Annotated in this window: 54 protein-coding genes (1 of these 54 cut by a window edge); 25 read left to right on the forward strand and 29 right to left on the reverse strand. The window is 64.7% G+C overall.

Annotated elements, in window-relative coordinates; all coding sequences use genetic code 11:
• Positions 1-1,967: DUF5801 repeats-in-toxin domain-containing protein (locus NZK81_RS08640; RefSeq protein WP_260045724.1), on the reverse strand; the 1,967-nt coding region annotated here is incomplete at its 3' end.
• Between the two features lie 750 nt (positions 1,968-2,717).
• Between NZK81_RS08640 and NZK81_RS08645 the strand changes: the two genes are divergently transcribed.
• Positions 2,718-3,635, forward strand: coding sequence for an MBL fold metallo-hydrolase (locus NZK81_RS08645; RefSeq protein WP_260045725.1), 918 nt, complete (start codon positions 2,718-2,720; stop codon positions 3,633-3,635).
• Positions 3,636-3,697: 62 nt separating this feature from the next.
• On the opposite strand, the gene NZK81_RS08650 is transcribed toward NZK81_RS08645, so the two are convergent.
• The 6 genes from NZK81_RS08650 to NZK81_RS08675 all read right to left on the reverse strand — a co-directional run bounded on the left by NZK81_RS08650 (position 3,698) and on the right by NZK81_RS08675 (position 10,792).
• Positions 3,698-5,467, reverse strand: a complete 1,770-nt coding sequence (locus tag NZK81_RS08650; protein ID WP_260045726.1) for a methyl-accepting chemotaxis protein — start codon at positions 5,465-5,467, stop codon at positions 3,698-3,700.
• A gap of 164 nt (positions 5,468-5,631) precedes the next feature.
• The gene (locus NZK81_RS08655; RefSeq protein ID WP_260045727.1) at positions 5,632-6,486 is read right to left on the reverse strand and encodes a CheR family methyltransferase; all 855 of its coding nucleotides are present in this window, start codon (positions 6,484-6,486) and stop codon (positions 5,632-5,634) included.
• Complete coding sequence (gene cheB, locus NZK81_RS08660) at positions 6,477-7,532, reverse strand: chemotaxis-specific protein-glutamate methyltransferase CheB (RefSeq protein ID WP_260045728.1); 1,056 nt, start codon at positions 7,530-7,532, stop codon at positions 6,477-6,479. The genes NZK81_RS08655 and cheB overlap by 10 nt, the downstream gene beginning before the upstream one ends.
• Before the next feature lie 53 nt (positions 7,533-7,585).
• Positions 7,586-7,951, reverse strand: a complete 366-nt coding sequence (locus NZK81_RS08665; RefSeq protein WP_260045729.1) for a response regulator — start codon at positions 7,949-7,951, stop codon at positions 7,586-7,588.
• Between the two features lie 55 nt (positions 7,952-8,006).
• Positions 8,007-8,447, reverse strand: coding sequence for a chemotaxis protein CheW (locus tag NZK81_RS08670; protein ID WP_260045730.1), 441 nt, complete (start codon positions 8,445-8,447; stop codon positions 8,007-8,009).
• Positions 8,444-10,792, reverse strand: coding sequence for a chemotaxis protein CheA (locus tag NZK81_RS08675; RefSeq protein WP_260045731.1), 2,349 nt, complete (start codon positions 10,790-10,792; stop codon positions 8,444-8,446). Before NZK81_RS08675 ends, NZK81_RS08670 begins: the two co-directional genes overlap by 4 nt.
• Positions 10,793-10,973: 181 nt before the next feature.
• On the opposite strand from NZK81_RS08675, the gene NZK81_RS08680 reads away from it, so the two are divergent.
• Together NZK81_RS08680 and NZK81_RS08685 are read left to right on the forward strand one after the other, a co-directional pair.
• Positions 10,974-11,324: a hypothetical protein gene (locus NZK81_RS08680; protein ID WP_260045732.1), complete on the forward strand. Its 351-nt coding sequence runs from the start codon at positions 10,974-10,976 to the stop codon at positions 11,322-11,324.
• 50 nt (positions 11,325-11,374) lie between these two features.
• Positions 11,375-11,773, forward strand: a complete 399-nt coding sequence (locus tag NZK81_RS08685) for a response regulator (protein ID WP_260045733.1) — start codon at positions 11,375-11,377, stop codon at positions 11,771-11,773.
• Between the two features lie 36 nt (positions 11,774-11,809).
• On the opposite strand, the gene NZK81_RS08690 is transcribed toward NZK81_RS08685, so the two are convergent.
• The 3 genes from NZK81_RS08690 to NZK81_RS08700 all read right to left on the reverse strand — a co-directional run bounded on the left by NZK81_RS08690 (position 11,810) and on the right by NZK81_RS08700 (position 15,520).
• Complete coding sequence (locus NZK81_RS08690) at positions 11,810-12,919, reverse strand: glycosyltransferase family 4 protein (protein ID WP_260045734.1); 1,110 nt, start codon at positions 12,917-12,919, stop codon at positions 11,810-11,812.
• Positions 12,916-14,232: a lipopolysaccharide biosynthesis protein gene (locus NZK81_RS08695; protein WP_260045735.1), complete on the reverse strand. Its 1,317-nt coding sequence runs from the start codon at positions 14,230-14,232 to the stop codon at positions 12,916-12,918. The genes NZK81_RS08690 and NZK81_RS08695 overlap by 4 nt, the downstream gene beginning before the upstream one ends.
• A gap of 94 nt (positions 14,233-14,326) precedes the next feature.
• The gene (locus tag NZK81_RS08700; protein WP_260045736.1) at positions 14,327-15,520 is read right to left on the reverse strand and encodes a hypothetical protein; all 1,194 of its coding nucleotides are present in this window, start codon (positions 15,518-15,520) and stop codon (positions 14,327-14,329) included.
• 162 nt (positions 15,521-15,682) lie between these two features.
• On the opposite strand from NZK81_RS08700, the gene NZK81_RS08705 reads away from it, so the two are divergent.
• Complete coding sequence (locus tag NZK81_RS08705; protein WP_260045737.1) at positions 15,683-16,723, forward strand: endonuclease/exonuclease/phosphatase family protein; 1,041 nt, start codon at positions 15,683-15,685, stop codon at positions 16,721-16,723.
• A gap of 194 nt (positions 16,724-16,917) precedes the next feature.
• On the forward strand, positions 16,918-17,454 hold the full coding sequence (locus NZK81_RS08710; protein ID WP_260045738.1) for a cytochrome P450: 537 nt from the start codon (positions 16,918-16,920) through the stop codon (positions 17,452-17,454).
• A gap of 57 nt (positions 17,455-17,511) precedes the next feature.
• Here the strand turns inward: NZK81_RS08710 and NZK81_RS08715 are convergent, their stop codons facing one another.
• Both NZK81_RS08715 and NZK81_RS08720 read right to left on the reverse strand, forming a co-directional pair.
• The gene (locus NZK81_RS08715) at positions 17,512-18,531 is read right to left on the reverse strand and encodes an NAD-dependent epimerase/dehydratase family protein (protein ID WP_260045739.1); all 1,020 of its coding nucleotides are present in this window, start codon (positions 18,529-18,531) and stop codon (positions 17,512-17,514) included.
• Positions 18,532-18,695: 164 nt separating this feature from the next.
• Positions 18,696-19,469, reverse strand: a complete 774-nt coding sequence (locus NZK81_RS08720) for an enoyl-CoA hydratase/isomerase family protein (protein WP_260045740.1) — start codon at positions 19,467-19,469, stop codon at positions 18,696-18,698.
• 433 nt (positions 19,470-19,902) lie between these two features.
• On the opposite strand from NZK81_RS08720, the gene NZK81_RS08725 reads away from it, so the two are divergent.
• Positions 19,903-21,636, forward strand: a complete 1,734-nt coding sequence (locus tag NZK81_RS08725) for a DEAD/DEAH box helicase (RefSeq protein WP_260045741.1) — start codon at positions 19,903-19,905, stop codon at positions 21,634-21,636.
• 13 nt (positions 21,637-21,649) lie between these two features.
• Here the strand turns inward: NZK81_RS08725 and NZK81_RS08730 are convergent, their stop codons facing one another.
• The 7 genes from NZK81_RS08730 to NZK81_RS08760 all read right to left on the reverse strand — a co-directional run bounded on the left by NZK81_RS08730 (position 21,650) and on the right by NZK81_RS08760 (position 33,654).
• Positions 21,650-23,914, reverse strand: coding sequence for an NADP-dependent malic enzyme (locus tag NZK81_RS08730; RefSeq protein WP_260045742.1), 2,265 nt, complete (start codon positions 23,912-23,914; stop codon positions 21,650-21,652).
• A 124-nt stretch (positions 23,915-24,038) separates the two neighbouring features.
• Positions 24,039-24,788 (reverse strand): SDR family NAD(P)-dependent oxidoreductase, encoded by a 750-nt coding sequence (locus tag NZK81_RS08735; RefSeq protein WP_260045743.1) that lies wholly within the window; start codon positions 24,786-24,788, stop codon positions 24,039-24,041.
• The gene (locus NZK81_RS08740; RefSeq protein ID WP_260045744.1) at positions 24,785-25,570 is read right to left on the reverse strand and encodes an SDR family NAD(P)-dependent oxidoreductase; all 786 of its coding nucleotides are present in this window, start codon (positions 25,568-25,570) and stop codon (positions 24,785-24,787) included. Before NZK81_RS08740 ends, NZK81_RS08735 begins: the two co-directional genes overlap by 4 nt.
• Positions 25,571-25,611: 41 nt before the next feature.
• Positions 25,612-27,498 (reverse strand): CocE/NonD family hydrolase, encoded by a 1,887-nt coding sequence (locus NZK81_RS08745; RefSeq protein WP_260045745.1) that lies wholly within the window; start codon positions 27,496-27,498, stop codon positions 25,612-25,614.
• Between the two features lie 532 nt (positions 27,499-28,030).
• On the reverse strand, positions 28,031-28,417 hold the full coding sequence (locus NZK81_RS08750; protein ID WP_260045746.1) for a DUF3775 domain-containing protein: 387 nt from the start codon (positions 28,415-28,417) through the stop codon (positions 28,031-28,033).
• Positions 28,418-29,198: 781 nt separating this feature from the next.
• Positions 29,199-30,572 (reverse strand): class II 3-deoxy-7-phosphoheptulonate synthase, encoded by a 1,374-nt coding sequence (locus tag NZK81_RS08755; RefSeq protein ID WP_260045747.1) that lies wholly within the window; start codon positions 30,570-30,572, stop codon positions 29,199-29,201.
• A 163-nt stretch (positions 30,573-30,735) separates the two neighbouring features.
• On the reverse strand, positions 30,736-33,654 hold the full coding sequence (locus tag NZK81_RS08760) for a M16 family metallopeptidase (RefSeq protein WP_260045748.1): 2,919 nt from the start codon (positions 33,652-33,654) through the stop codon (positions 30,736-30,738).
• Between the two features lie 106 nt (positions 33,655-33,760).
• On the opposite strand from NZK81_RS08760, the gene NZK81_RS08765 reads away from it, so the two are divergent.
• From NZK81_RS08765 to NZK81_RS08790, 6 genes are all read left to right on the forward strand, one after another.
• Positions 33,761-34,339 (forward strand): NifU family protein, encoded by a 579-nt coding sequence (locus NZK81_RS08765; RefSeq protein WP_260045749.1) that lies wholly within the window; start codon positions 33,761-33,763, stop codon positions 34,337-34,339.
• A gap of 18 nt (positions 34,340-34,357) precedes the next feature.
• Positions 34,358-35,005, forward strand: a complete 648-nt coding sequence (gene tsaB, locus NZK81_RS08770; protein ID WP_260045750.1) for a tRNA (adenosine(37)-N6)-threonylcarbamoyltransferase complex dimerization subunit type 1 TsaB — start codon at positions 34,358-34,360, stop codon at positions 35,003-35,005.
• Entirely contained in the window at positions 35,002-35,460 is a 459-nt protein-coding gene (locus NZK81_RS08775; protein WP_260045751.1) for a GNAT family N-acetyltransferase, read from the forward strand. Before tsaB ends, NZK81_RS08775 begins: the two co-directional genes overlap by 4 nt.
• A gap of 163 nt (positions 35,461-35,623) precedes the next feature.
• The gene (locus NZK81_RS08780; protein WP_311202080.1) at positions 35,624-36,070 is read left to right on the forward strand and encodes a Ros/MucR family transcriptional regulator; all 447 of its coding nucleotides are present in this window, start codon (positions 35,624-35,626) and stop codon (positions 36,068-36,070) included.
• A 161-nt stretch (positions 36,071-36,231) separates the two neighbouring features.
• Entirely contained in the window at positions 36,232-36,666 is a 435-nt protein-coding gene (locus NZK81_RS08785; protein ID WP_260045753.1) for a Fur family transcriptional regulator, read from the forward strand.
• Positions 36,663-37,454, forward strand: a complete 792-nt coding sequence (locus NZK81_RS08790) for a lysophospholipid acyltransferase family protein (RefSeq protein WP_260045754.1) — start codon at positions 36,663-36,665, stop codon at positions 37,452-37,454. The genes NZK81_RS08785 and NZK81_RS08790 overlap by 4 nt, the downstream gene beginning before the upstream one ends.
• Positions 37,455-37,548: 94 nt before the next feature.
• Here the strand turns inward: NZK81_RS08790 and map are convergent, their stop codons facing one another.
• The 3 genes from map to NZK81_RS08805 all read right to left on the reverse strand — a co-directional run bounded on the left by map (position 37,549) and on the right by NZK81_RS08805 (position 39,462).
• A complete protein-coding gene (map, locus tag NZK81_RS08795; RefSeq protein WP_260045755.1) occupies positions 37,549-38,322 on the reverse strand; it encodes a type I methionyl aminopeptidase in 774 nt (257 codons plus the stop codon).
• 1 nt (position 38,323) lies between these two features.
• Complete coding sequence (locus NZK81_RS08800) at positions 38,324-38,530, reverse strand: ParD-like family protein (protein ID WP_260045756.1); 207 nt, start codon at positions 38,528-38,530, stop codon at positions 38,324-38,326.
• Positions 38,531-38,799: 269 nt separating this feature from the next.
• Positions 38,800-39,462, reverse strand: a complete 663-nt coding sequence (locus NZK81_RS08805; RefSeq protein WP_260045757.1) for a hypothetical protein — start codon at positions 39,460-39,462, stop codon at positions 38,800-38,802.
• A 67-nt stretch (positions 39,463-39,529) separates the two neighbouring features.
• Between NZK81_RS08805 and ispH the strand changes: the two genes are divergently transcribed.
• The 4 genes from ispH (at position 39,530) to NZK81_RS08825 (ending at position 43,160) form a co-directional block, all read left to right on the forward strand.
• A complete protein-coding gene (ispH, locus tag NZK81_RS08810) occupies positions 39,530-40,492 on the forward strand; it encodes a 4-hydroxy-3-methylbut-2-enyl diphosphate reductase (protein WP_260045758.1) in 963 nt (320 codons plus the stop codon).
• 13 nt (positions 40,493-40,505) lie between these two features.
• Positions 40,506-41,486: a homoserine kinase gene (gene thrB / locus NZK81_RS08815; protein WP_260045759.1), complete on the forward strand. Its 981-nt coding sequence runs from the start codon at positions 40,506-40,508 to the stop codon at positions 41,484-41,486.
• Positions 41,483-41,917 (forward strand): ribonuclease HI, encoded by a 435-nt coding sequence (rnhA, locus tag NZK81_RS08820; protein WP_260045760.1) that lies wholly within the window; start codon positions 41,483-41,485, stop codon positions 41,915-41,917. The genes thrB and rnhA overlap by 4 nt, the downstream gene beginning before the upstream one ends.
• 151 nt (positions 41,918-42,068) lie before the next feature.
• Positions 42,069-43,160, forward strand: coding sequence for an aluminum activated malate transporter family protein (locus NZK81_RS08825; RefSeq protein ID WP_260045761.1), 1,092 nt, complete (start codon positions 42,069-42,071; stop codon positions 43,158-43,160).
• Between the two features lie 9 nt (positions 43,161-43,169).
• On the opposite strand, the gene NZK81_RS08830 is transcribed toward NZK81_RS08825, so the two are convergent.
• The 3 genes from NZK81_RS08830 to NZK81_RS08840 form a co-directional block, all read right to left on the reverse strand.
• Entirely contained in the window at positions 43,170-43,352 is a 183-nt protein-coding gene (locus NZK81_RS08830) for a YegP family protein (protein WP_260045762.1), read from the reverse strand.
• An 87-nt stretch (positions 43,353-43,439) separates the two neighbouring features.
• On the reverse strand, positions 43,440-44,525 hold the full coding sequence (locus NZK81_RS08835; protein ID WP_260045763.1) for an NAD(P)/FAD-dependent oxidoreductase: 1,086 nt from the start codon (positions 44,523-44,525) through the stop codon (positions 43,440-43,442).
• A gap of 5 nt (positions 44,526-44,530) precedes the next feature.
• Entirely contained in the window at positions 44,531-45,469 is a 939-nt protein-coding gene (locus NZK81_RS08840) for an alpha/beta hydrolase (protein ID WP_260045985.1), read from the reverse strand.
• A gap of 121 nt (positions 45,470-45,590) precedes the next feature.
• On the opposite strand from NZK81_RS08840, the gene NZK81_RS08845 reads away from it, so the two are divergent.
• The 9 genes from NZK81_RS08845 to NZK81_RS08885 all read left to right on the forward strand — a co-directional run bounded on the left by NZK81_RS08845 (position 45,591) and on the right by NZK81_RS08885 (position 54,279).
• Positions 45,591-46,301 (forward strand): A24 family peptidase, encoded by a 711-nt coding sequence (locus tag NZK81_RS08845; protein WP_260045764.1) that lies wholly within the window; start codon positions 45,591-45,593, stop codon positions 46,299-46,301.
• A 69-nt stretch (positions 46,302-46,370) separates the two neighbouring features.
• Complete coding sequence (cpaB, locus tag NZK81_RS08850) at positions 46,371-47,372, forward strand: Flp pilus assembly protein CpaB (protein WP_260045765.1); 1,002 nt, start codon at positions 46,371-46,373, stop codon at positions 47,370-47,372.
• 62 nt (positions 47,373-47,434) lie between these two features.
• Positions 47,435-49,009, forward strand: a complete 1,575-nt coding sequence (locus NZK81_RS08855; protein ID WP_260045766.1) for a type II and III secretion system protein family protein — start codon at positions 47,435-47,437, stop codon at positions 49,007-49,009.
• Positions 49,010-49,023: 14 nt separating this feature from the next.
• Positions 49,024-49,683, forward strand: a complete 660-nt coding sequence (locus tag NZK81_RS08860; protein WP_260045767.1) for a CpaD family pilus assembly protein — start codon at positions 49,024-49,026, stop codon at positions 49,681-49,683.
• A gap of 3 nt (positions 49,684-49,686) precedes the next feature.
• Positions 49,687-50,958, forward strand: coding sequence for a pilus assembly protein CpaE (locus NZK81_RS08865; RefSeq protein ID WP_260045768.1), 1,272 nt, complete (start codon positions 49,687-49,689; stop codon positions 50,956-50,958).
• 68 nt (positions 50,959-51,026) lie between these two features.
• Positions 51,027-51,998 (forward strand): type II secretion system F family protein, encoded by a 972-nt coding sequence (locus NZK81_RS08870; RefSeq protein WP_260045769.1) that lies wholly within the window; start codon positions 51,027-51,029, stop codon positions 51,996-51,998.
• Positions 51,999-52,018: 20 nt separating this feature from the next.
• The gene (locus tag NZK81_RS08875) at positions 52,019-53,038 is read left to right on the forward strand and encodes a type II secretion system F family protein (protein WP_260045770.1); all 1,020 of its coding nucleotides are present in this window, start codon (positions 52,019-52,021) and stop codon (positions 53,036-53,038) included.
• A 190-nt stretch (positions 53,039-53,228) separates the two neighbouring features.
• Positions 53,229-53,588, forward strand: a complete 360-nt coding sequence (locus tag NZK81_RS08880; RefSeq protein ID WP_260045771.1) for a hypothetical protein — start codon at positions 53,229-53,231, stop codon at positions 53,586-53,588.
• A gap of 187 nt (positions 53,589-53,775) precedes the next feature.
• Positions 53,776-54,279 (forward strand): flavin reductase family protein, encoded by a 504-nt coding sequence (locus tag NZK81_RS08885; protein ID WP_260045772.1) that lies wholly within the window; start codon positions 53,776-53,778, stop codon positions 54,277-54,279.
• 7 nt (positions 54,280-54,286) lie between these two features.
• On the opposite strand, the gene NZK81_RS08890 is transcribed toward NZK81_RS08885, so the two are convergent.
• The 4 genes in view from NZK81_RS08890 to NZK81_RS08905 are tightly spaced (at most 24 nt apart) and all read right to left on the reverse strand, a layout consistent with a single transcriptional unit that may run on beyond the window.
• Positions 54,287-54,556 carry a hypothetical protein gene (locus NZK81_RS08890; protein WP_260045773.1) on the reverse strand — a complete coding sequence of 90 codons (270 nt, stop codon included), beginning with the start codon at positions 54,554-54,556 and terminating at the stop codon, positions 54,287-54,289.
• A gap of 8 nt (positions 54,557-54,564) precedes the next feature.
• Positions 54,565-55,455, reverse strand: coding sequence for an S-methyl-5'-thioadenosine phosphorylase (gene mtnP / locus NZK81_RS08895; protein WP_260045774.1), 891 nt, complete (start codon positions 55,453-55,455; stop codon positions 54,565-54,567).
• Complete coding sequence (locus NZK81_RS08900; RefSeq protein ID WP_260045775.1) at positions 55,445-56,083, reverse strand: TetR family transcriptional regulator; 639 nt, start codon at positions 56,081-56,083, stop codon at positions 55,445-55,447. Before NZK81_RS08900 ends, mtnP begins: the two co-directional genes overlap by 11 nt.
• Before the next feature lie 24 nt (positions 56,084-56,107).
• Positions 56,108-56,515: the 3' portion of an SDR family oxidoreductase gene (locus tag NZK81_RS08905; protein WP_260045776.1), read on the reverse strand. 378 nt of this gene lie beyond the right edge of the window; only the last 408 of its 786 coding nucleotides appear in the window; its start codon lies beyond the right edge, outside the window — the gene reads right to left on this strand; the stop codon is at positions 56,108-56,110.

Consider the following 56,515-nt stretch of genomic DNA (forward strand, 5'->3'; position numbering starts at 1 on the left):
TCCTGATCGCCATCGGCATCGGTAACCGTCTGGACGACCTTGAGGTCCGCCGCATTGGCCAGCGTCAGGCCCTCGCTGTCATCGTCGCTCGCCGTGCTGCCGTGCCAGATGTTGTTGCTCTGGGCGAAGGTGACCACGCCTGTCGTCTGGTTGATGCTGATCGTGAAATAGGTCGTGCCGCCGTAGGAGCCGGTGACGGTATTGCCTGACTGGTTGAGCACGATCTCGTTGCCCATCGCCCCGCCGACACCCAGCGTGTAGAGCCCGGACCCGACATTGGAGCCGGTCAGGACAAGGCTGTAGCCCACCGAACCGGCGCCATCGGTGCCGTAGTCCACCGGGTTCCCGCCGTCGGTGAAGTTGTCGGCGAAGTTCGCGGTGGTCGAGGCCAGGCCCGCCGGCGAGCTATTGCCATCGGTCTCGCTTCCTTCCGGACGCGTCTCGTCGAGCGTCAGCGTGTCGGGCGTCCCGTTGATCACCTTCGCATCCGGCCCGTCGTCGTCGACGAGCAGGTAGTCTCCGACTGGCTCGGGTACGATGATGCCCTCGTCGATGTCGACCCTGCCGATGTCGAACGAGCTTGTGTTGGCCAGGCCCTGCACCGTGAAACGATTGAAGGTCGAACCATCCTCTGCGGCAAATTCGATCGTATCGCCGGTCGTGGCGCCGGCAACGACAAAGGCATTCGTATCGAAGGTGACTGTAATGCCACCTTGTGTCGAACCGCTGCTGCCCGTGCCGGATACGATGTCGTTGTCCCACACATAGGTCGTCGACCCGCGCGTGATTTCGACATGGTCGACGGCGACCGCGCCATCGTCATGCAACGCGCTGTCGGTGTCCGTATTGCCTATGTAGTCGAAACTTTCTTCCGGTGTCGTGCCGCCGCCGGCTTCCCAGAGGGCGACCTCGAACATCGCCGTGCCGCCGCCATCGGTCTGGGAAATGAAGATCGAAGCGCTGGGGGCATTGATGTAGCTGTCGTAGTCGATGTCCTGAATATTGATCCCCGTGGCCTGCCCATCAGTTGACGCTGCCAGCGGATCGAGACCTCGTACGAGCGTGAAGACGCCGACCGGGCCGTCCACCGCCGTGCCCTTCTCCTTGGCATCCGTGAAGTGCTGAGAAAGGATGCCAATGGTGGCGTTAATCCCGCCCTGGCTGGTGTTCACCGTATCGGACGGGTCCGACCCACCGGTAATGATCTTGCCGTACTTCGACGACGTATCGTCCTGATTGACGTTCAGGTCCTGCCCGGTGATCAGAAGGCCCGCACTATCGCTGCCGACCGCCGCCCAGAGGAAATTCCCGGAATCGAGATTGTCGAAATCGAAGCTCAGATTGGCCGCGACACTCACGTTCAGGATGTCACTAAAGTCGATCGAATCGTCGGGGTTAGTGGCAAGCGGGTGATCGAACGGCATGAAGGTGACCATCTCCATCTTCGCCGTGATGCTGTACGGATCGCCCCCGGAAAAATCGGGCTCGATAAAGAAGGCGGCAACCAGCTGGCCGCTGATTGCGCTGGCCGCACTCGTCGTGGCCAGAACGACCTTTCCGCCCATCGCCGACCAGAGGAAAATGTTGTCTCCACCCACGGTCTGGAGCGGCACTCCCGCGGAAATGAAGACCTGGTCGCCATCGAAGGCATTGCCGCTCGCGTCCGAGAGGAAGACGTCGGTGATCGTTTCCTCGGAAGTCGCCTCGATCGTCACGAAATCGCTGTCGCTCGCGCCGTCCACCAGCGCGGCGAAGGCCAGGAGATCGTCGCTCAGGAATGTGCCATCGTTGAGGCCGTTCAGGAAATCGAGGAAGTCCTGATCCAGACCGCCGACGAGTATGTCGTCGTCGTTATCGTCGGTGCCACCGTCTGCGTTTGTCGTGATGCCAAGCGCAACGTCGTCGTCCTGGAGGCCCTCTGTCTGGTCCAGCCGGAGGGTTCCATCGAATGTAATGTTGATAGCCACGACACATACCCCTTTCATGCAAAGTCCAGGGGACGGCCATCGTCATTGGGCATGGCAAGCGCTTTGACGGTGGCTCCGTCCTCGCGACCTGAAAATGAGAATATCTTATATTTCCAAAATGATATGGAGCACTCGAAGAACCCCTCCGAGCGCCATAACGACAAACTCCCGATGGCCTTTGCAGCTTGCATCGAGAACATCCATTTGACCTGCGAAATACGCGATATTTCAATTAAATAGAGCTGAAAATCGATACCGCGGAAGCACCAAGCATCGATTGATCCCGGAATACATATCGACGGAACCGAATCGAGTGGTTGACTACGTATTAAACGATATGATTACGTAAAAATCAACCAGGAGCCCCCGCTGGCACGAATGACTACTGCATCATCTGCCCTAGACGACTGTGAAACTTGCCAATTCCTCCCCCTTTCCAGGAGCGGGAACAGCAAGCATCCCGTCATTCGGCCGACCATTGAGCGGTCCGGCACCCAGAATCGCCCGATCACCTGCCGCAACGATGTTCCTGGGCATGCTGCTCGGCTATCCCATGGCGATGGACGAGACTGCCTCCAGAGCCGAGGACGAAGCGCGCTATGTCGAACAAATCGTCGGCGTCTTCATGCATGCCGCGCGGCCTGGTAATCGGCCGTCAAAGCACCTGCCGTTTCCGCGCCCCGTCCGCAAAGATGCGAATGGCCCTGACAGAGGGCTTGCTCGACAGGCGATAACGCATAGGCTGCACCGATGCAGCCAGCCATTCATGCGATCGTCCGCCGTTTGCTCTTGCCGACAGGCGCCGCACTTCTGCTCGGAGCCACTGCTCCGCTGGCCGAACCGCCCCGTTTCGAGCACTGGATCAACGGTACGACCGCGAGCGAGCCGGAGACGCAGGTCCAGACGATTGATGCGGACACCTTCGTCATCCGCCAATCGGTCAGGACCAACTTCGAAGCGCCCTTCCTTTACCTGCTGTTCGGGACGGACCGCGCGCTTCTGCTGGACAGCGGCGCCGGCGGGCTGGAGATTCGGCCGACCATCGACCGGTTGGTGGAGGAATGGCGGGCCAGTCACGGTGATCGACCGATCCGGCTCGTCGTCGCCCACTCGCACGGCCATGGCGATCATCATGCCGGCGACGACGAGTTTCGCGACCGGCCCGATACCGAAGTCGTGGGCCTCGCCCCCGAACAGGTCGCGGCATTCTTCCAGATCGGGGATTGGCCGGACGGCATCGCCCGCTTCGATCTTGGCGGGCGCGTTCTCGACATCATCCCAACGCCCGGCCACGAGCCGGGCCACATCATGGTCTACGATGGCAGAACCCGGTTACTGTTCTCCGGCGACATGCTCTATCCCGGAAGGCTCTACGTGCCGGTCGATCAATTCGACGCGTTTCACGCCAGCGCCGACAGGCTTGCAGCCTTCGCGAAGACCCATCCGATCCGCGCGCTGCTGGGAGCGCATATCGAGATGACGACCGTTCCCGGGCAGGATTACGCGATGCGCGCGCCAAGTCACCCGTCGGAGCATCCGCTGCCGCTGTCGCCCGAAGTGATCGACGAGCTTCAGCAGGCAGTAGCACAGGCAGGTCCCGAACCGGTGATAGACCGCCATCCCGACTTTATCGTCTATCCGCTCGCACCCAGGCCTGCGGCGGAATGACGTATCCATGTCCCCTGCCGATTTCGTGACTGGCAGGGGCAACTCGACACCCTGAGCCCCCGTCACGCGGCTTCGAGGCTGGCCATCCTGTCGTAGGAAGGTGCGTTTTCAGTCGCGTGGCTGTTCGCCTGTTCTGATGCCCTGATATGTTTCAGGAACTGCTCGACCTGCGTTTTCAGGACGACGGCCTGCTTCTCGAGTTCGGTCGAGGACGTCAGCACCTGCGAGGCGGCCGCGCCCGTCGCCAGGGACGTCTCGCGGACCTGCTCGACATTGGAAGTCACGTCGTCGGTGCTGCGGGCGGCGAGGTCGATGCTTCGCGCCAGATCCTGGCCGGCAACCGACTGCTGATCGACGGCCGCGGCAATCGATACCGACGTGGCTTCCAGTTCCTCGATGTCCTTTTCGATCGCGCGAAGGGCCGCCACGCTGCAGTCCGCCGATTCCTGGATGTCGCGGATCTGCTGGGCGACTTCCTCTGTCGCCTTGCTGGTCTGATCGGCGAGTTCCTTCACCTCGGATGCGACAACGGCGAAGCCCCTGCCCGCTTCCCCGCCGCGCGCGGCCTCGATCGAGGCATTGAGCGCGAGCAGGTTGGTGCGATGGGCAATCGTCGAGATGAGCTTGACGATCTGACCCGCCTGTTCGGTCGAGTTCGCGAGGGCGGAAATAATGCTGTCCGTGTCCGCCGTCGTGACGGTGGCCTTGCGGGCGAGTTCCGCCGAAGTCGCGGCCTGCCGGCTGATTTCGTTGATCGACATGGCGAATTCGTCGCTCGCGGCGGCGGCGGCGGTGACGCCTGCCGAGGCCTCGCTCATCGCCGAGGACACCTCGCTGGTCTGGTTTGCCGATTGTTCGGCGGCGGCAGCCATGGAACTGGCGGTGAGTTGCAACTGGCTGGAGGCCGCTGCAACCCCGCTGACGACACCACCGACCGTCTGCTCGAACTTTTCGGCCAGTTCGAGCAGCACGGCTGTCTGCTCCGCCCGCAATGCCTCGCGCTCGCGCTGGATTTCCTTCTGCCGTTCGATTTCAGCCTTGGCCGCTTCGGCCGCTTCAGCGCGCATGCGGTCCAGCTTGAGATAGCCGCGCCGGAAGACCTCGAGCGAGCGGGCCATGTCGCCAATCTCGTTGATCTGATCGGTACCCGGAACCGTGATGTTGTTGTCGCCGTCGGCCAGCTTGAGCATGGCCTGCGCCATGTCCGTGAGCGGGCCGGTGATGTCGCGACGGGTCAGGCTGAGTGCGAAAACCCCGTTCAGCGCCGCGAAGAGCGCAAACGCGAACATCGCGATCTCGCTCCAGGCGACGAAGCTCTCCCTGTCGCGCTGAACAGCCGCGGCACGGCCAGTCAGCGCCTTCTGCAGCGCCATCGCCTTGCCGGGGAGTTCAGTCACTTCGCCGGCAAGGCGCGCCGGCTGCCCATCCGCTGAAACCTTTGCGCCGTAATCGGCCAGAGCCCTGTCGAGCTGATCGAATGCCAGTGCAATTTCAGGCGTGACATTCCCGGCGCCAAGGCGGGCCTTCGCCAGCTTGTCGTCCGCTTCCCCCAGCAGCGCACGGGACCTGCCAAGTTGCGACGCATCGCCATTCCTGGCGGCAAGCTCGGCCTGCAGCAGGGCTTCGCTGATGTTGCTACCCGCACCCGAGACGAGTTGGGCGGAATTGCTCAGCCGGGCGAATTCCTCCGCACTGCGCTGGATCGTGGACAGAACCAGCCAGCCCGACGTCGCAATGATGACTGAAAGACCAAGGAAAACGCAGATGACGACGCGCATCTTCGTCACAATCGACTGGCGACCGAACCAGTTGCGCTTCGGCCCAGAGGTCATTTCCGGCATTGCAGAATCCCCATCAGCAATCTGTTCCCCTCGTCCCCCTCGGGGGCCCCTTGCTCTCGTGAACCGCAAACATTCGGGGCAATCCGACATTAGGGCAGCGCACTTAAGCAAGACTTAACTCTGGGCGCCCGCCTTCCGGGCGATTGCGGAGCGCGTCAGCCGGCAGCCCTGCGCGGAGCCTCGTCCTGTCGTTGCGCGGCAGCGAAAGAGGAAAGCCGGTGAAGCCCGCGCAATGTCCGATCCGGCACGATGCGACCGGTCTGGCCGATCGACGTCTCGCCCGCGCCGAGCATCAGCCAGCCGTCCGGAGCGATCGCCGCCGACAGCCGTTCGAACGCGCATTTGCGCGTGGCATCGTCGAAATAGAGAAGCACATTGCGGCAAAGCACGATGTCGAAGCCGCCCTGGCATGGCAATGGATCGAGAAGGTTGTGTCGCTCGAACCGCACCATGCGGCGCAGCTTGTCCTGCGCGCGCCAGCCTTGCGGGGTTTCCTCGAACCACTTGACCATCTGCCCCACGGCCAGACCGCGCTGGATCTGGAAGGGCGTGTAGCAGGCGGCACGCGCGGCCTCTATCGCCGCGCTGGACACATCGGTGCCGAGAATATCGACCTTCCAGCCTGCCCATCGGCTTTCCTGCTCCGCGAACAGCATCGCGAGCGACAGGACTTCCTGCCCCGTCGAGCAGCCGACCGACCAGATCCTGAGGCTTCTGGCCGATGCCCGCTCCCGCGCGAGTTCGGGAAGGACCCGCTCGTCGAGCAGTTCGAACATCGCGCGGTCGCGGAAGAAATAGGTTTCGTTGTTGAGCAGGGCTTCCGCCAGCGCCGAACGGTGAGACAGTGCCAGCTTCGCGATCAGGCGATCCAGGTTCGCAATGCCATGTTCGCGGGACAGGCCGGACAAGGCAGTTCCGACCCGCCAGATGCGGTTGGTCGGAAAATCCTGCCCGGTCTGCGACTTGAGCAGTTCGGCGAGGATCTGCTTCGACGTTTCGCTTATCTGCACGCGACCGCTCCGACACTTGCGACGATGCGGGACGCGATTTCCGCCGGCGGAAGGATGGCGGACGCCAGACCGGCTTCGGCCACGGCACGCGGCATGCCCCATACCGCGCAACTGGCCTCGTCCTGCGCGAGGACCGTCCCCCCGGTCGCGACGATACGCGCGGCACCCTGGGCACCATCGCGCCCCATGCCCGACAAGACCACCCCGAAGGCCCGGTCACCGATCTCGTCGGCCAGCGACCGGAACATCGGATCGACCGAGGGCATGCAGCCGGTTGCCGACGGCTTGCGATCCAGGCGTACCGTCAGACGTCCCGAGCGGGTTTCAAACATCAGGTGCGCATCCCCCGGCGCGATCAGGATCCGGTCGCGTTCGACGATCAACCCCTCTTCGGCGACCAGCGTCTCGTATCCCGACGCGATTTTCAGCTGTCGCGCGAAGGCGGGCATGAACGCGCAAGGCAGGTGCTGCGTCACGAAGATCGGAACACCCAGCCGTGGCGGCAGCCCCGCGAAGAGGCTCGCCAAGGCGTGGATGCCGCCTGTCGACGCCCCGATCGCGAGTGCGCCAACGGTGGCCCTGGAAGACAGGCGGGCAGGACGAACGGGCAGGACCGTCGCGGGGGCCGGTTCCTCGGCGGCGGCAGCGGCACGCCCGAGTTCGCGGATCTTGCCGATCAGGATTTCGCGATAGCCGTCACGAAGGCTGCCGGACTCCGGCTTGGGAAGCGTATCCGCCGCCCCCAGCGAAAGCGCGGCGAGCGTATGTTCCGCGCCGTCGACCGTGAGAGCGGAGACCACCAGTATACGGGCCCCGCGTGCCCTCTCGATGATTTTCGGCAGCGCTTCCAAGCCGCCCATTCCAGGCATGTCGAGATCGAGCAGGATGACGTCGACACGCGTCCTGCGCAGCGTTTCCAGGGCATTCTCGGCCGTGCTGGCCAGCGCCGTCACTTCAAGCGCGTCGTCCCCGTCGATCATGCGCCGCAGCGCGGTGCGGGCGACGAGCGAATCGTCGATGATCATCAACCTTACAGGCTGACGCACCTCGGCGTGCTCCTGACTTTTCGTGACGGAAGACGACGCCATGGCCGAAGGGCTCAGGCAACACCGACAAGCTGGAGCTTCATGTGCAGCGTCTCATGATCGAAGGGCTTCATCACGTATTCGTCGGCACCGGCTTCGATGGCGGTGCGAATATGCTCGAGGTCGTTCTCGGTAGAGCAGAACACGACCTTGGGCTGGTCGGCATGGCCGCCCTGGCGCAACAGCTTGACGAATTCGATCCCGGTCATCACCGGCATGTGCCAGTCGAGCACGATCACGTCGGGCATACTCTCCTCGCACCGGGCAATGGCTTCCTGGCCGTTGCTCGCTTCCCTGACGGCAAAGTCCAGCGTTTCGAGCGAAGTGCGCAGGAACTTGCGGATCATGCTCGAATCATCGACGATCAGACAGTTCTTCATTTGGACGGTTCCCTTCATGAACTGCCGACACTAGGCCGTGATCGTGACCAAGGACTTAAGCGGCCCGCACTTCCTGCGGCCCGGCGATCAGAGCGGCGACATCGACCAGCAGCAGCGGCCCTTCGTCGGTCTCGACCATGCCGTGCGACATGGCGGCCCAGTTGCCCCCCATGCGGGTGCGTACCGGCCCGGGATCGGACCGCGCCTTGGTAACGCTCTCGATGCCGTCCAGCAGCAGCGCATAGGCATGCCCCTCGTGATCGACGACCACGGCCGGGGCGCCGGCCTCCCGGTTGATGGCCTGCCCGAGCGCAAGAGCGCTCTGGCAATCGATCACGGTCAGCACCCGGCTGCGCAGGGCCGAAAGTCCTGCGACATGCGAAGGCGCGCAAGGGACCGGCGCGAGCATCTCAAGCTCGATCACCGACTGCACGTCGCAGGAACGCAAGGCGACTTTCTCGCCGGCCGCCACGACAATCAGGAGCAGGTCGTTCACAGGCTTTGCCTCCCACGGGAAAGATTCAGCGCGGACAGCAGCCCTGCGTGATCGTAACGATAGATGCTGTCGGGCTCGTCCTGCAGGTCCGCCGGCTCCGACCGCAATCGGATGACCTTCCGGGCACTGATGGCAACGCCATCTTCGGGCTGCGTCATGATCGCCAGATCCGCTTCGCCGTCACCATCATTGATGATGCGATAGCCGGCGGCTTCCACCATCGGCCGCACGAAATTCTGGATCCACGGATCGTCGGCGGGAAGATGACAGACCGGGGATGCCTCGCCCGAGGTCCTGGCGGCGTGGCGGGCAAAGAGCTTGTAGGGGGCAATCACCGACGTCGGCTCGCCGTCGATCAGGACGACGCCCGCGATGTCTCCCGAATGATCGGCAGCCACGAATTCCGCCTTTATCTGCCGGATACCCAGGGCCTCGTGAATGGCATATCCGATCTCGGTCCGGCCGTCGTGGAGCCGGAACAGCCGCAGCTCCTCATCCGGCAGGGGCACCTCGTCGGTTCCGGCAAGCGGAAGAATGCGGTCACCGATGACCACGCGCATGCGATCGCCGTCGGTTTCCACCGCGCCTGGACCGACTTCCTCGATCCGGGCGACAACGGCCATGGGCATGGCCTTGCGCCTGCCATCCCGGCCGATGAACAGCAGCACGGGCGTGGTGCGCGCGGCCTTCGCGGCTTCCGGCGTACCGGCCTGCCGCATGCTGCGTTCGAGCGCGTCGAACTGGAGCCCGCCTGCCCTCGCCAGCCCCGTCGCTTCGAGCAGCAGGATCGGGTTGCCGTCATCGGTAAGGGTCGTACCCGCATAGATGCCCGCAGCGATGATGGCCGGCGCGACGGGCTTCACCACCAGTTCCTCATGATCGTGCACCCGGTCGACCGCCAGCGCGAAGAGTTCGCCGCCGGTGAGCCGCAGCACGATCAGCGTGCGTTCCTCGTCCGCGACACCGCTGTCCATCCGCAGCAGATCGGCCAGGGCCAGGCACGGCAGGCGCCGCTCGCGGATCTTCGCCAGCATGGCGCCCCCGACGCGGGACATCTCCAGCGTACCCGCGTCGACCCGGGCGATCTCCTCTATCGACGATCGCGGGATGGCAAAGCGCTGGCCGGCGATACTCACGGTCAGGGCGGGAATGATCGTCAGGGTCAACGGCACGCGCAGGCTGAACCGGGTGCCCGTGCCGGGAATGCTTTCCACCTCGATCGTGCCGCCGATCCGCTCGATATTGGCACGCACCACGTCCATGCCGACGCCCCGCCCTGAAATGGCGGTAACGGTTTCCGCGGTCGAGATGCCCGGTTCGAAGATCAGCGCGGTGCGTTCGCGCGGCGACAGGCGCGTGGCGTGCGCGGCGCCGATGATCCCGGCGGCGACGGCCTTTTCCACCAGCCGCGTGTCATCGATACCCCGTCCATCATCGACGATGTCGATCAGGATCTGATTTCCCGACTGGCGCGCGGTTATGGACAGCAGCCCCATGTCGCGCTTGCCCGCCGCAAGGCGCGCGGCAGGCGTTTCGATGCCGTGATCGATGGCATTGCGGATAATGTGCGTCAGCGGATTGCGGATGATCTCGATCATCTCGCGGTCGAGTTCGACCTCGCCGCCGTCCACGTCGATCATGGTCTGCTTGCCCAGTTCGGCGGACAAGTCGCGGACAAGCCGGGGCATCCCGCCGAACAGGCTTTCGATGCGCTGCATGCGCGTGCGCGTCATGGCATCGCGGACATCGGCAATGATCGCGGAAAGACGCTCGAACGGTTCGCCGACACTGGCTTCGACCGAGCTTTCACGCAGCCGGCGGGCCAGTTCGTTGCGCGCCAGGACCATGTCCGAAACGCCGCTCATCACCCGGTCGAGCAGTTCGACGGGAAGCCGGATCGAACGCTGGCTCGACGGCAGTTTGTGCTGCCCGTCGTCGCCGCTGACCAACGACGACTGGAGCAAGGCCGAGACATCCGCCTCCGGCTCGAGCGCGGCGATCAGACCTTCGTCGCCACCTGCGGGGAACTCCGTCCCTTCCTCGATCGCATCCGCCATGTCGCCGATGCGGTCCAGAATTGCGAGGACCGCGCTGACCAGGGTGGAATCGGCCTGGCGCCGGTTGGCGCGCACGTCTGCCAGTGCATCCTCGGCGGCATGGCTAAGAGCTTCCAGACGGGGAAACTCGAAAAAGCCGCAATTGCCCTTCACCGTGTGGAAGAAGCGAAAGATTGCGTCCAGCCGGGCACGGTCGCCGGGATCATCCTCCCACGCGACAAGCTCCCCGCCCAATGCCTCGAGCATTTCGCGCGTTTCCGCCAGGAAATCGGCAAGCAGATCGTCCATCTATTCCCCCCGCATGACCGGCTTATGCGGCAGAATGTTTTAACCAAGGGTTAGGCTTGCCCGCCGAACGACCGGCACGGCGGCCGCATGGACGGCGACGAGGAAAGGTGCCTTTCGCGTTTTCTTTTCAGCAAGGATTTCCCCCTAGCATGATCCGAAGCGGCAGGGGGGACGTTTCAAATTGATCGAAATCGAAGTCCAGAACGAGACGCACCAGACGCAGGAACGCCTGAGGTTCGCAGCCTTGCCCCGCATCGGCGAAGGGATCAGGCTGCTTGAGCCCAACGGGTTCTGGTCATCATACGACATCATCGACCTGTGGTACCAGAAGGCCGAATATGGCGACGTCTGGGTGCCCTACATCCATGTGCGCATCACGCCTTCCGACGAGGTTTCCGAGCCGGTGACGATGTCCAAGGTGCAGCCGGACGAGCAACAGGAAATCGTCGATCAGGCCAAGACCATCGCCCACATCCTGAATGGTCATGAGGACGCCCAGGAAAGAGGAGCCGTGCCATTCTCGAAGGTCTGATCAAACGCTCCCCGCCCCGCGCGCGACGTGAGAGCGAACCACCCGCAGTCGTGGAACCGGTCGCGGTAGCCGAGGCACCGCGTACCCGGCGGTGCCTGCTCGTCGACGATTCCCGCGTCATTCGAAAAGTGGCGCGCCGCATTCTGGAAACGCTGGGTTACGAGATCGCGGAAGCCGAAAACGGCGAGGAAGCGCTTGCTAAGTGCAAGACCGCTATGCCCGACCTGATCCTGCTGGACTGGAACATGCCGGTGATGAGCGGCATGGAGTTCGTCACCGCCCTGCGCAGCATGCAGAGCGAGATGCGCCCCAAGGTGGTCTTCTGCACGACCAACTCGGACACGGCCGCGATTCGTCAGGGCATCGAGGCCGGGGCAGACGAATACGTGATCAAGCCTTTCGATCACCAGACCTTGCAGGCGAAATTGCAGCGCATCGGCGCCGCATAGACCCGCAACCGCAGGCTTTCCGAAGCGCCGCTGCCGTCAGCGAACAGCGGCGTTGTCCTGCAGCAGGACGCGATGCAGGATTTCGGCGCCCGTTGCCGCAAACTGCGCTTTCGAGAAGCGGGTGAACATGTCCGCCCGCGCGGCTTGCCCCATTTCCGCAAGAGCCTCCGGCCTGGAGAGAGCCTCGCGCAAGGCGTGAACGAGCGAATCCACCTCGCCCGGCTCGACCAGCCATCCGGTTTTGCCCACCGTGATGGAATGGGGCATTTCGCCCACCCGCGAACCGATAACCGGAAGGCCCGCGGTAAGCGCCTCGTGCGCCGCGATGCAAAAGCCCTCGGCTCGTGACGGCTGCAGGTAGAGATGCAGGCCGGCAAGAAAGGTCCGGGGGCTGTCGGTATAGCCAGCCAGCCTGAATTGCGTGACACCGGCCTCGGCCGCAAGGGCCTTCAGGCGATCGCCCTGGGTCCCATCCCCGGCCACGGCAATCTCGAAAGGCACCGGTGGCTCGAAACCAGAGGCGCGCAGGCGGGCCAGCGCGGCGATGAGAACGTCATAGCCCTTGGCCGGATGAAGGCGGCCGAGGCTACCCAGCCGCAAGTGTTCTCCGGGCGACCAGGGCCTCGCTTCGGGCATGGCCGGATCGGCAAAATAGATCGGCCAGGTGACCAGCCGGTCGGGCGCCACCCCCAAACGCTCGACAGTCAGGTCGGCGACCGATCGGGAGTCGGCCACCCACAGCGCCGCGCGCGATTGCAGCAGACGCATGAGCCTCCGGTTCCAGGGCTTGAGGAAGGCATTGTGCTGCCATGCGATGACCGGCAGGCCCAGCGCCGGGCCAACCAGCAGGCCGAGGATCGTCGCCCGGCTGAGCGAGGTCCAGACATGGGTCGCGCCCCAGGCACGCACCTCGCGCTTCAGCCATCGCGCCGCGGCCAGATGATCCTTGTCGCTTCCCTCGCGGATCACGGGATCGAGGCCCGCATCGACCATCGGCGGCAGGGCACGACCGTCGCGCCGCAGTAGCGCGAAAACGCGCACGTCCGCGCCGGCATCGCGCAGGACCTGTCCTATCGCCGGAACCGGAAGCGCGGCTCCGCCTCCCTCCAGCGAGTTGATGACATAGGCGATGCGAGGACGGGTCATCCTGTCCGCCCGCTGCTGCGCCAGGTCAGGAAGACGAGCAAGGCACTTGCCAGGATCGCCTGGCCGAGCGCCTGTATCCCCGCGCCCATGAGGTCGAAGCGGTGCAGCAGCCACGGCAGCACGGGCAGGAAGACAAGGCTGGCAAAAAGGTTGGCCCCCATCGACCGTTCGGGGTGGCCCAGCGCGGAAATGGCCGAGCTGCACGGCGGTCCGACAAGGGCAATCGCGCGCGCCGCGACGAGCACGATCATGACCGAGGCCGCCGCCGCGAAGGCCGGCCCGGCCAGCAGGCCGACAATCACCTTGGGAAAGAACGCCACGATCAGGACGATGGGCGCGGCGGCCAGCAGGCTGATGCCCGCGACCTTGGCAACAGTCTGGCGCAGCGCGCTTCCGCCGCCGCCTTCCGCGACGATATGGGATAGCTCGGCATAAGAGGTGTTGCCCAGGATCTGCGCCGGCTGCGCGATGATGACCGTTGCACGCTGGGCCACCGCGAAGAGCCCCGCCGAAGCCGGCCCCAGCACCCAGCCCACGATCAGCGGCGCAATCCGCCCGGTCAGGTCCCTGAGCGTCACATCGGCATTGCTGGCGATCAGGAACCGCCAGATGCCCGGATTTTCCAGCCGCACCGCGCCCGGCTCCGGTTTCCAGAGCCCCGAACCCAGACGACGCGCCGCGAACCACAAGCCCATTCCCCAGAGGACGGCGAACTCCGCCAGCGCGGCAAGCAGCCAGGCGGCCAGGAACGACTTGAGCCCCCAGCCGAACGCTATCACGACGATCGTGCCACCAACGCGGACGATCGGCTGGACGAGATTGTGCAGCCCGATCAGGTCGAACCGGCCAATCAGCTGGAGGTATCCCGCAGGCGTCGAGCGGATCGAGCCCAGAACGGCGAAGGCATAGACGGGCGCGAAGGCCATGGCCTTGGCCGACCAGCCGAGATGAGGCCCCACGAACGGCGCGAGCACCATGGCCGACACGATCGCAAGCGCCCCGCCGGTCAGTTCGACGGTGGCCCCGAAGCGCAGCAGGCGCCCCAGCCGGTGCGTGCTGCCGTCACGATCCGCTTCCGCGCCGTAGCGCAGGATGGCTTGCCACGAGGGAAACTCGATGATGCCGCACACCGTCGTCACGTAGGCGTGGACCAGTACCAGCACGCCGTAGTCGGTCGGGCCAAGGTAACGTGTCGCGAGCAGAAGGTAGAGCAGGCTGAGGATGCCGGCGCCGGCCTTGCCGCCCAGCACGAGGCCCAGTCCCCTGAATATCCGGCGAATACGACTGTCCGCCGGTGCTGCTGTCGCCGACACCCTGTGCTCCCGATCCGTGCGCACCCGCCCCGTCGGGCGGCCCCGGTTAGCAGCAAATGTCATATGATGGTAGCGGGCCCGCTTCGGTCCGAACTCACGCCGTGACAAGGCGCAGGTGGGTTCGCGTCGGCGTCCGGCCGTGCGCGAAGTCGACAATCGCCGATGCCGCGCGGACCGACGAGGGCGTGGCGGTAATGTCGAAACTGGCGGCGAACATCTCTTCCTGAACCGCGCGGTAGCGCGTTTCGTGCAGTTCCTCCGCACGGGCCAGCGCGGCGGGAAGCTGTTCGGGGCTGACGATGACTTCCCCGGCTTCCCAGTGCAGGAAATTGGGGTCACCCACCCAGTCGAGCCGGGGCGAGTTGAGGAAGATGCAGGGGCGCGGGTGAAGCAGGAACTCGTAGACCTGGCTGCTGGCATCGCCCAGATAGATGTCGGCGGCCAGAGTATAGGTCATGTCGGTCGAGGCGCGGCTGCCGAGATCGAACTTCATGTTGTCGCCCCGCAGCAGACGCTGTGGAATGGCGCCGGCGCTGTTGATCGACAGCTTGTCGATGGTGAGCACGAAGCTGCGCTGGAACAGCATGACGTGCGGTGCGAAGATGAGACCGTACCGGGGATCGTCCTGGAACCGGTCCAGCACCTGGACACCGTGGCGATACCACGAGGAAAGATGCGGTGACGGGTGCGGGTTGTAGAGGACGACCTTTTCCGCGGTGGGCAGGAAGCGGTGAATCGGCTTGTCGCGGACGAGGTCGAATTTCGGATACCCGACAACGGTTATCGCCTGCGGCGAGACACCCGCTTCGCGGATCAGCCGGTCCCGGATTTTCGGGCCCGAACACAGGACGTGATCGAAACCGGCGCTGGCCTTGTCGAAACCGATCGCGCGATCGCCCGCCCCGTGGCGGGTGTGGATGATGGCCAGGTTCTTGAGGCCGTAGCGCGACTTGAGAATCAGCGAGGTTTTTTCCGCGACGACGAGAATGTCGAGCCCGCGAAAGAAGTCCAGGTTATCCCTGTAGATGAGCAGCTTGTGCGCCGGTATGACCTTGCCGAACATGGCATCGAGGCTGCGCGAGAAGCCGGACGGTGCCAGTTCGACGTGCTCGATGCGCGTGCCGATCAGGTTCCCGCCGATGCGCCGCACTTCGTTGACCAGTGCCGGGGTGGTCGTGGCGACGACGATCTCGCCGGAAAATCCGCCATTCGCCAGAGCCATCGCGATTGGCAGGCTGTGTGCGACCTGATGAATCTGGTCGTGATTGAACAGGAAGCCGATGCGCATGAGCCTGTGACGCCACGCGCGCGCGATCCCCTCAGTCGGCTGGAAAAAATCTTTCACTTCATTCCATTTGCGCTGCGGACACGCCTTCTGGCCTTGCCGGAACTGCGGAAAACGGGGCCCGGCGACGTCGGACAGGACAGAGCATTACGGAAAGCCCCCTTAATGAAGTTGCTTCGTTCGGCCGCCCTTGCCGCCGCATTCATCACTATCGCGGCCTACATTCCACACGGCACGCCGGCGGCCGTCGTGTCCCGCCCGTCAGCCCGGATCGTCCACGCTTCCGACGACACGGCCGGGACGCTTTCGGTGATGACCTGGAACGTGAAAGGGCTTCCGATGCCAGTGGCATTCGGACGCCCCTCCGCCCTGTCGGAGATCGGCCGCCGTCTGGCCTCGCTGCGACATGAGGGCAGGCAGCCACACATCGTGCTGTTGCAGGAAGCCTTCATCTCCGAAGCCAAGTCGATCGGCGCCGAGGGTGGCTACCCCTACATGGCCATCGGCCCGCAACCGGACGATGCGGCCCCGTCCCCATCGCTGGACGCGGGCTTTCGGGAAAACGCCCGGTGGCGCAAGGGTGAGGACGACGGCAAGTGGGTGGGCAGTGGCCTGGTGATCCTGTCCGACTACCCGATCGTCGAGACCGCCCGCATGGCCTTCCCGCAGGACCAGTGCGCCGGCTACGATTGTCTCGCCGCCAAGGGCGTGCTGCTGGCGCGGGTTGCCGTACCGGGCACATCGCGACCGGTCACCGTGATCGACACCCACCTCAATTCGCGCAAGGCCTCGGGCGTTTCGGTCGCGCGCGCCAATACCGCCTATGCCTGGCAGGCCGGCACCGTCCGACGTTTCGTCGCGAAGAATGTGGGGCCGGAAGATGACGTGATCTTCGGTGGCGACTTCAACATCGGGCACGACCCGCATCGCCTTGCAGCAGCCGGCCGGGGCGGTGGCTTCCTCACGGGCAGCAAGGAGGCGATCGCCACAGCGGCAGGCGCAAAGCTGAGCGCCCCCGGAGACGAGGCCGACTTCCTCGCGGTGCAGGATCGGGCCAAGGACAAGGAGTACTACCGTCCCGGAAACGGATCGCGACTGGCCTTGCGCGGCGTCGAGATCCCCTTCGGGATCGCCGAGGGCGGCTTTGATCTTTCCGACCATCTTGGCTTTGTCGCAACCTATCAGTTGGCGGCACGGCAATTGTGAAACCTGCGATGCACCGTTCCCGATCACCGGGACCGGCGCCTGTCTCACATGGCATTCATTCAATGCCGGAACGAAACGCAATCAGACAATTATCCCGCCTTTCCGCCAGTCATACTTGACCCTGACGGACCATCGGAACGCATCCGGAGTTCCAGCAGTTCCTGCGCGACAATCCGGACAAGAGGGACAAGGCCGTGCGCGAACTGCTGCGCATGTTCAGCGTCGTCTCCAGCCAGCGCCGAGTAACGCGGGATTTCGTCTGGTACGGGGTGCAGATGAAGGAAAAGGACCTCGTCGTGATGTCGATCTTCATTGCCTGCCGCGATCCCGAAGCCTATCCGAACCCGAACCAGATCGACCTCGAGCGGGCGGAACAGACGCTCTCCTTCGCCAGCGGCCCGCACCTGTGTCTTGGCATGCACCTCGCCCGGCGCGAACTGAAGATCGCGATCCAGAGCTTCCTCGACCGCTTCGATGACATCCACATCCCCGGGGTCCTGCACTACCTATTCAGCAAGCCGCTGGTCTGGAACAGCCAGCTCATCGACATCTTCGCTACCTGCACCGACGTCAAGAACGCCGTGTGCGCCAGCCCGCTCGGCATCGGCCAGATCTCGGATGACAGCACCAAGGACTACTTCAACAACAAGGGCCTCTACGCCCGGGCGACATACAGGATTTCGGACCAGCTGAGCATGACCGGCGGCATCCGCTACACGATGGACAGGTAACGGGATCTGGCACAGCGCCTCAGCGTCGTCGAACCGACCCGCGGGCTCCTTTTCGCATCAGAACGCTTCGGCCTTCTCGCCCTCTTCGCGGCTGGAAAACCACGCGATGGCATCGCGCACCGTTTCCTCCAGCGGACGCGGGGTCCAGCCGAGTTCGCGACGGGCCTTGCCATTGTCCAGCTCGCGAAACACGTCGGAGAGGAACATGGCATCCGTGCTGACAAGATAATCCTTGCGCCGCAGCAACTTCAAGACGCGCTCGATCGTCCAGGCCAGCGTATAGCCCGCCTTGTACGAGATGAACCGGGGCGGCCTGGTGCCGCAAATCTTCGTCGCCATCGCGTAGAAATCGCGATTGCGGACATATTCGTTGGCAATGATGTAGCGTTCACCGATCCGGCCGTGTTTTTCCGCTAGCAATGCCGCCTGCGCCGCATCGCGGATGTCCACCGTGGGCTGGCCGACATCCATGCCGATCGGCATCTTGCCACGCGCCACGTCCCACAGCGCATGGTTGTGCGGCGTCGGCTGGTAGTCGTCGGGTCCGTAGGTATTGGCAATGCACAGCGCCACGCCGGGCAGACCCTTTTCGCGGCAATAGGTCAGCAGGCGGTTTTCCGCCTCAAGCCGCGCACGGATGTAGGGCGGAGCGCGATCGAGCCAGTTGAACGGAATATCCTCCGTGACCGGACCGTCCGGATTGATGCCCAGCGTCCCCATGGTACTGGTGAAGACAAAGCGCTGAATGCCGCATTCGAGCGCCGCATCCATCGCGTTTACCAGCCCGTCGACATTGTTGCGGAAGATGATCGTCTGGTCGGTCAGCCAGAAGCGCGGATCGACCACGCTGTAGAACACCGTACCGCATCCCTGCATCGCAGCGCGCAGCGATTCCGGATCGAGCACGTCGCCATAGACGATCTCGACCGACGGGCCTTCTAGCGCTTCCTGGCTGCTACTCTTGCGCAGCAGCACCCGCACCTTCCGGCCCTGCGCCACCAGCTGGCGCACGATATGGCTGCCGACGAAGCCGCTGCCGCCGGTAACCAGCGTTACCCTGGAGTCCGTGTCCGTCATGCTGTCCCCGTCGATAAGCGCAAAGGTGCCGGCCAGAGCGCCGGGCGAGCCCGATGGCCTCAGCGGTAATGGGCGCGGTCCGGTTCGCCAAGGCCCGGCGAGACAGAAGCGCCACGCCGATTTCTGCCAGTGTCCGCCAAGGGGGGACGCTCCCGGCCGGGCGGCTAGCGCCCGGTAAACACGGCAGGACGGCGCGCAAAGACGGCGGCCACGCCTTCCTCGTAATCGGCGGTACCCTTGAGAGCGGTCTGCTGCTCGTGCTCGTGCGTCATGGCGGCCACGGCCCGGTCACCCACCTCGGCGGTCAGGGTCGCGCGGATGGATACCAGCGCAAGCGGCGCGTTGCAGGCGATGTCGCCCGCCATCGCCAGGGCCGCGGCCTCGAAGTCCTCTTCGTCCGCAATGCGGTCGACGAGTCCCCAGCCCAGCGCCTCCTCGGCTTTGACGCGATCGCCCGACAGCATCATCCAGCCTGCCCGCTGCACGCCGATCATGCGCGGCAACGTGTAGGTCAGCGCGAAACCGGGATGAAACCCCAGCTTGACGAAGTTGGCCGAAAAGCGGGCCCGGTGCGTGGCAATGCGAAAGTCTGCCGTAAGCGCAAGGCCAAGTCCCGCGCCGATCGCGGCCCCCTGCACGGCAGCCACCATCGGCTTCTTGCGCCGGAAGATGCGTGTGGCGTTTTCATAGAGCCTGCCGATCTCGTCCATGCCGCTCGAACCCTGCACGGATTCGTCGCCTGCCAGATTGGCGCCGCCGCAAAAGCTCCTGCCCTCGGCCGTGAGCAGGATGCAGCGGATGTCGCTGTCTGCATCCATGGCGTCGATCGAATCGGCGATCGCCCCCAGCAGCGGCGGCGAGGCGAAATTGTGCGGCGGGGCCGAGAAGTGAATTTCGCCGATGTTACCGTGGCGTTTCGTCGAGACTTCGAATGCCATTTCGCCTCCCTTTGCGCAGTCATCCCGCGCTGAGCACGGGAACCCGGCTTGTCAACCGGCATCACGGGGTTTGGTCAGGAAGCAGGAGTTCGACAGTCCCTCAAAAGTACGCACCAAGGCTCTGGTATCCGGTAGAAATGCGCGTGCCTTGCGCGCCGATCCGTGCTGCACCACCCATGTTTGCGGCGAAAATCTTTGATGCCCTTCATATAATTTCGTAAAATCAGATATTTAGATGATAATTGAAGGCCATCGAAAAAGAGTTGAAGCCAAACGCCCGCGCCGTCTGTATGGGGGCACGCACGAACCTTGATGCGATGGACGGCTTCGCGCCGCGACGATCGCATCGAGCCAAGGCGTTATCCGGCAGTACGCGTCCGGCAATGTCCGCGTCCGCCGCCGCCCATGGCCCCATTTTTGACTAGCGAGAAGAATGCCTTTTTCCCACCTTCCGCCATTGCTTGGCGATGCCTTGTCCGAACGCGGCTATGCCGCTCCCACGCCGGTGCAGGCCGCCGTCCTCGAACAGGAGGCGCACGGCCGCGACCTGATCGTTTCCGCCCAGACCGGGTCCGGCAAGACCGTGGCCTTCGGCCTAGCCATGGCCGGCGACCTGCTGGACGAGGACGGCGGCATGCCGTTTGCCACGCCCCCCCTCGCCCTTGTCATCGCCCCCACGCGCGAGCTTGCCCTGCAGGTCAGCCGTGAGCTCATCTGGCTCTACGGCAAGGCCGGCGCGCGCATTGCCACCTGCGTCGGCGGCATGGACGCCAGCAAGGAACGCCGCACGCTGAGCCGTGGCGCGCATATCGTGGTCGGCACGCCGGGACGACTGCGCGATCATCTCGAACGCGGCGCGCTCGACCTCTCCGCCTTGCGGGCCATCGTCCTCGACGAGGCGGATGAAATGCTCGACATGGGTTTCCGCGAGGATCTCGAGGAAATCCTCGACGCAACCCCGTCCGAGCGACGCACCCTGCTGTTCTCGGCAACGATGCCCAAGCCGATCGCCGCGCTTGCCCGGCGCTACCAGCGCGATGCGCTGCGCATCTCCACGATCGGAGAGGATCGCGGCCATGGCGACATCAGCTATCAGGCGGTAGCCGTGGCTCCGGCCGACATCGAGAACGCCGTCGTCAACCTGCTCCGCTTCCACGAGGCGGAAACAGCGATGCTGTTCTGCGCCACCCGCGACAATGTCCGCCACCTGCACGCCAGCCTGCAGGAACGCGGCTTCGCAGCCGTAGCGCTTTCTGGCGAGCACAGCCAGAACGAGCGCAACCAGGCGCTTCAGGCGCTGCGCGACCGCCGCGCGCGCGTCTGCGTGGCGACCGACGTCGCGGCCCGTGGCATCGACCTGCCCAGCCTCAGCCTCGTGATCCACGTCGAGATCCCGCGCGATGCCGAGACCCTGCAGCACCGATCGGGCCGCACCGGCCGCGCCGGCAAGAAGGGCACGGCCGTGCTCATCGTGCCCTACCCCCGCCGCAAGCGCGTCGAGTCCATGCTGCGCGGCGCGCGCATCCCGGCCGAATGGATCACGGCGCCCTCTGCCGATGACATCCGGCAAGCGGACAGCGAGCGAATGCTCGCGGCGCTGCTCGCCCCCGTCGAGTTCACCGAGGCGGATTATACCCTCGCCGACCAGCTCCTGACCGAGCGCACGCCGCGCGACATCGCCGCCGCACTCGTCCACGCCCATCGCGCGCGCCTGCCAGAGCCCGAGGAACTGCTGCCCAGCGATGCCCCGCGCGAACCGCGTGGCCCGCGCCCGGGCTTCGAGGACAGTTCATGGTTCCGCCTGAATGTCGGCCGCAACCAGAATGCCGATCCGCGCTGGATCCTCCCCTTGCTGTGTCGGAGAGGCCATGTCAGCCGCGGCGACATCGGCGCGATCCGCATTGCCGCCCGCGAAACCCTGTTCGAAGTTCCGGGGACACTCGCCACGCGCTTCCTCGATGCCGTCCGCCGGACGGCCAACGAGGACGACGAGGTCGAGATCCAGCCGGTGGAAGGCAAGCCGCGCGAAGCCGCGCGTCAAAACCGCCGGCGCGACGGCGCCAAGCCCTATGCGCCGCGCAAGCACGAACATGCTTCGGGCGGTGCCCCGCACCGGCCGCGCAAGAAAGGCCCGAAACCCGGAAAACCTGGCGCGAAGTCCCGCTAACTTCGGCCTGGTCCTAGCGGTGCTTGGCTTCCGCCGCCGCGATCGTGGTCAGGTTGAGAATGGTGCGCGACGTCACGCCGGGGGGCAGCACGTGGATCGGCTGCGACAGGCCCATGAGCATCGGGCCCACCGTCGGCGAACTTGACGATGCCCCAAGCGCGGTGAGGGTGATGTTGGCCGCGTCCAGGTTTGGCATCACCAGAAGGTTGGCAGGCCCGTCGAACCGCGAATCCGGGATCAGGCGTTCGCGCACCGGCTGGGACAGCGCCGCATCCGCATGCATTTCGCCATCGACGGCAAGATCGGGCGCCTTTTCCTGCAGCAAGGTGTAGGCCGCGCGCATCTTGCGGGCACTCGGGCTGTGGGATGAACCGAAATTGGAGTGGGACAGCAGCGCGACACGCGGCTGGAGACCGAAATGCCGCAGTTCCTGGCTGGCCAGCATGGTCATTTCCGCGATCTGCTCGGGCGTCGGTTCGCTGACCATGTGGGTATCGGTGAGGAACAAGGCACCGGCATCGAGGATCAGGCCCGAAAGCGCATAGACACGCTGCGCGCCCGGGGCCCGGTCGATGATGCGCAGGACATGCTTCACCTGCCCCCAGTATTCCGAATTGCCGCCGACAAGCGCCGCCTCGACATGCCCGGTCTTGAGCAGCATCGCCGCCGTCACGGTGGGCCGACGGTAGATGTGACGCACGATTTCCGGCACCGGCACCCCCTTGCGCGAGGCAATGGCGCGGTAGGCGTCGGCGAGCGATTTCATGATCGCTTCGTCCGCCTCGGGATCGATCACCTCGACATCACGGTCCAGCTGGAAGCGCAGGCCCAGGCCGGGCAGGCGCTTTTCGAGGATGCGCCGCCGCGCGACGATGACCGGCCGCACGATACCATCGTCCAGCGCATCCTGAATGGCGCGCAGCACGCGTTCATCCTCGCCCTCGCCATAGGCGATGCGGGTCTTCGTCCCGCGCGCCGCCTCGAACACCGGCATCATCAATTGCGCCGAACGGGCATTCTGCTGGGCCAGCGAGCGGCGATAGGCTTCGAGATCGAGCTGACGGCGGGCAACGCCGCTGTCCATCGCCGCCTTGGCGACGGCCGGCGCGATCTCGGCGATCAGGCGCGGATCGAAGGGCGTGGGGATCACGTATTCCGGCCCGAACACCAGCTTGCGCCCGCCATAGGCCTGCGCCACGCTTTCATGCGCGGGCAGCCGCGCCAGCGAGGCGATCGCCTCTGCCGCGGCGACCTTCATCGCCTCGTTGATCGTAGTCGCGCCGACATCGAGAGCGCCCCGGAAAATGTAGGGGAAGCACAGGACGTTGTTGACCTGGTTGGGATAGTCTGACCGCCCCGTGGCGATGATCGCATCCGGGCGCGCGCTGCGCGCGACGTCGGGCAGAATCTCCGGCTCGGGATTGGCCAGCGCGAAAATCAGCGGCTTGTCAGCCAGCAGCGGCAACCACTCCGGCTTGAGCACGCCCGGCGCGGAAAGACCGAGGAAGACGTTGGCCCCCGGCAGCACTTCGGGCAGCGTGCGCGCATCGGTCTTGCGGGCATAACGCGCCATGTTCGGCAGCATGCCTTCGCGGCCGGCATGGATCACGCCGTCCTTGTCGGTCAGCGTGACGTTCTCGGCCGGCAGCCCCATCGAAACCAGCAGGTCCACGCAGGCCATGGCCGCAGCCCCCGCACCCGAGGTAACCAGCTTGGCCTCGGCCAGCGACGTGCCCTGCAGCACCAGCGCATTGCGCACCGCCGCCGCGACGACGATCGCGGTGCCATGCTGGTCGTCGTGGAACACCGGGATGTTCATTCGCTCGCGCAGGGCCGCCTCGATGGCGAAGCATTCCGGCGCCTTGATGTCCTCGAGGTTGATCCCGCCGAAGGTCGGTTCGAGCAGCGCGACGGCATCGACGAACTTCTCGGGATCGGTCGTGTCCACCTCGATGTCGAACACGTCGATGTCGGCGAATTTCTTGAAGAGAACAGCCTTGCCTTCCATCACCGGCTTGGACGCCAGTGCCCCGATCGCGCCGAGGCCCAGAACGGCAGTGCCGTTGGAGATGACGGCAACGAGATTGCCACGCGCGGTATAGTCGTCCGCCTTGTCGGGATTGGCGGCGATCTCTTCGCAAGGCGCCGCGACCCCGGGCGAATAGGCCAGCGCCAGATCGCGCTGGTTGACCATCCGTTTGGTGGGCTCGATCCGCATTTTGCCCGGCTTGGGCGAGCGGTGGTATTCGAGGGCGGCGTTCCGGAGATTTTCGTCCATGTAAGTGGCCTTTAGGAGCCAAAAGCCGCCGTGGCGATCCCTAATTTTCGAACTTTGCTGGCCTGTGGATCACGCTCTCCCCGCGCTTGCGCCAGACCGCTGCGAATCGACTTGCCTCAAGCGTTCAGGTCACCGTGAAACCGCCATCGACCGCGATGACCTGATTGGTCACAAGCCGCGCCATGGGAGTCGCGAAGTAAAGCACGGCGGAGCCGACATCACGCGGCGTGCAGTGCCCCAGAGGCGGTGTGCGATTGCCCGGGCCGATGGGCGGCGGCCCTGCCGCGCCGATTGCGCCGGGCGTGCCGACACCGCCGGGCAGCACGGTGTTGACGGTGATGGCTTGCTCGGCCAGCTCGAACGCCGCGCTTGTCGTGAGCGCCGCCAGCGCGCCCTTGGATGCCATGTAGGCGGCCAGCCCCTGCACGAACTGCCCGACGAGGCCGCACGAGGCGCAATTGACGATGCGACCGCCCTCGCCTTTCGCGATCATCGCCTGCGCCACTTCGCGGATCATCAGGAACGGTGCGCGGGCATTGACGTCGTTGATCCGCTGCCAGTGCGCGGCCGTGCCATCTACCAGCATTTCGCGGTGCTGCAGCCCGGCATTGTTCACCAGCAGCCATGGCGCGCCGTGACGCACGACCGCCTCCGCGCAGGCGGCGACAATCGAAGCTTCGTCCGACAGATCGACGGCCACGAAATCGGCCGCCGCGCCGGCATCGATCTGCTTGCGCGCACCGGCCTTGTCGCGGTCGGCGATCACCACCGTCGCCCCGGCTTCCGTCAGCACTTCGCAAATGCCCGTGCCGATGCCGCTGGCACCGCCCGTAACCAGCGCAACGCGCCCGGTCAGATCGAAAAGTCCGCTCATGTCTTCGGCATGTCCTCTCGCGATGGTGTCGCCATGGCCCGGATCGCTGCGCCGCGCCCGTCCACGACCGAGCGCTGGCGCGCCCTCTCAAGATTATCCTCGCCGCCCGCAATCACGACCGGACCGTTGGCGATATTCGCCAGCGCCTTGCGCGCGACCGCCCCGGGGTCTTCCGCCTTCGAAACATCGATACCCAGCCGCTCCATGGCCGGTGTCGCGGTGAAGCCGATCACGAAGTGCAGCACATCCACGCCGAAAGCCGAGCACTCGGCCCAGAGCGCTTCGGTGAAGGTGCGGCTGAACGCCTTGGCTGCCGTATAGGCCGCCAGCGAGGGCGAGCCCATGTAGCCGGAGAGCGATCCGGTCAGGACGATCCCGCCCTTGCCGCGCGGCTTCATCAGGGCGCCATAGTGCCGCGCGAACTCGGTCTGGCCAATCACGTTGATCGCAATCACCGAGCGCGTCACTTCCGCCGGAAGATCAACGAAATTGCCACGCGTGTTGTTGGCCCCGGCGTTGTAGAACAACAGGCCAACCTCGATGTTGTCGGTCGCCTCACGCACGCGCTCCAACGCATCGGGCCGAGCCAGATCGGCGCTGACGACACGCACCTGCCGCCCGGCACCGCGCAGTTCCTGCGCCAGCGCCTCCAGCGGCTCTATCTTGCGCGCGGTCAGGACGAGATCGAACCCGCCAGCCGCAAGCTGGCGGGCGCATTCGGCCCCCACGCCTTCCGATCCGCCGACAACAAGGGCCCATGGCCCGTACCGTTCGAGGTCCATCCCCTGATCTCCCACACAAGGGGACCGGGGGATGTTTCCCCTCAGTCCTTGGCGACAGGCAGCCAGACGGCGCTGGCCGCGTCGCCACCATAGTGTACTGTTTCAGTGGCCTTCACATAGTCCTTGGGCATCGCCTCCATGATCGATGGCACCCAGGTCTGCGGATTGCGATCGTAGAGCGGGAACAGGCTCGACTGGACCTGCACCATGATCCTGTGCCCCGGCAGAAACACGTGATCGACATTGGGCAGGTCCCACTTGAAGGCATAGGTCTTGCCCGGCTCCAGCGGCGCGGAGGTGGAGAAGCCATGGACGTAGCGCCCGCGGAAGATCTCGATGCCCAGCGCCAGTTCGTAGCCCCCCATCACCGGATCGGCCGAGTTCTCCTCGGGATAGACGTCGATCAGCTTGACCACATAGTCGCTGTCCTGCCCGGTGGTGGCCGCGTGCAGCTCCACCTTGGGCGCGCCCTTGATGTGGACCGGCTTGTCGAGCACGCCGGTGGTATAGCTCATCACGTCGGGCCGGCCATCGACGAAGCGCTGATCCTGCACCAGCCAGGTCCGCCATTCGTCACCCGACATGTGGATCGGACGCGGCAGCATCGGCACCGGCTTGGCCGGATCGGAGACGTAGCTTTCGCTGCCCGCGCCCGGCTTGGAAAACGACAGGCTGGAATTCGCGCCAAGGTAGAGCGGGGTGTAATCCCCCGCCGGCCATTTCTGCGAGACTTCCCAGCGATTGGTGCCGGTCGCATAAGTCAGCACGGGCGGCGTGTCGCACTTGGGCGCGTGGGTCTTGAGGTGGCAGTCGAGGAACGGCTTCATGTAGCGGGTGCGGAACTGCAGCCCCGTGTCCCCTTCCCACTTGAGCGGCCCGAGCGCGCGCGCCTCGTAGTTCACCTGGGAGTGGCGCCAGGGGCCGATCACCAGGCTGACCATGTCGTTGTTCGTGTCCTGCGGCTCCAGCGCCTTGTAGACCGCCGGAGCGCCATAGCTGTCTTCCTGGTCCCACTGGCCCACGAGCAGCATCGTCGGCACCGTCAGCTTGCGCTTGGCGAGCAGCTTGTCGACCGCCTGCCCCTGCCACCACGCATCGTAGCTGGGATGCTCCAGCATCTTGCGCACGATCGGCAGTTTCAGCAGGCCATAGGCTTTGGCATAGGCCATTGCCGAACCGGCCTTGAGATAGGCGGTATATTCGTCCCCGGTCCCCTTGGGCACGGCGCCGCCGCCGCTCTTGACCGTCTGCTCCAGATCGTAGTCGAACCCGAAGGTGCGGAAGGCGCCGTTGTGGAACCAGTCGTCGCCCATCCAGCCATCGACCATCGGGCTTTGCGGTACCGCAGCCTTGAGCGCGGGGTGCGGATCAATGAGCGCCATCAGCGACGTGAAGCCGAGATAGGACGAACCGGTAATGCCGACCTTGCCGTTGCTTTCCGGCACGTTCTTCACCAGCCAGTCGATGGTGTCGTAAGCATCGGTCGCGTGATCGACGCTGGTCTTGTTGAGCGGCCCGCGCAGCGGCCGGTTCATCACATAGTCGCCCTCGGACTTTCCGAGGCCGCGCACGTCCTGATAGACGCGGATATAGCCGTCATCGACGAATTCCTTGTCCATGACGGGCAGGATTTCCTCGATCTTCTGGCTGCGGTTGCGCGTCGTCGCGCGCTGCGCGTCATAAGGCGTACGGCTGAGCAGGATCGGCCCGTCCTTCGCCCCCTTGCGGAAGACGATGACGGTGTAGAGCTTGGTCCCGTCACGCATCGGCACCATCACCTCGCGGCGCACGAAGTCGGCCTGCGGCAGAACCCAGTCGTAGGATTCGACCTGCTCGTTTATCATCGTGTCGGTGGGCGCCGCGGCGTGGATGGCGGCAGTCGTGGTGAGCGCGAGAACGAGGCTCGCGGCGATCAGGGGGTGCTTCATGCGCCATGGGTGGCGCGGGCGGGCCGCCCGGTCAAGCGCATGCCCCGCCCCTGGCCCTGAAAGTTCACGAAGTTTGTCCGTACCGGCGCGAGGTTTTTCCAATTTTTATATTATATTCAATAATTTATATTATTCAGAATTTCACACGGTGACAGGCCGTCCGGTGCAATAGAATCAACTGTTCAAGGAGCGCCGACAAATGAATGCCGTGCACAGTGTGACAGCCTCCGTGAGTGTAGGAAATGCGCCCGTCGCTTTGTCCAGCCGCACGGGCAACCAGGACGGACGCGACTTCTCGCATCTGCATGAAGCCGGAACCGGACGGCGATGAGGCACAGGTTTTGCGAACACTTTTCCGCCTGAACCACCGTCCGCCAATGGGCATCTGTTGGAGAGCGCCAAACAACCGAAAAGTCGGGGTTAGCGGACATTGCGAAAGCGGCGGCTTCCGATTATCAGCGAGCTTGGCCGCGATCAACGCCTGCGCCAGCCGTTAATCCAGCTACCATCGATGCTAATGCATGCATTAAGGTCAATTAGATAGACCAAGCATCTTCATGCCATCGTGGATCATATTGCCAATAAGCGGCTCATTTGTAACTAACTTTATTTTATTTTGTCGGCTCTCATTTCGGATATTATCGACGAGTTCGTCAAATTCATAAACATTACAACTTCCGTCTCCAACTACACTAATTGCAACCACTTCAGCGATAGCGGTGTCATCGAGATTTTCGAGAACAGATTTAAATTTCATTGCGATTTCATCATTTTGCTCGACTCCTGAAGCGGAGGACGCTTCTTTAACCTTGCCGACGATCTCATGCCTTTGCATGCTTTGGAGCATCTCTGCCTGAAGGGCTTGAGCGGAAATAAGTACGATTTCCAGTTGATCTCGTGGTATTTTTAGGCATACCATGAATATATCTCGTAATTATGGCTGATATTGCGATCAATGCGCCGAATTTAGTTGAAAAAACATTACGAAAATAACAAAACTGTTTCGGGGAATGCGTTTCGGCCGTTACCCGATGTTTTTCCACGCTGCCCACGCAATTCAATATCCATCGCGGGTACTGGAATAATGAGCGATGAATGGCAGTCTTGTCGGCGGCTCCGGAAAGGCCGGCTTCCGGTTAAAAGGTTGAAATTCGGCCCTTCCGATGAACGTTCGACCGCTGCTGGCAGTTGATCATCTTGGCTGGACGGCGGCAAAGCCGGGGCAAGCAGACAGAGCCACCGCCGTCGCAGCTTGGACTAAACCGATGCCGGACGCAGTCAGCTATTGTTCGGGTTATCCGGATTTGAAGCTCGCCGTTGCCATAGGCCGTACGCGAACCGAACTAAATTTACCAACCCAAGCAATCCGCCAACTGGAACTACCCATGACGGAAGCTCCACGCTCTTGGTGATGCCAAACATCCACCATACGAAGAGGCTCCAAAAGCCGACCTGTATGAGGAGCATGGCTGAGTTCTTCGCGTCTGCACTCACTGATCACACTCCCCGAACATCGCGCTGATTGCACCGAAGATGGCGGCCTTTAGGAATGTCCGCAATGTCGGCGCATCCGGAAAGACTGCTGTTCACTACCTCCCGGCATTTCCGACCAGCAGCTTGTCCCTCCGGACATCGCCCAAAAGCAAAAGGGGCGCGGAAGCCTTAGCCTCCGCGCCCCTTCGCTAACGTGAGGATCGAAATCAGGCGGCCTGCTTGTGCCGCTCGTTCGCTTCCAGGTTGAGCAGGTCGGCCATCTCGAAGGCCAGTTCGATCGACTGCGCGCCGTTGAGGCGCGGGTCGCAGTGCGTGTGGTAGCGATCGCCCAGCGCCTCGTCGGTGATGGCGATGGCGCCGCCGGTGCATTCGGTCACGTCCTGGCCGGTCATCTCGATGTGGATGCCGCCGGCATGCGTGCCCTCGGCGCGGTGGACGGCGAAGAAGCCGCGCACTTCGGCGAGGATGCGGTCGAACGGGCGGGTCTTGAGGCCGCTGTCGGTCTTGATGACGTTGCCGTGCATCGGGTCGCACGACCACACCACCGGATGACCCTCGCGCTGCACCGCGCGCACCAGCCTGGGCAGGCCGGCCTCGACCTTGTCGTGGCCGAAGCGGCTGATCAGGGTCATGCGGCCCGGCTCGCGGCCCGGGTTGAGCGTGTCGAGCATGCGCAGCAGCGCGTCGGGCTCTAGGCTGGGGCCGCACTTCATGCCGATCGGGTTGCCGACGCCGCGCAGGAACTCGACGTGGGCCGAACCCTCGAAGCGGGTCCGGTCACCGATCCACAGCATGTGGGCCGAGCAGTCGTACCAGTCGCCGGTCAGCGAATCGCGGCGCGTCAGCGCCTGCTCGTAAGGCAGCAGCAGCGCCTCGTGGCTGGTGTAGAAGCTGGTGCCCTGAAGCTGCGGCACGGTTTCCGGATCGACGCCGCAGGCTGCCATGAATTCCAGCGCCTCGCCGATGCGGTCCGCCATCTGCGAGAACTTCTCGCCCCAGGGGCTGCGGTCGATATGTTCGAGCGTCCACTGGTGGACCTGGCGCAGGTTGGCATAGCCGCCGCCCGCGAAGGCGCGCAGCAGGTTGAGCGTCGCGGCCGACTGGCCATAGGCCTTGAGCATGCGCTCGGGATCGTTGCGGCGGGTTTCCTCGCCGAACTCGATGGCGTTGATGATGTCGCCGAAGTAGCTCGGGTATTCCTTGTCGCCCTGCTTCTCGGTCGGGGCCGAGCGCGGCTTGGCGAACTGGCCGGCCATGCGGCCCACCTTCACCACCGGCTGCTTGCTGGCGAAAGTCAGCACGACCGCCATCTGCAGCAGCACGCGGAACGTGTCGCGGATGTTGTCCGGGTGGAACTCGGCAAAGCTCTCGGCGCAGTCCCCGCCCTGGAGCAGAAAACCGCGGCCCGCGGCCACTTCGGCGAGGTCCTTCTTGAGATCGCGCGCTTCGCCGGCAAAGACCAGCGGGGGATACTTTGCGAGCGTGGCTTCTACCTCGCTCAGTTTCTCCACATCGCCATAAACCGGAAGGTGGCGCGCTTCCTGCGCTTTCCAGCCGTCCGGGGTCCAGTTGCTAGCCACTTCGAATACTCCTGTATCCCGCCGCCTCGCGCGCCGGAAAAAATCAAGGGGCGCCCCATAGCGCTCACGGGCAATTTTTGCAAAGCCGCTTTGCCCGATGACAGCGATCGGTTGCGCGGCAAGACCGTGTTCGCGGGCCATCATGGCTCCGCAGCGATCGGACCTAGCGCGTGGCGACGCTGGTCTTGTCCTTCTCAGGCACGACTTCCAGCCGCCACGAACTGCCCTCTCCCAGATAGCGCGCGGCGAGCTGCTGCATCGTCTGCGGCGTCGTCACGGTGTAGTCGCTGAGGACGGTGCGGACCGAGCCGAGCCGCGAGGGATCGCTGGTCGCCCCTTCGAGCTGGCTCATGAAGAACGAGGTGCTCGATGCGGCGCGCGTCACTTGCTGGCGTAGCGGTTCGGTCACGCGTTCCAGCTCGTCGGCCGTGGGCGGGTTGGCGATCAGGTCCTGCGCGATCTCGTCGGCGACCTGGAAGAACACCGGCACCGACTTGGGATCGAGCTGCGCCATCGCCGTGATCGAGCCGCCCGCCTGCAGGTCCACCGGCCAGGTCGAGAAGACGTAGGGCGCATAGGACACGCCGAGCTTCTCGCGCATCGCATCGAGCAGGCGGTTGGAGAACAATTGCGTGAGGATCTCGAGCTGGCGCGATTCCCGGATGCCCAGCGAACCGCCGCCGGTCGGCCAGGAAATCACGGCCGCGGCCTGATCCGGATCGCCATGGTGGTGCAGGACGATGGCCTTTTCCGAAGGCCTGGGCACCTGCACTTCGGTGACGTCCGCCGTCGAGGGTGCAGGCGTGCGCGGCTTGAGCGCGCCGAACGTCTTTTCCAGCGCCGCGATCGCCTTGACCTTGTCGAAATCGCCGAAGATCTGCACTTCGACCGGCCCCTGCGACAGCGCCTTGCTCCACACCCGCTTGAACCCTTCGGGCGTGGTCGCCTCGATCTCGGTGGGCGTCGGCGTTGCAAAGCGCGGGTCCTGACCGCGCTGGTAGAACTGGAGGTCGCGGTTCAGCACGCCTTGCGGCGAAGTGGCGTAAGTGTCGTACTGGATCTTCGCCGCCGCCTTGGCGCGCAGGAACGGGTTCTTGTCCCACTTGGGCAGATCGAGCTTCGCCGCGAAGAGATAGAGCTGGTCGGCCAGGTCCTGCGGGCGCGTTTCCGCCGAAAGCTCGAACGTGGCATCGTGCACGTCGAAATCGAAACCCATCTTGCGCCCGGTCGCGATGCGGTCGAGATCTTCCTGCCCGAGCGTGGCCACGCCCGAACCGACAAGCGCGTACTGGCCGAGCGCGATATAGGGCGCATCCCTGGGATCGATCGAACGGTAGCCGCCACCGAAGCGGACCTTCACCATGACCCGGCCCGGTTCCTCGGTCACCGGCCAGAGCATGACCTTGACGCCGTTCGCGAAGGTCAGCTGCTCGATGTCGAGCAGGCCGGTCGGCTGATCGGCGATCGGTTCGGCCGCCGTCCCGATGGCGGGAAGCTTGTCGAACGAGACCGGCGCGGCCTCGGCTGCCATGCGGATGCTCTGGTCGGGCCTGACCGGTTCGAGCAGCGCCTGCTGCAGCGCCTTGTCGGTCACCTCTCCCGGCTTCTGCACCGTAAACAAAGCGCGCGTCACAGTGCCGGAAAAAAGCTTGCGCGTGTGTTCTAGCACCTTCGCGGGCGTGAACAGCGGCTTGGACTCGCGGAAGATGTTCAGCACGTCATCGGGCGCGGCGACCGTCTCGCGGATGTCCAGCGCATTGACCAGATCGTCCGCCAGCTTCGAGCCGGGCAGGATGCGCTGCTGCTCCACCGGCACCTGGAAGGCGACGTCGAGCTCGGCCACTTCGCGGTCGATTTCCTCCTGCGTCGGCGGCCGGGTGAGTGCATCGGCGATCACCGCGCGGACATCGTGGAGCGCGGCCTTCCAGTCATCGCCAAGCGGGGTGACCGAAACGAACGTGGCATCGGCCGAGCGCGCGACATCGTTCTGGTTGACCGAAGCGGACAGGAAGCTGCCGCCGGCCCGCGCCTTGGATTCCAGTCGCCGGTTGATGATCGCCTGGGCAATCGAATCCGTCATCAGCCCCTGATTGTACACGATCGTGTCGTTGACCTGCCGCCAGGGCCGCAGGATCGCATACATCAGCGAAGGCGGCAGATCGGGTTCCACAAGCACGCGGGTTTCGCCCACCGGGTTCTTCGGATCGACGCCCCTGGGCGCAACCGGATCGCCGAAGCTGGGCACCGGTGCCAGCGGTCCCGAAGCGCTCCAGTCGCCGAACCACTTGTGCACATAGGATTCGAGCATGGCCGGATCGGCATCGCCGGCCACGATCACCGTGACGTTGTCGGGCCGGTACCAGCGCGAATAGAACGCCCGGACGGACTTGGGCGTCGTCGCCGTCAGCGTCTCGACGGTGCCGATCGGCTCGCGCTCGGAGAGCGGCTGGCCGGCGTAGAACACCTGCTGCATCGCATCCTGCAAACGCTTTGCCGCACCGCCGCGCTCGCGCATTTCAGCGAGCACGATCGGCAGGTCCTTCTTGAGGTTCGACGCCGAAAGCGTGGGCGCGGTCACCATGCCGGAAAGCAGCTTGAAGGTCTCGTCCAGCGAGCCCGGCGTGGCGTTGGGCAGGTCGAGCTTGAAGACCGTCTCGGTGGTCGTGGTCTGCGCGTTGGTGTCGCTGCCGAAAGTGGCGCCGAGGCGCTGGAAGGCGGCGATTGCCGTACCCTCGGCCAGGTATTTCGACTGGCGGAACAGCATGTGTTCCAGCAGGTGGGCATAGCCCCGCTCCGAGTCGGTTTCGTAGAGCGAACCGGCATCGACGCGGATGCGGATCGAAACCTGCCCCGGCGGCACGCCGTTCTTGCGCACGGCATAGCGCAGTCCATTCGACATCTCGCCGAAGTGCCAGGCCTTGTCGTGCGGGATGTCGCTGTTGCGGTAGAGCCAGGGGTCCTGCGTATCGGCCAGCAGGGTTGCGGGGACTTCCGCTTGCTGCGCGAGAACAGGCAGGGCGGGAACCTGGGCGAGAAGCAACAGGCAGGCAAGCGAGCAGGCGGCGCGCGGGAAAGTCTTCATCAAGGAAGCTATAGGACGCGAGTCCCTTAAGGGCCAGTGAATAGCGCGCGCCATTACCCCCGCTAACTCTTGACCCTTCGCCCACTTCTCCTAAATCGCCAATGTCATGTTTATCGAAACCGAAACCACGCCCAATCCCGCCACGCTCAAGTTCCTGCCCGGCAGGCAGGTGATGACCGCGGGAACGCGCGAATTCACGTCCTACGAAGACGCCGAGGCTTCGCCGCTGGCCGGGGCCCTGTTTGATCTCGGCGACGTGAGCGGCGTGTTCTTCGGGCAGGACTTCATTTCGGTTACTGCGGCGCCGGGCGCCGAATGGCCGGGGTTGAAGCCGCAAGTCGTATCGATCCTGCTCGATCACTTCGTGTCCGAAGCCCCGCTCTTCGCCGGCGGCGACGCCAGCGGCATCGCCGTGCCGGCAGCGGAAGACGAAGACTTCGGCGATGACCCCGCCGATGCCGACATCATCGCCCAGATCCGCGACCTCATCGATACGCGTGTGCGCCCGGCCGTGGCCAACGACGGCGGCGACATCGTCTATCGCGGTTTTCGCGAAGGCGTGGTCTACCTCACGATGCAGGGCGCCTGCTCCGGCTGCCCGTCGTCGACCGCCACGCTCAAGCACGGGATCGAGAGCTTGCTCAAGCACTACGTCCCCGAAGTAACCGAAGTCCGGGCCGCCTGACGCGAAGCGGGCGGCAGGGTGACCACCGAAAAACGCACGCTGGTAATCGATTCCGCGACCGACGCCTGCTCGGTCGCGCTCCTCGACGATGGCCAACTGGTCGCCGGCGAGTTTCGCGTGCTCGGGCGCGGACACGCAGAGGCGCTCGTCCCGATGATCGCGGCCCTCCCCGGACGCGGGCGCGCGAACCGCATCGCCGTCTCGCTCGGCCCCGGCAGCTTCACCGGCGTAAGGGTCGGGCTGGCCGCGGCGCGGGCGCTGGCACTGGCCTGGAGCGCGGAACTGGTCGGCTATTCCAGCCACGCACTGGTCGCAGCCATTGCCCGGCAGACGCACGGCGCGGTCCCGGTCTGCGTGGCGATGACCGGCGGACACGGCGAATGGTTCGTTCAGGGCTTCGACGCGCAGGGCAAGGCCTCGGGCGCCCTCGCCTCGCTGCGGCCCGAAGCGGCGGCAACCGCATGCCACGAGGAGATCGTGGCGGGAAACCAGGCCCAAGCGCTCGTGAACCTGCGCGGGACCGGGCAGGCCATGGCCGCCTGGCCCGATGCCCGCGCCTTCGCGATGCTGCCGTCGGAAGCGCTGCTTGAAGACGTTCGCCCGCTCTACGGCCGCGCGCCCGACGCGCGGCTTCCCGCGAGCGCGCCACCGGCACCTGCGGCATGACCGACGACATCGACCGGATCATGGAAGTCATGGCGGCCGCCTTCGACCCGACCTTCCGCGAAGCCTGGAACAGACGTCAAGTTGAAGACGCGCTCAAGTTCGGAAACAGCCACTATTGCCTTGTGAACGAGGAAGGTGAGTGGCCACAGGATGACGAACCGACGGCCGGCTTTTGGCTGTCGCGCACCGGCTTCGAGGAAGAAGAACTGCTTCTTCTGGGCGTATCCCCCGCTTTTCGCAGAAAAGGCCTTGGCCGAAATCTGTTGAGAAAGCTTCAAGGCGGGGCAAACGAACGATGCGTTAAACGGCTCTTACTTGAAATGAGAAGAGGCAACCCTGCCGAGTCGCTTTACAGAAGTTGCGGATTCTATTCGATTGGCGAACGCAGAGATTATTATCTTACGACAAGCGGTCAACGGATCGACGCCATTACGTTCGCTTGTGACCTCGCGTAAACGCAAAGCGCACTTTAACAGTTAAGATTCTCCATATAATTCCCTACGTTGTGTGAAAGTTCCAATTGAACTTGCACTTTGCGGCCAAATCGTCCAATGGACGCTGCCACAGGCTCAAAAAAACCTGAATATCGCCCTAATGGTCGCTCAAAAGGATAATAACGTGGAAGACATTCAAACCGACACGAACGAGACACTCATCACGCTGACGTCGGACATCGTTGCCGCGCATGTGAGCAACAACAACGTCAACGTCGAAGATCTCCCTTCGCTGATCACCAACGTCTACGGCGCCCTCGCCGGACTTGGCGGCCCTGCGGTTGTCGAAGAGGAAAAGCCGGAGCCGGCCGTGTCGGTCCGCGCCTCGGTGAAGCCCGATTACATCGTGTGCCTTGAAGACGGCAAGAAGCTCAAGATGCTCAAGCGCCATCTCATGACCCACTACAACATGACCCCGGAAGAATATCGCGCGCGCTGGAACCTGCCCGCCGACTATCCGATGGTCGCCCCCAACTATGCCGAGAAGCGCCGCGAACTGGCCAAGAAGATCGGCCTGGGCCGCAAGCCCAACGCGCGCCGCGGCCGCAAGCCCAAGGCCGCCGCAGCCTGACGGCCTGAACGGGGAAGGAAACCGAAACGGTTTTTCCTTTCGGCAACTTCCCTGTGCAAACCTTTGTGCCCACTGGTTTCCAGTCGGGCCTTGATGGTTGAGATTGCAGGCGCACCGGCCTAACATGTCCGGTGCGCCGCATTCATTTGACAGGTCAACACGTGCACCAACCCATCGACATCGAAGCTCTCTGCGCCGAGCGCGGCCTTCGCATCACCGAACAACGTCGCGTGATCGCGAAAGTCCTGTCGGACAGCACCGACCATCCCGACGTCGAAAAACTGCACGAACGCGCTTCCGCGATCGATCCGGGCATCTCGATCGCCACGGTCTACCGCACAGTGCGTCTGTTCGAAGAGGCCGGCATCCTCGACCGTCACGACTTCGGTGACGGCCGCGCCCGCTACGAAGCCGCGCCCGAAGCCCACCACGACCACATGATCGACGTGGAAACCGGCGCCGTCATCGAATTCGTCGATCCCGAACTCGAAGCGCTGCAGCGCCAGATCGCGGAACGCCTCGGCTTCCGTCTCGTCGACCACCGCATGGAACTGTTCGGCGTCAAGATCGAGCGCGAGGACGGCGACAGCAGGTGACCAGGGCGGCGTCCACCCCGGCGCCAGCCCGGGGACGGACCATCGCGCCATGGAACTGGCCGCTGGTGGCCATGCGCCTCGCCCTGCTGCTGGCAACGCTGCTCCTGTGTACCCCGCTGTACTACCTGCTCGCCCCCCTCACCGCCCGCAATCCGGTGCCACGCTGGTTCCTGCGCGCGGTGACGGCGATCGCGGGCGTTCGCCTCCGCATCGTCGGCGTGCATCCCGCCGGGCGCACCTTCTTCCTTGCCAACCATGTGAGCTGGCTGGATATTCCGGCCATGGCAGGCGCCACCGGCACAGCCTTCATCGCGCATGACGGCCTTGCCGCCTTCGGCCCCTTGCGCTGGCTATGCGGCCTCAACGACACCGTCTTCATCGCGCGCCACGACCGCCGCAGCGTTGCCGCGCAAGTCGAGCAGGTCCGTTCCGCGCTGTTCGAAACGGGCGCGCTGACGATCTTCCCCGAAGGCACCACGTCGGACGGCACCGCGCTGCTGCCGTTCAAGTCCTCCCTGCTGTCTGCACTCGAAGCCGAGGCCGACGCCGACCAAATTCCGGTCCAGCCGGTCTGGCTCGACTATGGCGAAGAAACCCGGGACATCGCATGGGCAGGCGCCGAACCAGGGCTGGACAATGCGCTGCGCATCCTCGCACGCTGGCGCCCGGTCAGACTGGCCATCACCTTCCTGCCGCTCCTGCAGGAGAGCGAACGCGTGGACCGCAAGGCCATGGCCCATGCAGCCAGCCATGCCATCAGCGCGGCAATGGCGACCCGCAGGGGCTAACCCGCGCGGACGAAGCCGGAGCTGAACAACCGGCAGGTATCAGGGCGCAGCTAACACACATTGGACGGCGGGAATGTCGGGGTCAGCGGGCTGCTTAACTGGGTGGGCGCGGTTGTTCGTCGTGCCGCAGAGTCAGAACCTCCACACCGCTCGCTGTCACTGCAACCGTATGCTCGAACTGAGCAGAGAGTTTTCGATCGCTGGTGACGACGGTCCATCCATCTTCCTCGGTATATACCTTTCGCCTTCCCTGATTGATCATGGGTTCAATCGTGAATACCATGCCTTCTTGCAGCCGCATGCCGGTTCCCGGTCGCCCGAAATGCAGCACCTGCGGTTCCTCATGCATCTTGCGCCCGATACCGTGTCCGCAATATTCGCGCACGACCGAGTAACCGTTTCTCTTTGCATGTCGTTCGATGGCGAAACCGATGTCGCCGAGATGTGCTCCCGGCCGCACCTGCCTGATACCCATCCACATTGCTTCCTGGGTAACTCGGACCAGACGTTTCGCCGCGGGCGCGGCGTCTCCAACCACATAGGTCTTGCTCGAGTCCGTGATGTAGCCGTTCTTTTCCAGCGTTATGTCGAGATTGATGATGTCGCCTTCCTGCACGATCTCGTCCGCGTCCGGCACACCGTGGCACACGACATGATTAATCGAGCAGTTGAGGACGAACTTGAAGCCGTACTGCCCCTTGCTCGCTGGGCGTGCGGCAAGATCGATAGTGATGTAGCGCTCGACCAAATCGTTGATCTGCATCGTTGTCATGCCGGCAAGGTCCAGCCCGTCGAGCATCTCGAAGACCGAGGCCAGCAAGCGGCCCGAAACACGCATGAGCGACAGTTCTTCGGGAGTCTTTACCATATCAGGCAGCGAATTCCTGAGCGGGACAGTCTTCGACGGCAGCCAGTTGTGCCTTGACTATATCGCTGAAAGACAGGGTTGGATTGGCTTCAGCAAGCTTGCCGATCTTCATCCAGAACTCGGCTTGCGCGTTTATGGAGCGGCACATCACCGTGCTGGCTCTACGTACTTCTTCGTGCAGATCGTCGTTTATCTTTACAATGCCCATGAGCCGCTCTCACAGCAAATCTATATACGATTCATATATAAAACGTATATAGATTTGTCAATCCAATGGCATGGATGCGACTTAACTCGCCTCCCAATTGGCGTTGGGCCGAAGCGAGAGTTCTACAAGGTCATCTGTTACCGCAGCCACGAACGGCAGCTATGTCGGTGGCTCCGGAAAAGACCGCTTTCGGGCTTTCGGATCAAAATCGCGAATTGCGGCCGCCGATGGCAACCGTCGAACTTGTGCCAGCGCCCCGGGCGGCCCGCTCAGCGGGTGGCGTTATAGGCCAGCTGGCTTTCGTTCAGCTGGAACCCGACCAGCACCTCGAACGAGGCACGTGCCACCGCGGCCTTGACCTTCTGATCGGAGAGCGGATCGACGGCGGCGTCGGCGTCGCCGGCCTTGCGCCTGCGGGTGATGCGCTCGCGAATGTCGTCGGGCAGCGTCGCGGCCGCGCGGTCGATATAGGCCGAACCGGTGCCGCTCACTTCCGCGCGATCCTGACCGTCGGCGAAATTCAGGGTCACGTTGCCGACGCGCTTGCTGACCACGGCGGTGCCGCCCTGCAGCACGGTCACGAAATAGGGCAGCGTCACCTGACGCGCGCCGCTGGTGTCGTTGCGGCGGGCAGCGATCTTGAACGATACCTGCGCGAAGACCTTGTCGCCCGCGTCCTGGTTGCACTGGGTGCGCACGTCGGTCATCGCCGCGACAACGTCGATATTGCCGGCGGTCGTATCGCCCGGAACGCGGAACAGCGTGACGTCGCCGGTATAGTCGGGAATGCCGACGGCGGGGCACTTGCTGCGGACCGCGGTAATGCCAACGCCCTGGTCGACCACGATGTCCCCCTTGGTCTTGCACCCGCTGAGCGCGGTCAACGCGGCGGCGGAGCAGAGAACAGTGGCAGTCAGACGGCGTGCATTCATCGTCACTTCCTCAATTGGCGTGCGCTTGCCCTAGCGATGCAAGCGGCAAAGCGCTAGAGGGCCGATCATGAACGCGCCCTTTCCGTCCCCGACGAAACAGCCCCTGCGCCTCCTGATCGCCGCTCCACGCGGTTTTTGCGCCGGCGTGGACCGCGCCATCGAGATCGTCGAACGCGCGATCGAGATCTACGGACCGCCGGTCTACGTGCGCCACGAGATCGTCCACAACAAGTTCGTGGTCGATTCCCTCAAGGCCAAGGGCGCGGTGTTCGTGGAGGAGCTGGACGAAGTGCCCGACGGCGTCCCGGTGATCTTCAGCGCGCACGGCGTGCCCAAGGCCGTCCCCGCCGCGGCGACGGCGCGCGGGCTGGAATGGCTGGACGCGACCTGCCCCCTGGTCAGCAAGGTGCACCGCCAGGCCGAACGCCAGATCGAGGCGGGCCGGCACATCCTGTTCATCGGCCACGCCCGCCATCCCGAAGTGATCGGGACGTTCGGCCAGGTTCCCGAAGGCACGATAACGCTGGTCGAAACCGTGGACGACGTGGCAACCCTGACCTTCGCGCCCGACACCGAGCTGTCCTACCTGTCGCAGACCACGCTTTCGGTCGATGATACCGCGGCCATCATCCGCGAGATCGAGGCGCGCTATCCGCAAGTCGTCGCCCCCAAGGCCGAGGACATCTGCTATGCAACGTCCAACCGTCAGGCCGCGGTCAAGCAGATCGCGCCGCTGTGCCAGCTCATGTTCGTGATCGGCGCGCCGAACAGCTCCAATTCGCTGCGCCTGGTGGAAGTGGCGCACCGCGCCGGGGCATGCGCGCAGCTGATCCAGCGCGCCAGCGACATCGATCCCGAATGGCTGACCGGCGTGGAAACCGTGGGCGTCACCGCAGGCGCATCGGCGCCCGAGCAGCTGGTGAACGAAGTCGTCGACCGGCTGAAGGCGCTGCGCGACGTCACCGCCGAGGAAATCGTGACGGCAAAGGAGCACATCACCTTCAAACTGCCTCGCCAGTTGATGCGCTGAAGGAAACCCGGTCATGGCAGTCTATACCCGGCTCGGTGCGGAAGAGATGGCCGCGATCATCGGCGCCTTCGACGTCGGCACCCTGGTTTCGGCCAAGGGCATCGCGGAAGGCGTTTCCAACAGCAACTGGCTGATCGAGACGCAGGACAGCAGCGGCGCTGCACGGCGCTTCATCCTCACCGTCTATGAAGCCCGCACCGATGTGCAGGACCTGCCCTTCTTCCTCGACCTGCTCGATCACCTGGCCGCGCGCGATTGCCCGGTCCCGCGCACGATGCACGATCGCGACGGCGCCAGCCACCGCTTCCACGAAGGCAAGGCGCTGGCGCTCATCGAGTTCCTGCCCGGCGTATCGGTTTCCGATCCCGCCCCGGCGCAGGCCCGCGCCGTCGGCGCCGCGCTCGCGCAGGTGCACCTTGCCGCCGCCGACTTCGGCTGCGAGCGCGTCAATTCGATGGGGCTGGCCGCATGGCAGCAACTGCTGGGCGACTGCGGCCGCGAAGGCCTTGAAGCGATCCACCCGGAACTGGCCCGCATCGTCGAGCACGAGCTGGCCCTGCTGTCCGCGCGCTGGCCCGCGAACCTGCCGCGCGGAGTGATCCATGCCGACCTGTTTCCGGACAACGTGCTGATGCTCGGCGATACGGTTACCGGCCTCATCGACTTCTATTTCGCCTGCACCGACATCACCGCCTACGACGTTGCCGTCACCCACGCCGCGTGGTGCTTCAATGCGGACGGGACCCGCTTCCTCCCGGCGCTTTCGAGTGCGCTTCTCGAAGGCTACGACAGCGTGCGCCCCCTGCTCGACGACGAACGCAAGGCCCTGCCCCTGCTGGCGCGCGGCGCGGCCATGCGCTTCCTGGCGACCCGCGCCTACGACTGGCTGAACACGCCCGACGACGCGCTGGTCACCCTCAAGGACCCGATGGCTTTCGCGCGCCGGCTCGAATTCTATGCCAATCCGGCCAATGCGAGTATCTTTGCCTCATGAAGAAGGTCGATGTCTTCACCGATGGCGCCTGCAAGGGCAACCCGGGGCCCGGCGGCTGGGGCGTGCTGCTGCGCATGGGCCGGCACGAAAAGGAAATGTCGGGCGGCGATCCCGAGACGACCAACAATCGCATGGAAATGACCGCCGTCATCAAGGCCCTCAATGCCCTGACCGAACCGTGCGAGGTCACGCTCCACACCGACAGCCGCTATGTCATCGACGGGATCACCAAGTGGGTCCACGGCTGGAAGAAGAAGGGCTGGGTCAATGCCAGCAAGCAGCCGGTGCGCAATGCCGACCTGTGGCACGACCTGATCGAGGCCGAACTGCGCCACAAGGTCAGCTGGATATGGGTGCGCGGCCATTCGGGCCACGACGAGAACGAACGGGTCGACAAGCTCGCCAGCGATGCCGCGCTGGCGGCCGGATAGGCATTTCGAACGGCGGCACCTTTCTTCGCGCGTGCGGTATTTTATGCTGCATGTGCGAAATAGACGCTGACCATTGCGTTCTTCGCAAGCAACCTGCCACTTTAAACATCGCCCTTCACTCGCCATAGGCACGCCCATGGTGAAGGCGATCTTGAACAGGATTGGGTACGAGCTGCGCGCCATGGCGACGCCGGGCCCGCGCATGGCCGATACGGCGGCCTGCGTGATCTCCGTTCTGCTCGCCATCGTGCTGGCCCAGTTTGCCGGTGCCCGGATGGTATCCTGGGCGGCCGTCTCGGCGCTGGTCCTTCTGAAGAGCGACGCGCTCGAAACGCTTACGCGCGGCGTCATGCGCATGATCGGCACTGCCGCCGGCGCGACCCTTGCGCTGGTCGCCGTGCCTCTCGCGGTCCATTCGATGATCGTCGCCAGCCTGAGCGCGGCGGTGATCGGCGCCCTCGGGCTCTACGGCATGCTTACCGGCCGCCGGGCCTATGCCTGGCTGCTGTTCGGGCTGACATTCGAGATCGTGCTGTTCGACAAGCTGTCCTATCCGCATATCGATACGATCGAGCTTGCCCGCACGCGCTTCGTGGAAGTCGCGGCAGGGACGATCGCCTGCGTTGCCGTCAGCCTGGGCGCGGCCCTGCTTTCCGGGAGCGGCTGGCTCGCGAACCGCAAGCAGCGGCCCGACCGCATGCGCTGGAATGCCCAGGCCGCCCGCCACGCGGCACAGGCCGGCCTTGCCCTGGCGCTACTGCCGCCCGTCTACGACCTGACCCGCCTGCCCGAGCTTTCGGGCGCGGCAATCACCATCATAGCCGTGATGATCGTGCCCGTCGCCGGACTGGGCCGGAGCGGCCTCGTTCCGGTCAGCCGCAGGCTGTTGCACCGCGCCATCGGCTGCATCGCCGGCGGCATGCTGGCCATATCCGTCCTGCTCCTGGCCGATGGCAGCCCGGCCGTGATCATCGCGGGGACCGTTGTCGGGCTGGTTATCGGCCGCCATCTCGAAACAGGCGGCTCGGCGACCAACTACGTGGGGCTGCAATTCTCGATAGCGCTGCTGATGGCGCTGGTGCCGGACACCTACGGGGAAATGGACCCCGGCCTTGCGGTCGACCGGCTGATCGGCATCATGGTGGGCATGGCCTTGATGGAGCCGGTGCTGCTCACCTGGCACTTCATCGCTGCCCGCCTGCCGCATCGCGGCGGACCCGACCGGCCCGCCGCGACGACCTGATCGAACGGCTCAATCGACCGTCTTGTCGACCACTTCGGCATCGGGGCCGTTCTTCTTGATCGAATCGATTGCGTTCTGCGCCGATGCCTTGCTCGAATAGCCTTCGGTCCAGAACATGGTTTCCGCGTTGTAGCAGAAGTAGGCGACGAACTCGCCGGCCTTGTTCTTGCGGATTTCGAAGCGGTGGGCCATCAACTATCTCCTTGGAAAGGTTCGCCCCGAACTGAGCAATTCCAGCGCGCCGATGCAACCCGTGATCGAAACTTTGTCAAACAGGGGTCACGAAAAGCGGCCCGGTGCGTAAGGTTCGGGATCGATCGCGCCGCCCGCATCGCCCAGCAGCAGACGCGCCCCCACTTCGGCGGCGGCGGGAGCGGTCTGGATGCCGAAACCGCCCTGCCCGGCAAACCAGAAGAACGCGGGATCTTCCGGCGCGAACCCATAGACCGGCAAGCGGTCCGGCGCGAAGGACCGCAGCCCCGCCCAGCGATGTTCGACGCGCGCGATGGGCCAGTCGACCACCTGCTCGAATCGGTCGATGGCAATGGCGATGTCCAGTTCCTCGGGCGCGGCATCGCAAGGTACGCTGGGCGTCTCGTCGTGCGGGCTCAGCCAGAGCCGGCCGCTCTCGGGCTTGAAGTAGAAGGTCTCGGAGATGTCGAGCACCAGCGGCATGTCGTCGAGAGCCGGAGGCGATACGGCCAGTTGCGCCATCGTCCGGCGGTAGGGCGTGATGCCAAGCGGGCGGACACCCGCCATGCTCGCCACCGGATCGGCCCAGGCCCCCGCGGCATCGGCCAGCACGCTCGCCGCGATACGGCGCCCGTCTGCCAGCGTGAGTTCCCAGCCCTGCCCGGTCCGTTCCACCTCCCTCAGCGCCGCGCGGCACCACAGTTCGGCCCCTGCCTTGCGGGCCTGCGCAAGATAGTGCTGGTGCAGCCCGGCGACATCTATGTCGCAGCAGGTCGGCTCGAATGCGGCGCAGGTCCAGCCCTCGCGCAAGTGCGGGACGTAGCGCTCGATCCCGGCACGGTCGAGCAGGTCGACCTCCAGCCCGATGGCACCATAGGTCTCGGCGAATTCGGCGACTCGCCTCTCTTCGTCCGCGCGCCCCAGTGTCACTGCCCGTCGCGGGGACAGGATGCCCAGTTCCTGCAACACATGGCCGGAGGCGGTCGTCAGCGGCTGTACACCGGGGCCGCCATAGCTTTCGGACCAGAACGCGGCGGAGCGGCCGGTGGTATGATAGCCGGGGCGTTCCTCGGCCTCGATCACCAGCACGCGCGCACGCGGACCGACAGCAGCGGCAAGCGAGGCACCGGCCATGCCGGCGCCGACGATAACAACATCGAAACGTGCATCCATGGCGATCACCCCCTAGCGGGAACGACCCGATCCAGAAACTCCCGGATCGCATTTATCGCCCGATCACGCACCGGATCGACCTCGCGCAGGATCTCGTGGCGGCATTCCTTGCCGAATGCGACCAGTTCGGCCTTCGGCAGACGCGCAGCCGCGCGACGCACCGCCGCCCACGAAACCAGTCCGTCCTTGCGCGTCGCCAGGATCAGTGTGGGCACGTCCACCGCCTCGAGCAGGTCCGGCGCTTCCAACAGGCGAATCGAGGCAAGCGCCCGTTCGATCCAGCCCCAGCTCGCCGCACCCATCAGGATCGCCGGACGGGTGGTGCGCCACCATTCCTCGTCCTCGTAGCGCGACAGGTCGTGCGTGAGCAGCCGGTAGCGCGAGTGGGGAATGACCTGTGGCTTCTCGTTCCCGCTCCAGGCCGGGCGGCGCGGATCGCCCAGTCCGGCGATCATTCTGGCTATCACGTGCAGCACGCTGCTCGGCATCCAGTCCGGGTGCAGGCCAAGCATCGGCGCGGACAGCACCAGCGCGTCGGGCCGTACCTTGCCCTCGGTAACGGCGCGCAGCACGATGTGGCCGCCCATCGAATGGGCAACGGCGACATGCGGCGGCGGCGTGCGCGCGGCCCAGTCCGCCCAGAGCGCGGCGTAATCGTCCACCCAGGTCGCGAAATCGTCGATGTGCCCCGTCAATGCATCGCGCCCGAGCCGCCCGCTGTAGGACTGCCCGCGCCAGTCCGCGGACGTGACCCCCCAGCCCTCGCGGTGCCATTCGGCGAGCGTCTCCAGCCATTTCTCATACGTGTCCGCGCGACCGGGCATGAACAGCAACGAGCCGCGCCGGGCGTCTGCGGGAGCAGGCCAGTCGAGCCGGCGAATACCGTGTCCGTCGGCGGCATGCCAGGTCGTCTCCCGGGCATCGGCGGGGACTGTCCGGCGCATGGCTGGCAGCGAGGGGCTGAAAGCGGAAGATGTCACTTGGCTAATTCCGTGCTCAGCCGACTGGTTACTTTTTAGTAAGTGATACCCGCTAGATCATACCCCCGATCAAGGGGGCAATTACATGTCGGGCGGTATATTTTCGTACGCATTGCTGGCGGGATTGGCAACCGCCCTGCTCGTCGCCGCCTTCACCGATCTCAGGCGTCGCGAAATAGACAACTGGCTTAACGGCGCGATCGCCCTGGCCGCACCGCTGTGGTGGCTGTCGATGGGTTTCGACTGGGTCGAGATCGGCTTTCAGATCGGCCTGGCCACCGCTACCTTCGTACTCACCTGCCTGCTCTTCGCCCTGCGCCAGATGGGCGGCGGCGACGTGAAGCTGCTGAGCGCGCTGGCCCTGTGGTTCACGCCCGTCAGCTTCGTCCAGGTCGTCATGCTCATGGCCGTGATCGGCGGCGGAGCGTCGATCGGAATGGCCGCGCTGAACATGAAGCGCGTGCCCGGCGAGACGCTGCGCGACGCGCTGGCACTGGGGGCAGCCGCCGCCTGGGTCTGGGGCGCCTGCGCCATCGTGTTCTCGATGGCCACGCGACGTCCGCTGATGGACAGCAGCACCGTGGAGGCGCTCTTCGCGGTGCTACCGCAGGCCTGGATCCTGTTCGCGGCCGTGCTGATCGTGATCCTAATCTTCGCTTACGGATTCTTCCATATCGTGCGCCGCCAGAAGTCTCGGCTGCCCATTCCCTACGGCATCGCCATCGCTGCGGCAGGCCTGTGGGTGCTGGGAGAACAGACGCTTTCTGCAGCCTGGTTGGCAGCGCAATCGGGATGAACTCCATTTTAACCAATTCGCCCGATTGTAACCATTCAATCCGGGGATTCTCAGGGGGCTTATCGAGCCATGGATAAGAAGAAACTGGTACTGCTGGTTGTCGCGCTGCTTGTCGCGGTTGGCACCGCACTCGCCGCACGATCGCTGTTCACCGGGGCCTCGGCGCCGCAGGCAGAGGCCGTTCCCGTCCAACCCAAGGGGCCGAAAGTCCTGGTCGCGCAGCGGGCACTGCCGGTCGGCACGATCATCACCGCCGACGCCGTGTCCTTCCAGGACTGGCCCGAAGAGCTCGTCAAGGACGCGTACTTCATCGACGGCGAAGCCGACATGGGCAAGCTGCTGGGCACCGTGGTGCGCTATCCGGTCACCGCCGGCCAGCCGCTGACCCAGGGCGCGCTCGTCGCTCCGGGTGACCGTGGCTTCCTCGCCGCGGCGCTCGGGCCGGGCATGCGCGCGGTCACCATTCCCGTTTCCGCCCAGACGGGCGTTGGCGGCTTCGTCTTCCCGGGCGACCGCGTCGACCTCATGCTGACGCAGCAGGTCAAGGGTGAAGGCGAACCGCTGCGTACGGCCGAGACGATCCTGCGCAACTTGCGCGTGCTTGCCACCGACCAGGCCACCGACAACGACGTTGTCGACGGCAAGACCGTGGTCAAGGCCTTCCGCACCGTGACGCTCGAAGTCACCCCGCGCATCGCCGAAAAGGTCGCCGTGGCACAGGAGATCGGCGCGATCAGCCTGTCGCTGCGCTCGATCGCCGACAACCAGGGCGAGTTCGAACGCGCGCTGGCCAACGGCGACGTCAAGGTGCCCGAAGGCGCGACCAAGGAGCAGGAAGAACAGCTCATGCGCCAGGCGATGGCCAAGCCGATCGAAGGCAAGACGACCTACGTGACCGGCGGCGACGTCTCGCGCTTCCAGCGCTCCAGCCGGCCGGCGATGCCCGGTGAGGGTGGGGCCCGTCCGCCGATGATGGCCTATGGTTCGGCCGGGGCGTCGATCCCCGCCGGCCCCGTGGTCCGCGTGACCCGCGGCAAGGAAACGACCCTCGAATCCGTGGGGGCCAAGTGATGACCGCCGGCAAGAACGAAATTCTCACCTTCGCCCGTTTCAACGCCTTTGGGGGCACACTTATGAAACCGCGTCTTCTCAAGACCATGATGACCGCAGCCTGCGCTCTTGCGCCGCTGGCCGTGACGGTCTCGGCCCCGGTCACCGCCCAGTCGGTGCAACGGCCCGCGCAGAGCATCGACCTGTCGATCGGCAATGGCCAGCTGGTGAACGTTCCCGGCTCGATGACCGATGTCTTCGTCGCCAATGACCAGGTGGCCGATGTCCAGGTAAAATCCCGCAGCCAGTTCTACGTGTTCGGCAAGGCCGGCGGCACCACCACGGTCTATGCCAGCAATGCGGCGGGCAAGGTCGTCTGGTCGGGCACGATCACGGTCGGCTCGAACCTCGACAGCGTCGATTCGATGCTGAGCCTGGCGATGCCCGAAGCCAAGATCGGCGTCTCGACGATGGGCAGCAACACGTTCCTGCTGACCGGCACGGTCAAGACGCCGGAAGACGTCTCCGAAGCCGAACGTCTCGTCCAGGCCTATGTCGGCGACAAGGCGAACGTGATCAGCCGCCTGCGCATGGCGACGCCGCTGCAGGTCAACCTGCAGGTGCGCATCGCCGAAGTCAGCCGCTCGCTGGTCAAGTCGCTGAGTTCCAACCTGACCACGATCGACGGCACCGGCGGCTTCAAGTTCGGCATCGGTCAGGGCCGGGAGTTCTACAACACCTTTGCCACCGATCCCAACCTGCCCCTGGGCATGGGCAGCGCCGTCCAAGGCTACACCTACGATCCGATCACCGGCAACATCGTCCTGAAGCCCGGGACGAATGTGCTCCCGCTGACCGGTTCCAGCACGCTGTCCGGCATGGGCAAGTTGTTCGGCCTGAACATCCTCGGCGCGCTCGACGCGGGCGAGACCGTTGGCCTCGTCACCACGCTTGCACAACCCAACCTCACCGCGCTTTCGGGTGAAACCGCCGACTTCCTTGCCGGCGGCGAATATCCGATCCCGGTCAGCCAGGGCCTGGGCGCGCAGTCGATCGAGTACAAGAAGTACGGTGTCAGCCTGTCGTACACGCCCACTGTGCTCGCCAACGGCCGCATCTCGATGCGCGTCCGTCCGGAAGTCTCCGAGCTGTCCAGCCAGGGTTCGGTCAACCTCAACGGCTACGAAGTGCCCGCACTGACCGTGCGACGCACCGAGACGACCATCGAACTCGGCTCGGGCCAGAGCTTCATGATCGCCGGCCTGCTGAGCAGCAACACCCAGAACAACATCCAGAAGATGCCGGGCGCCGGCGACCTTCCGATCCTGGGCTCGCTGTTCCGCTCGACCAGCTACAAGCGCGGCGAAACCGAACTGGTGATCGTCGTCACGCCCTACCTGGTCAACCCGGTTGATGCCTCGCAGATCGCCCTGCCCACCGACGGCTTCAACTCGCCCAACGAGCTGCAACGTCTTCTGGGCAACATGGAAAACGACGGTGTCAGCGGCGCGAAGCGCCCCGGACCGACCCAGGCGCCCGCGCCCGTCGATGGTCCCTCCGTCGGCGCCGCGGACATTCCCGCAAAGCCCTCCAAGGGCAAGGCGTCCAAGCACACCGCATCCAATGACAGCGCCAAGCCCGGCTTCAGCCTGAAGTGAGAAAGGTGAACACCATGCGTTCCTTCAAACCGGCCTATGCCACCCGCCTCGGCGGCGCCGCGCTCGCTCTCTCGCTGGGCCTCGCCCTTGCAGGATGCGGCGGCATCCCGACCAACCGCTCGCTGTACTCGGTACACCAGCCGGTGGTCGAAAAGGTCAACTACACGCTCGACGTCACGACCAGTGGTTCGGGCCTCGCCTATGGCGAACAGAGCCGCCTCGCCGGCTGGTTCGATGCCATGGGCCTCAAGTACGGCGACAAGGTCTACGTCGACGATCCGACCGGCAACGCGGGCACCCGCAGCGCCGTCGAAGCCGTAGCTTCGCGCTACGGCATCCTGCTCGGCGACAATGCACCCGAAACCGCTGGCTATGTAACGCCGGGCAACGCGCGCATCGTCATCGTGCGCAGCAAGGCTTCGGTGCCGAGCTGCCCGGACTGGTCGACCAAGAACGACTTCAATCCCAACAACGGGCTCACCAGCAACTACGGCTGCGCCACCAACACCAACCTCGCGGCGATGGTCGCCAATCCCGAGGACCTGCTGCACGGCGCGGACGCGACCGGTTCGACGGTCATGATGAGCTCGAACAAGGCGATCGACGCCTACCGCAACGCCGCGCCCACCGGCAAAGGCAACTCCGTCAGCGAAACCGGCACGAAGGGGAACTGAGCCATGAACGCACCCTGGAAATCCGGCAGCCCGAATGGACGGGACCAGTTCGCAGCCTATCTCTGCGACGATGCCTCGCTCGACGTCCTGCGCCCGGTCGCGATCGAAATGGGCTGGCAGTCCGAAAAGTGCAACAAGGGCGGCCTGCGCAACGCCGTCCAGTCGCTCTCGATCACGGCCTCGCCCAACATCCTGATGATCGACCTTTCGGAAAGCGGCGATCCGCTCAACGACATCAACGCGCTGGCCGAAGTCTGCGAACCGGGAACGGTCGTCATCGCGGTGGGCCAGGTCAACGACGTGCGCCTCTATCGCGACCTGCTCGCCAGCGGCATCCACGACTACCTGCTCAAGCCGCTCTCGCCGGCTCAGCTGCGTGACTCCCTGTCGCAGGCGCAGACGGTGTTCTCGGCGCCGAAGCACAGTGAAGCGGGCTCCGGCAAGGAACACATCTCCACCGCCGTGATCGGCACGCGCGGCGGCGTCGGCGCTTCGACGCTGGCGACCTCGCTCGCCTGGTTGTTCAGCGCTGACAACAAGCTGCCCACCGCGCTGCTCGATCTCGACATCCACTTCGGCACCGGGGCCCTGTGCCTCGATCTCGAACCGGGCCGCGGCCTGACCGACGCGATCGAGAACCCCAGCCGCATCGACGGCCTGTTCATCGAACGCGCCATGATCCGCGCGAACGACAACCTGGCGATCCTTTCCGCCGAAGCCCCGATCAGCTCGCCGCTGATGACCGACGGCGCGGCCTTCCTCCAGCTCGAGGAAGAGTTCCGCCAGGCTTTCGAGATGACCGTCATCGACATGCCGCGCAACATGCTGATCAACTTCCCGCAGTTGATCACGGACGTGAACGTCGTCGTGCTGGTGGCCGAAATGACGCTCGCCTCGGCGCGCGACACGATCCGTATCCTGTCCTGGCTCAAGGCCAATGCCGCCCATGCACGGGTGATCGTGGTCGCCAACAAGGTGCAGCCCAGCCTTGCCGAAATCAGCAAGGCGGACTTCGAGGCATCGATCGAGCGGAGGATCGAGCTTTCGATCCCCTACGACGTCAAGGCTGCCTCGATGGCGGCCAAGCTGGGCCAGACTTTCGCCGACGCCAATCGTTCGAGCAAGGCCGGCGGTGTCATTCGCGAGCTGTCGCGCGCGGTCATCGACCGCGACGGCGAGGACGACGGTGCCTCGCTCAAGAAGTCGCTGCTGGGCAAGTTCGACATCAAGTCGATGATGCCCAAGGCCAAGAAGGCGGAAACGGCGGCGGAGTGACGCTTGCGCGAAGGGGTTTCACTCCAAGCGCGGCAAAGCCCGCCAGCAGCTAGAGGCACAGGACGCTCATGAACATTCTTCCGTTGATTCTGGTGGCAATGGGCCTCACGGGCGTCTTGGCGCTGATCTGGTTTGCTTTTACCGGTCCTTCCCCCGCGAAGGAATCGACGCGTCGTCTGCGCGCCGTCCGGTATCGGCACTCCAACAGCACCACGGACCGCGTCGAGGCGCAGATGCGCCGGGCGGTTGCCGCGCGCAAGCCCAAGCTGCATCAGATCGCGGGGTCGGGTTCGCGGATCGATGCGCTGGCCTTGCGCCTGCATCGCACGGGCAAGCCCTGGACGGTGTCGCAGTATTTCTATGTCTCGCTCGGCCTCGCGGCCGCCGTCGCCGCGATCATCTTTCTCAAGTCCGGCGCGCCGGCCCTGTCGCTGGTCGTCGGCCTGCTGGTCGGCGCCGGCCTGCCGCACATGGTGGTGAACAACTTCATCAAGCGGCGTTCGAACGCCTTCACGGTGAAGTTTGCCGACGCCATCGACCTGTTGGTGCGCGGCCTTCGCTCCGGCCTTCCGGTAACCGAGACGCTGGGCGTCGTCGCCAGCGAAGTTCCCGGTCCGGTCGGCGAGGAGTTCAAGCTCGTCACCGAACGCATCAAGATCGGCAAGACCATGGAGGATGCCCTCCAGGAGACCGCCGACCGCCTGGCGATGCCGGAGTTCAACTTCTTCTGCATCACGCTGGCGATCCAGCGCGAGACCGGCGGCAACCTGGCCGAAACGCTCGCCAACCTGGGCGACGTGCTGCGCAAGCGTGCGCAGATGAAGCTCAAGATCCGCGCCATGAGCTCGGAATCCAAGGCCTCGGCCTATATCGTCGGCGCCCTTCCCTTCATCGTCTTCGGCCTGATCTGGTGGATCAATCCCGGTTACATCGGTGAGTTCTTCATCGACGAGCGACTGATCGTGGCCGGTCTCGGCGGGATGGTCTGGATGGGCATCGGCGCCTTCATCATGGCCAAGATGGTCAGCTTCGAAATCTGATCCGGGGAAGGCAAGGAACCATGTTCAACCAATCCGCAGGCCCCACGCTCCTCGGTTTCGACGTCATCCTCGTCGCCACCGTCCTTGCGATGATCGCGGCGGGCGCAGTGATGCTGGCCATCTATGCCGCGGTGACCGTGACCGATCCGATGGCCAAGCGCGTCAAGGCGCTCAACCAGCGTCGCGAAGCGCTCAAGGCCGGCATCATGACCACCGCGCGCAAGCGCCAGAGCGTGGTGCGCCGCAACGACACGACCGACAAGATCGGCGAGTTCCTCGGCAACTTCAAAATGTTGCAGGACAGCCAGATCAAGGAGATCGAGCAGAAACTGGCGCAGGCCGGCATCCGCAACAAGGAATGGGCCGTCGCCGTCGTCTTTGCCCGCCTCGTCGCGCCGATCGTGCTGGGCGGGCTTGCCGCCGTCGTCATCTACTGGATAGACTACTTTCCCGCGTGGAGCCCCTTCAAGAAGTTCATGGGCTTCGCCGTGATGCTGCTGGCCGGCTACAAGGGACCGGACATCTTCATCCAGAACATGATCTCCAAGCGCACCGACGCGATCCGCAAGGGGCTTCCCGACGCGCTCGACCTGCTGGTGATCTGCGCCGAGGCCGGCCTTACCGTCGACGCGGCCTTCGAGCGCGTCGCCCGCGAACTGGGCCGCGCCTATCCGGAACTGGGTGACGAATTCTCGCTCACGTCGATCGAGCTGTCGTTCCTGACCGAACGCCGCCAGGCTTTCGAGAACCTCGCATGGCGCGTCAATCTCGAGGCGGTCAAGGGCGTGGTCACGACCATGGTCCAGACCGAACGCTACGGCACCCCGCTCGCCTCCGCGCTGCGCGTGCTCTCGGCCGAATTCCGCAACGAGCGCATGATGCGCGCAGAAGAAAAGGCAGCGCGCCTTCCGGCCATCATGACCGTGCCGCTGATCCTGTTCATTCTGCCCACGCTGTTCGTCGTCATTCTCGGCCCGGCGGCCTGTTCGATCGCCGATGCCTTCTCCGGCGGCGATCCGCATCCGCCCAAGGCGGGCTGACGCTCCACTCCAAGCCATCAGCCGGCCCCGTTCCCGCAAGGGAGCGGGGCCGAACTGATTCCGGCTGCGACGAACTGCCTCGCACAAGTGTCGACTTGTTAACACTGTCAGGGTCCCGTCAGCTCCCGCGCTCACATGGGAATGCGCAGGGCAACACTGTCGGGGGCTACGACAGAGGAGTTTGAGGATAATGATTTCGAAGACGTCAACAGCCCGCTTCCTTGCTGGTGCAGCCCTTGCGCTGTCGGTTGTCGCAACCCCGGCCCTTGCCGGTCCCGGTGGCGGCGGCATGGGTGGCGGCGGCATGGGCGGCGGCTCCATGGGTGGCATGGGCTCCATGGGCGGCGGCATGATGACGGGTTCTTCCTCGGGCATGGGCTCGATGGACCGCATCCGCACCCGGGACCGCGATCAGGATCGCGTACGTGACCGTGCGATGGAACAGGAACGCAAGCGCATTCGCTCCCAGGCCCAGACCCGCGATCGGGCCCAAAACCAGAACCAGACCCGGGACATGAATTCCGGCACGGCTGCTACCCCCGGCAGCTGAGCGGCCCGAGGGTCGCACCTCAAGCCCCTCCCCGGCCACGGCCGCGGGAGGGGCTTTCTCATGACGGGGCAACGCGCATTCCTTGTCGCTCTCCGCGTCGATCAGGCTTCCTCCTCCCGCAATCCGATGTTGCGGAAACGGGCCGAAACGGCCTAGCATCCGGGAAAGACAGGAAGAGGATAGCCCCATGGACCCCGCGACGAAAAAGACCGCCCTTCGCATGATCCCCTATGGGATCTACGTCATGACCGCCAAGGGCACCGACGGTCAGCTGGCCGCCGCCACCGTGAACTTCGTGACTCAGACATCGTTTTCCCCGCCGCTCGTCGCCGTGGGCGTGAAGGTCGATTCAGGCTGCCATATCGCTGCCAGGGAAACGGGGCAGTTCGCGCTCAACATGCTCGGCAAGGGACAGCAGGGCGCGGCCTTCGCCTTCTTCAAGCCGGCCGAGGTGGAAGACGGCAAGCTTTCCGGCGAACCCTTCCGGCAGGGCGACAACGGCGCCCCGATCATCGACAGCGCGATCGCGGCCGTGGAATGCAAGGTCGCGGAGATCGTCGCGGTGGGCGACCACCACGTGATCATCGGAGAAGTCACGCAGGCCCATCTCCACAAGCATCCCGAAGGACGCCCCGATGCCGCCATTCTGGAAATGAAGGACCTGGGGGACAACGTTTTCTACGGCGGATGACAGGCCGCTACGCGGGCGTCTCCACCAGTTCCGCAATCTCGAAGCGGTAGTCCTTCCAGCCGCGCATCCGCGCGCCCTCCTGCGCGGCCGCGCGCAGCTTCCTTGCTTCGGCAAGCGAACCGGCATGCCCCCAGAAGACCTCGGTCCTGCCGTTTTCGAGCTCGGCGACGATCCGCCAGTAATGGGTAAAGGGATCGGCGGTCGGACCGATGGTCTTCACGTAGCCATCGGGCATCGTCGCGGTCAGATAGCGCTTCTTGCGTGACCTGCGCGCCATGGCGCCCTTCAGTCCCGCTCGCCGTAGATCCGGCAAGCCACCGCATCGAGCCGCGCGATCATGGCCGGATCGCGCGCGTCGGACGCGGTGATGAAGGCATGTTCCAGCGCCATGTCGATCGGGCTCGGCTCGCGCACGGACGGGAGGCCGGCAGCGAGAGCGGCCACGGTCGCCCGGGCGGTGCGGGCATTGGCATGCAGCACCGCCAGCACGTCGGTGACTTCGACGCCGGCCTCTTCCTCGCGCCAGCAGTCGTAGTCGGTAACCATGCCCAGCAAGGCATAGGGCAGCTCCGCCTCGCGTGCGAGGCGCACCTCGGGCATCGCGGTCATGCCGATCACGTCGGCGCCCCATGACTGGTACATGCGGCTTTCGGCGCGGGTCGAGAACTGCGGTCCTTCGATGGCGACATAGCAGCCGTCCTGATGCACATCGCCCCCGGCCCGGCGCGCCGCGGCCGCCAACATGCCGGAAAGCCGCCCGCAGACCGGGTCCGCCAGGCTGACATGCGCGACGAGACCGGGACCGAAGAAGCTGTTCTCGCGGCTCGTCGTACGGTCGATGAACTGGTCCACCGCCACGAACTGGCCGGGTGCCAATCCCTCGCGCAACGACCCCACCGCCGAGAGCGAAACCAGATCGGTCACGCCGCAGCGCTTGAGCACGTCGATATTGGCGCGGTAGTTCACGGCGCCTGGCGGAATGCGGTGCCCTGCCCCGTGCCGCGCCATGAAGGTGAAGCGCACGCCGCCCAGCCTGCCGGTCACGACGGGACCGGACGGCTCGCCGAAGGGGCTGGAGACGAGGATCTCCTGCGCGTCCTCCAGGTCGATGCCGGCGGCAAGACCGGACCCGCCGATCACGCCAATGTGCCAGAAACTGCTTTTCTCAGCGCGCAAGGATACCTGCCATGATGATGTCGATCGTGTGTTCGCGATAGCGGTCGCGCAGTTCCTCGGTCAGCGTGTCCTGATCGAAACAGTGCTTGAGCACCAGCCGCGTCGAGAAGAACCGGTCGACCGCTCCCGTCACCGTGAAGTAGAATAGTTGAGGATCGATTTCACGGAACACGCCCGCCTTCACGCCGTCACCGATAAGCTGCTCGTAAGCGCGGTAGATCGGCGAGAGATAGCTGTCGGCGATGCGCTGCGCCTCGACATCGTCGCTCTCGCGGATGACCCGCATGGTCAGGCGATTGAGATAGGGCACCGCGTAGAAGGTATCGACCACCTTCCACAAGTGGCGACGCAGCTTCGACTCCGGGTCCCAGCCGTCCTTCGCCACCAGCGCGTCGACACTGGTGACGATGGCCTGCCAGTCGCGTTCGAGCAGGGCCTTGAGCAGCCCCGCCTTGTTTCCGAAGTAGTACTTCACCAGCGCCGAATTGAGGCCGGAGCGCAAGCTCAGTTCGGACAGCGAGATGTCGATTACGTCACCTTCGCGCATGATGGCGCCGGCAGTGTCGAGCAGCAGCGCCCGCGCGCCCGGCGGCGCGGCAAGCCCTGTCTCGTTCCCTGCTGGCGTCATACTCCGGCCCTTCATGATCGCTGCTTACTTCGGCCCCATGCGGATCGCGCCGTCGAGACGGACCGACTCGCCGTTCATGTAGTCGTGCTCGACCATGAAGAGCGCCAGCTTGGCATATTCCTCGGGCTTGCCGAGACGCTTGGGGAACGGGACCATCGCGGCCAGCGCATCCTGCACCTGCTGCGGCATGCCCGCCATCATCGGCGTCTCGAAGATGCCCGGCAGGATGGTGTTCACGCGAATGCCGTTGGCCATGAGGTCGCGCGCGACCGGCAGCGTCATCGCCAGCACGCCGCCCTTCGAGGCGGCATAGGCGGCCTGGCCGATCTGGCCGTCCTGCGCCGCGACCGAGGCGGTGTTGACGATCGCCCCGCGCGAACCGGCCTCGTCCACCGGATCGAGCGTCGCCATGCCCGCAGCCGACTTGCTGAT

Source organism: Novosphingobium mangrovisedimenti, assembly GCF_025153475.1.
In the GTDB taxonomy this organism is placed as follows: domain Bacteria; phylum Pseudomonadota; class Alphaproteobacteria; order Sphingomonadales; family Sphingomonadaceae; genus Novosphingobium; species Novosphingobium mangrovi_A.

What these genes read in the sequence shown, in the direction of transcription:
- ispH (WP_260045758.1), top strand. Translation starts at nt 39,530, where the DNA reads ATGAACGCGCCCTTTCCGTCCCCGACGAAACAGCCCCTGCGCCTCCTG.
- NZK81_RS08890 (WP_260045773.1), bottom strand. Translation starts at nt 54,556, where the DNA reads ATGGCGCGCAGGTCACGCAAGAAGCGCTATCTGACCGCGACGATGCCC.
- NZK81_RS08745 (WP_260045745.1), bottom strand. Translation starts at nt 27,498, where the DNA reads ATGAAGCACCCCCTGATCGCCGCGAGCCTCGTTCTCGCGCTCACCACG.
- NZK81_RS08715 (WP_260045739.1), bottom strand. Translation starts at nt 18,531, where the DNA reads ATGACGGACACGGACTCCAGGGTAACGCTGGTTACCGGCGGCAGCGGC.
- NZK81_RS08650 (WP_260045726.1), bottom strand. Translation starts at nt 5,467, where the DNA reads ATGACCTCTGGGCCGAAGCGCAACTGGTTCGGTCGCCAGTCGATTGTG.
- NZK81_RS08760 (WP_260045748.1), bottom strand. Translation starts at nt 33,654, where the DNA reads ATGAAGACTTTCCCGCGCGCCGCCTGCTCGCTTGCCTGCCTGTTGCTT.
- cpaB (WP_260045765.1), top strand. Translation starts at nt 46,371, where the DNA reads ATGGATAAGAAGAAACTGGTACTGCTGGTTGTCGCGCTGCTTGTCGCG.
- NZK81_RS08855 (WP_260045766.1), top strand. Translation starts at nt 47,435, where the DNA reads ATGAAACCGCGTCTTCTCAAGACCATGATGACCGCAGCCTGCGCTCTT.
- NZK81_RS08700 (WP_260045736.1), bottom strand. Translation starts at nt 15,520, where the DNA reads ATGCGCATCGGCTTCCTGTTCAATCACGACCAGATTCATCAGGTCGCA.
- NZK81_RS08665 (WP_260045729.1), bottom strand. Translation starts at nt 7,951, where the DNA reads ATGAAGAACTGTCTGATCGTCGATGATTCGAGCATGATCCGCAAGTTC.
- NZK81_RS08830 (WP_260045762.1), bottom strand. Translation starts at nt 43,352, where the DNA reads ATGGCCCACCGCTTCGAAATCCGCAAGAACAAGGCCGGCGAGTTCGTC.
- NZK81_RS08805 (WP_260045757.1), bottom strand. Translation starts at nt 39,462, where the DNA reads ATGAATGCACGCCGTCTGACTGCCACTGTTCTCTGCTCCGCCGCCGCG.
- NZK81_RS08750 (WP_260045746.1), bottom strand. Translation starts at nt 28,417, where the DNA reads ATGGTATGCCTAAAAATACCACGAGATCAACTGGAAATCGTACTTATT.
- NZK81_RS08720 (WP_260045740.1), bottom strand. Translation starts at nt 19,469, where the DNA reads ATGGCATTCGAAGTCTCGACGAAACGCCACGGTAACATCGGCGAAATT.
- NZK81_RS08880 (WP_260045771.1), top strand. Translation starts at nt 53,229, where the DNA reads ATGATTTCGAAGACGTCAACAGCCCGCTTCCTTGCTGGTGCAGCCCTT.
- NZK81_RS08735 (WP_260045743.1), bottom strand. Translation starts at nt 24,788, where the DNA reads ATGAGCGGACTTTTCGATCTGACCGGGCGCGTTGCGCTGGTTACGGGC.
- rnhA (WP_260045760.1), top strand. Translation starts at nt 41,483, where the DNA reads ATGAAGAAGGTCGATGTCTTCACCGATGGCGCCTGCAAGGGCAACCCG.
- NZK81_RS08870 (WP_260045769.1), top strand. Translation starts at nt 51,027, where the DNA reads ATGAACATTCTTCCGTTGATTCTGGTGGCAATGGGCCTCACGGGCGTC.
- NZK81_RS08765 (WP_260045749.1), top strand. Translation starts at nt 33,761, where the DNA reads ATGTTTATCGAAACCGAAACCACGCCCAATCCCGCCACGCTCAAGTTC.
- thrB (WP_260045759.1), top strand. Translation starts at nt 40,506, where the DNA reads ATGGCAGTCTATACCCGGCTCGGTGCGGAAGAGATGGCCGCGATCATC.
- NZK81_RS08690 (WP_260045734.1), bottom strand. Translation starts at nt 12,919, where the DNA reads ATGACCCGTCCTCGCATCGCCTATGTCATCAACTCGCTGGAGGGAGGC.
- NZK81_RS08730 (WP_260045742.1), bottom strand. Translation starts at nt 23,914, where the DNA reads ATGGACGAAAATCTCCGGAACGCCGCCCTCGAATACCACCGCTCGCCC.
- NZK81_RS08865 (WP_260045768.1), top strand. Translation starts at nt 49,687, where the DNA reads ATGAACGCACCCTGGAAATCCGGCAGCCCGAATGGACGGGACCAGTTC.
- NZK81_RS08835 (WP_260045763.1), bottom strand. Translation starts at nt 44,525, where the DNA reads ATGGATGCACGTTTCGATGTTGTTATCGTCGGCGCCGGCATGGCCGGT.
- map (WP_260045755.1), bottom strand. Translation starts at nt 38,322, where the DNA reads ATGGTAAAGACTCCCGAAGAACTGTCGCTCATGCGTGTTTCGGGCCGC.
- NZK81_RS08705 (WP_260045737.1), top strand. Translation starts at nt 15,683, where the DNA reads ATGAAGTTGCTTCGTTCGGCCGCCCTTGCCGCCGCATTCATCACTATC.
- NZK81_RS08800 (WP_260045756.1), bottom strand. Translation starts at nt 38,530, where the DNA reads ATGGGCATTGTAAAGATAAACGACGATCTGCACGAAGAAGTACGTAGA.
- NZK81_RS08645 (WP_260045725.1), top strand. Translation starts at nt 2,718, where the DNA reads ATGCAGCCAGCCATTCATGCGATCGTCCGCCGTTTGCTCTTGCCGACA.
- NZK81_RS08885 (WP_260045772.1), top strand. Translation starts at nt 53,776, where the DNA reads ATGGACCCCGCGACGAAAAAGACCGCCCTTCGCATGATCCCCTATGGG.
- NZK81_RS08725 (WP_260045741.1), top strand. Translation starts at nt 19,903, where the DNA reads ATGCCTTTTTCCCACCTTCCGCCATTGCTTGGCGATGCCTTGTCCGAA.
- NZK81_RS08860 (WP_260045767.1), top strand. Translation starts at nt 49,024, where the DNA reads ATGCGTTCCTTCAAACCGGCCTATGCCACCCGCCTCGGCGGCGCCGCG.
- NZK81_RS08675 (WP_260045731.1), bottom strand. Translation starts at nt 10,792, where the DNA reads ATGGACGATCTGCTTGCCGATTTCCTGGCGGAAACGCGCGAAATGCTC.
- NZK81_RS08840 (WP_260045985.1), bottom strand. Translation starts at nt 45,469, where the DNA reads ATGCGCCGGACAGTCCCCGCCGATGCCCGGGAGACGACCTGGCATGCC.
- NZK81_RS08900 (WP_260045775.1), bottom strand. Translation starts at nt 56,083, where the DNA reads ATGACGCCAGCAGGGAACGAGACAGGGCTTGCCGCGCCGCCGGGCGCG.
- NZK81_RS08775 (WP_260045751.1), top strand. Translation starts at nt 35,002, where the DNA reads ATGACCGACGACATCGACCGGATCATGGAAGTCATGGCGGCCGCCTTC.
- NZK81_RS08740 (WP_260045744.1), bottom strand. Translation starts at nt 25,570, where the DNA reads ATGGACCTCGAACGGTACGGGCCATGGGCCCTTGTTGTCGGCGGATCG.
- NZK81_RS08845 (WP_260045764.1), top strand. Translation starts at nt 45,591, where the DNA reads ATGTCGGGCGGTATATTTTCGTACGCATTGCTGGCGGGATTGGCAACC.
- NZK81_RS08875 (WP_260045770.1), top strand. Translation starts at nt 52,019, where the DNA reads ATGTTCAACCAATCCGCAGGCCCCACGCTCCTCGGTTTCGACGTCATC.